Origin of the sequence: Streptomyces sp. NPDC015242 (genome assembly GCF_043079125.1) — a bacterium.
Taxonomy (GTDB): Bacteria; Actinomycetota; Actinomycetes; order Streptomycetales; family Streptomycetaceae; genus Streptomyces.
On record NZ_JBIBUF010000005.1, the window covers coordinates 57,534 to 109,345 of the forward strand.

42 protein-coding genes (1 of these 42 only partly in view) are annotated in these 51,812 nt (G+C 73.9%); 23 read left to right on the forward strand and 19 right to left on the reverse strand.

The annotated features are described in order from the left end of the window. Positions 1-148: the start of a lytic transglycosylase domain-containing protein gene (locus ACF07N_RS18110; RefSeq protein ID WP_392113787.1), read on the reverse strand. The gene continues 710 nt to the left of window position 1, outside the view; the window shows 148 of its 858 coding nt (coding positions 1-148); the start codon lies at positions 146-148; its stop codon lies beyond the left edge, outside the window. Positions 149-580: 432 nt separating this feature from the next. Here ACF07N_RS18110 and ACF07N_RS18115 point away from each other — a divergent pair, with 432 nt between their 5' ends. The 8 genes from ACF07N_RS18115 (at position 581) to ACF07N_RS18150 (ending at position 9,043) form a co-directional block, all read left to right on the forward strand. Then, a complete protein-coding gene (locus ACF07N_RS18115) occupies positions 581-1,024 on the forward strand; it encodes a hypothetical protein (RefSeq protein ID WP_392113790.1) in 444 nt (147 codons plus the stop codon). Then, positions 1,021-1,311, forward strand: a complete 291-nt coding sequence (locus tag ACF07N_RS18120) for a hypothetical protein (RefSeq protein ID WP_392113793.1) — start codon at positions 1,021-1,023, stop codon at positions 1,309-1,311. Before ACF07N_RS18115 ends, ACF07N_RS18120 begins: the two co-directional genes overlap by 4 nt. An 83-nt stretch (positions 1,312-1,394) precedes the next feature. Continuing rightward, positions 1,395-1,679 carry a hypothetical protein gene (locus tag ACF07N_RS18125; RefSeq protein WP_383322285.1) on the forward strand — a complete coding sequence of 95 codons (285 nt, stop codon included), beginning with the start codon at positions 1,395-1,397 and terminating at the stop codon, positions 1,677-1,679. Between the two features lie 21 nt (positions 1,680-1,700). Further along, positions 1,701-2,513 carry a hypothetical protein gene (locus ACF07N_RS18130; protein WP_392113796.1) on the forward strand — a complete coding sequence of 271 codons (813 nt, stop codon included), beginning with the start codon at positions 1,701-1,703 and terminating at the stop codon, positions 2,511-2,513. A 1-nt stretch (position 2,514) separates the two neighbouring features. Further along, on the forward strand, positions 2,515-3,771 hold the full coding sequence (locus tag ACF07N_RS18135; protein ID WP_392113799.1) for a hypothetical protein: 1,257 nt from the start codon (positions 2,515-2,517) through the stop codon (positions 3,769-3,771). A 171-nt stretch (positions 3,772-3,942) separates the two neighbouring features. Next, on the forward strand, positions 3,943-5,436 hold the full coding sequence (locus ACF07N_RS18140) for an SCO6880 family protein (protein WP_392113801.1): 1,494 nt from the start codon (positions 3,943-3,945) through the stop codon (positions 5,434-5,436). A gap of 233 nt (positions 5,437-5,669) precedes the next feature. Further along, entirely contained in the window at positions 5,670-7,238 is a 1,569-nt protein-coding gene (locus ACF07N_RS18145) for an ATP/GTP-binding protein (RefSeq protein ID WP_392114823.1), read from the forward strand. Continuing rightward, positions 7,235-9,043 (forward strand): type IV secretory system conjugative DNA transfer family protein, encoded by a 1,809-nt coding sequence (locus ACF07N_RS18150; protein WP_392113803.1) that lies wholly within the window; start codon positions 7,235-7,237, stop codon positions 9,041-9,043. Before ACF07N_RS18145 ends, ACF07N_RS18150 begins: the two co-directional genes overlap by 4 nt. Here the strand turns inward: ACF07N_RS18150 and ACF07N_RS18155 are convergent. Continuing rightward, positions 8,946-10,232 carry a DUF418 domain-containing protein gene (locus tag ACF07N_RS18155; RefSeq protein WP_392113806.1) on the reverse strand — a complete coding sequence of 429 codons (1,287 nt, stop codon included), beginning with the start codon at positions 10,230-10,232 and terminating at the stop codon, positions 8,946-8,948. The genes ACF07N_RS18150 and ACF07N_RS18155 overlap by 98 nt on opposite strands. Next, positions 10,229-10,630 carry a hypothetical protein gene (locus ACF07N_RS18160; RefSeq protein WP_383330974.1) on the reverse strand — a complete coding sequence of 134 codons (402 nt, stop codon included), beginning with the start codon at positions 10,628-10,630 and terminating at the stop codon, positions 10,229-10,231. The genes ACF07N_RS18155 and ACF07N_RS18160 overlap by 4 nt, the downstream gene beginning before the upstream one ends. Positions 10,631-10,777: 147 nt before the next feature. Here ACF07N_RS18160 and ACF07N_RS18165 point away from each other — a divergent pair, with 147 nt between their 5' ends. From ACF07N_RS18165 to ACF07N_RS18185, 5 genes are all read left to right on the forward strand, one after another. Further along, entirely contained in the window at positions 10,778-11,812 is a 1,035-nt protein-coding gene (locus ACF07N_RS18165; protein WP_392113809.1) for an NlpC/P60 family protein, read from the forward strand. 89 nt (positions 11,813-11,901) lie between these two features. After that, the gene (locus ACF07N_RS18170) at positions 11,902-12,408 is read left to right on the forward strand and encodes a DUF4913 domain-containing protein (RefSeq protein ID WP_392113812.1); all 507 of its coding nucleotides are present in this window, start codon (positions 11,902-11,904) and stop codon (positions 12,406-12,408) included. Between the two features lie 176 nt (positions 12,409-12,584). Beyond that, on the forward strand, positions 12,585-13,472 hold the full coding sequence (locus ACF07N_RS18175; protein WP_392113815.1) for a hypothetical protein: 888 nt from the start codon (positions 12,585-12,587) through the stop codon (positions 13,470-13,472). A gap of 169 nt (positions 13,473-13,641) precedes the next feature. Continuing rightward, positions 13,642-14,976: a hypothetical protein gene (locus ACF07N_RS18180; RefSeq protein ID WP_392113818.1), complete on the forward strand. Its 1,335-nt coding sequence runs from the start codon at positions 13,642-13,644 to the stop codon at positions 14,974-14,976. Continuing rightward, a complete protein-coding gene (locus ACF07N_RS18185) occupies positions 14,969-16,576 on the forward strand; it encodes a glycosyl hydrolase (protein WP_392113821.1) in 1,608 nt (535 codons plus the stop codon). The genes ACF07N_RS18180 and ACF07N_RS18185 overlap by 8 nt, the downstream gene beginning before the upstream one ends. 120 nt (positions 16,577-16,696) lie before the next feature. On the opposite strand, the gene ACF07N_RS18190 is transcribed toward ACF07N_RS18185, so the two are convergent. After that, on the reverse strand, positions 16,697-19,741 hold the full coding sequence (locus tag ACF07N_RS18190; protein ID WP_392113823.1) for a BTAD domain-containing putative transcriptional regulator: 3,045 nt from the start codon (positions 19,739-19,741) through the stop codon (positions 16,697-16,699). A 204-nt stretch (positions 19,742-19,945) separates the two neighbouring features. Here ACF07N_RS18190 and ACF07N_RS18195 point away from each other — a divergent pair, with 204 nt between their 5' ends. Beyond that, complete coding sequence (locus ACF07N_RS18195) at positions 19,946-21,364, forward strand: hydrogenase expression protein HypA (RefSeq protein ID WP_392113826.1); 1,419 nt, start codon at positions 19,946-19,948, stop codon at positions 21,362-21,364. An 88-nt stretch (positions 21,365-21,452) separates the two neighbouring features. Here the strand turns inward: ACF07N_RS18195 and ACF07N_RS18200 are convergent, their stop codons facing one another. The 7 genes from ACF07N_RS18200 to ACF07N_RS18230 form a co-directional block, all read right to left on the reverse strand. Beyond that, positions 21,453-22,841, reverse strand: a complete 1,389-nt coding sequence (locus ACF07N_RS18200; RefSeq protein WP_392113829.1) for a nucleobase:cation symporter-2 family protein — start codon at positions 22,839-22,841, stop codon at positions 21,453-21,455. A gap of 229 nt (positions 22,842-23,070) precedes the next feature. Beyond that, positions 23,071-24,450 (reverse strand): 8-oxoguanine deaminase, encoded by a 1,380-nt coding sequence (locus ACF07N_RS18205; RefSeq protein ID WP_392113832.1) that lies wholly within the window; start codon positions 24,448-24,450, stop codon positions 23,071-23,073. Positions 24,451-24,559: 109 nt separating this feature from the next. Continuing rightward, complete coding sequence (gene pucL / locus ACF07N_RS18210) at positions 24,560-25,507, reverse strand: factor-independent urate hydroxylase (protein ID WP_392113835.1); 948 nt, start codon at positions 25,505-25,507, stop codon at positions 24,560-24,562. Positions 25,508-25,511: 4 nt separating this feature from the next. Then, positions 25,512-25,907, reverse strand: coding sequence for a hydroxyisourate hydrolase (gene uraH / locus ACF07N_RS18215; protein ID WP_392113838.1), 396 nt, complete (start codon positions 25,905-25,907; stop codon positions 25,512-25,514). After that, on the reverse strand, positions 25,904-26,422 hold the full coding sequence (gene uraD / locus ACF07N_RS18220) for a 2-oxo-4-hydroxy-4-carboxy-5-ureidoimidazoline decarboxylase (RefSeq protein ID WP_392113841.1): 519 nt from the start codon (positions 26,420-26,422) through the stop codon (positions 25,904-25,906). Before uraD ends, uraH begins: the two co-directional genes overlap by 4 nt. 175 nt (positions 26,423-26,597) lie before the next feature. Then, positions 26,598-26,966, reverse strand: a complete 369-nt coding sequence (locus tag ACF07N_RS18225) for a helix-turn-helix domain-containing protein (protein ID WP_383331014.1) — start codon at positions 26,964-26,966, stop codon at positions 26,598-26,600. Next, on the reverse strand, positions 26,963-27,214 hold the full coding sequence (locus ACF07N_RS18230) for a hypothetical protein (protein WP_383331017.1): 252 nt from the start codon (positions 27,212-27,214) through the stop codon (positions 26,963-26,965). The genes ACF07N_RS18225 and ACF07N_RS18230 overlap by 4 nt, the downstream gene beginning before the upstream one ends. A 160-nt stretch (positions 27,215-27,374) precedes the next feature. Between ACF07N_RS18230 and ACF07N_RS18235 the strand changes: the two genes are divergently transcribed. The 5 genes from ACF07N_RS18235 (at position 27,375) to ACF07N_RS18255 (ending at position 32,084) form a co-directional block, all read left to right on the forward strand. Next, positions 27,375-28,196 carry a TIM barrel protein gene (locus tag ACF07N_RS18235; RefSeq protein ID WP_392113844.1) on the forward strand — a complete coding sequence of 274 codons (822 nt, stop codon included), beginning with the start codon at positions 27,375-27,377 and terminating at the stop codon, positions 28,194-28,196. A 26-nt stretch (positions 28,197-28,222) separates the two neighbouring features. Next, complete coding sequence (locus ACF07N_RS18240) at positions 28,223-29,116, forward strand: 2-hydroxy-3-oxopropionate reductase (protein WP_362277674.1); 894 nt, start codon at positions 28,223-28,225, stop codon at positions 29,114-29,116. 195 nt (positions 29,117-29,311) lie between these two features. Then, positions 29,312-30,769, forward strand: a complete 1,458-nt coding sequence (locus ACF07N_RS18245) for a catalase (protein ID WP_392113847.1) — start codon at positions 29,312-29,314, stop codon at positions 30,767-30,769. Between the two features lie 314 nt (positions 30,770-31,083). Then, entirely contained in the window at positions 31,084-31,320 is a 237-nt protein-coding gene (locus ACF07N_RS18250) for a hypothetical protein (protein WP_392113850.1), read from the forward strand. Positions 31,321-31,475: 155 nt separating this feature from the next. After that, complete coding sequence (locus ACF07N_RS18255; RefSeq protein WP_392113853.1) at positions 31,476-32,084, forward strand: TIGR04222 domain-containing membrane protein; 609 nt, start codon at positions 31,476-31,478, stop codon at positions 32,082-32,084. Positions 32,085-32,152: 68 nt separating this feature from the next. Here the strand turns inward: ACF07N_RS18255 and gcl are convergent, their stop codons facing one another. Continuing rightward, complete coding sequence (gene gcl, locus ACF07N_RS18260; RefSeq protein ID WP_392113856.1) at positions 32,153-33,937, reverse strand: glyoxylate carboligase; 1,785 nt, start codon at positions 33,935-33,937, stop codon at positions 32,153-32,155. 182 nt (positions 33,938-34,119) lie between these two features. Between gcl and ACF07N_RS18265 the strand changes: the two genes are divergently transcribed. Beyond that, complete coding sequence (locus tag ACF07N_RS18265) at positions 34,120-34,797, forward strand: hypothetical protein (protein ID WP_392113859.1); 678 nt, start codon at positions 34,120-34,122, stop codon at positions 34,795-34,797. Between the two features lie 61 nt (positions 34,798-34,858). Here the strand turns inward: ACF07N_RS18265 and ACF07N_RS18270 are convergent, their stop codons facing one another. The 7 genes from ACF07N_RS18270 to ACF07N_RS18300 form a co-directional block, all read right to left on the reverse strand. Next, positions 34,859-35,947, reverse strand: coding sequence for a lytic polysaccharide monooxygenase (locus tag ACF07N_RS18270; protein WP_392113862.1), 1,089 nt, complete (start codon positions 35,945-35,947; stop codon positions 34,859-34,861). Between the two features lie 55 nt (positions 35,948-36,002). Then, a complete protein-coding gene (locus ACF07N_RS18275) occupies positions 36,003-38,225 on the reverse strand; it encodes a glycoside hydrolase family 6 protein (protein WP_392113865.1) in 2,223 nt (740 codons plus the stop codon). Positions 38,226-38,307: 82 nt separating this feature from the next. Next, positions 38,308-40,542, reverse strand: a complete 2,235-nt coding sequence (locus tag ACF07N_RS18280; RefSeq protein ID WP_392113868.1) for a glycoside hydrolase family 3 N-terminal domain-containing protein — start codon at positions 40,540-40,542, stop codon at positions 38,308-38,310. Between the two features lie 350 nt (positions 40,543-40,892). After that, positions 40,893-42,026, reverse strand: a complete 1,134-nt coding sequence (locus tag ACF07N_RS18285; protein WP_383331050.1) for a cellulose binding domain-containing protein — start codon at positions 42,024-42,026, stop codon at positions 40,893-40,895. A 267-nt stretch (positions 42,027-42,293) separates the two neighbouring features. Further along, positions 42,294-43,319: a LacI family DNA-binding transcriptional regulator gene (locus ACF07N_RS18290; protein ID WP_383338515.1), complete on the reverse strand. Its 1,026-nt coding sequence runs from the start codon at positions 43,317-43,319 to the stop codon at positions 42,294-42,296. Positions 43,320-43,387: 68 nt separating this feature from the next. Continuing rightward, a complete protein-coding gene (locus tag ACF07N_RS18295) occupies positions 43,388-44,971 on the reverse strand; it encodes an AMP-binding protein (protein ID WP_392113872.1) in 1,584 nt (527 codons plus the stop codon). Next, positions 44,968-46,647 (reverse strand): AMP-binding protein, encoded by a 1,680-nt coding sequence (locus tag ACF07N_RS18300; protein WP_392113875.1) that lies wholly within the window; start codon positions 46,645-46,647, stop codon positions 44,968-44,970. The genes ACF07N_RS18295 and ACF07N_RS18300 overlap by 4 nt, the downstream gene beginning before the upstream one ends. A 125-nt stretch (positions 46,648-46,772) precedes the next feature. Here ACF07N_RS18300 and ACF07N_RS18305 point away from each other — a divergent pair, with 125 nt between their 5' ends. The 3 genes from ACF07N_RS18305 (at position 46,773) to ACF07N_RS18315 (ending at position 51,646) form a co-directional block, all read left to right on the forward strand. After that, the gene (locus ACF07N_RS18305; protein ID WP_383331062.1) at positions 46,773-47,591 is read left to right on the forward strand and encodes a response regulator transcription factor; all 819 of its coding nucleotides are present in this window, start codon (positions 46,773-46,775) and stop codon (positions 47,589-47,591) included. Between the two features lie 204 nt (positions 47,592-47,795). Next, a complete protein-coding gene (locus ACF07N_RS18310) occupies positions 47,796-50,648 on the forward strand; it encodes an AAA family ATPase (RefSeq protein ID WP_392113878.1) in 2,853 nt (950 codons plus the stop codon). A gap of 206 nt (positions 50,649-50,854) precedes the next feature. Then, positions 50,855-51,646 (forward strand): S1 family peptidase, encoded by a 792-nt coding sequence (locus ACF07N_RS18315; protein WP_392113881.1) that lies wholly within the window; start codon positions 50,855-50,857, stop codon positions 51,644-51,646. Positions 51,647-51,812 lie beyond the last annotated feature (166 nt).

The following is a 51,812-nucleotide window of genomic DNA, read 5'->3' on the forward strand; positions in this document are numbered from 1 at the left end:
CGAACCCTCCGATGATGATGATCACGACCAGGGCGCCGAGCAGCGCGAGCGGCGACAGCAGGCAGCCGCAGCCGGTGCCGGCGGCGATGGTGTTCCGGACGGCGGTGGAGGTCCCGCCCTCCCCGCTGTCTCCCGTGCCCGCGCTCATGCGCCTCCGCCTTCTTCCTCATCCCTTGAACCGCGACGGCTGGACGGCCCGTTGTGCTGTCGACGGGCTCGGGAGATCGAAACGGGCCCCGGCGCACTTCAGTTCAAACCGGTGGACATCAGATGAGCCAGAGCAGCCGCAGCGCGAGCGGAGAAGGAGGGCTGACCGCACATGGGCACTCCTGAGAACACGCCGTCGAACCCGCACTCATGGGTCCGGGGGCCGAAGACCGGACAGCCGGCGGCACCCGGGGGCGGGCAGACGAATCCCCGCCCCGCGCCCACGCCCGGCCCCCCGGCCACGCCCCGCCCGGGTCCCGTGCCCGGCCACGGCCCCGCTCCGGCCGCCCGCCGGAGGTCCGTCGCCCCCCGCAAGGCCTCCACCGTCACCGGAGGTGAGGCCCCCTGGGCCGAGCCGGGGCCGCGGACGCCGGTGCGCGGGACGTCGCCGCACGGGATCGGGTGGGTCAAGGCCCACGGCGGGGCCGGCGCCACCTCGCTCGCCGAGGCGCTCGGCGGGGCCGACGTCGGGGCCCGCTGGCCGGAGCCCGCGCGCGGCGAACCGCGCCGGATCGTGCTGGTCGGCCGGACGAGCGCGCGCGGACTGCGCGCCGTGTCCCGGGCGTTGGGCGCACTGCGGGACGGCAAGGCTCCGCAGGGGCTCGACCTGCTGGCCGTCGTCCTGGTCGCCGACGCTCCCGGGCGGCTCCCGCTGGGCCTGCTGCGCCGCATCCGGGTCGTCCGCTCGGTCGCCCCCGTGCAGCGGGTGCCGTGGATCCCGGCCTGGCGGGTGGGCGGTCAGCCCAAGTACCTCCCCCGGCAACTCAGCGCGCTGGCCGACCTGGTGGGCGCCGACGGCGAAAGAACCGCATCATGACCTCCCCGTTCCTCGGCCTCGCCCTGCCCGCGGGCGGGCGGCTGGCCGCCTACAACCCGACCCCCGACGCGGGGGCCATCCTCGGTGTCCTCGCCTGGTGCGCCTCGGCCGCGGGAGTCGCCGGCCTGCTCATCGTCGGCATCCAGATGGCGATCCAGCTGCGCCGCGGCGAACCGGGCGAGGGCGGCACGTACTTCCGCGGCTTCTTCTTCGTCACGCTGGCCTGCCTGCTCGCCACGACGGCCGGCCCGATCGTCGCGTTCCTCGGCGATCTGTCCCTCCACTGAGGTCCGCACACCTCCCGTTCCGCCCCTCACCCACTCCCCCGCGTCCGCCGCTCACGCCGGGCGCCGACCCACCCGGAGATCCCATGTCCCTGCTCCACGAAGCCACCCGCCTGCTCGCCGCCGGGGTGCCCCAGCCGCAGAGCAACGCGCCCGGCGAACTCACCGACAAGGTCAACACCGTGCTCGGCATAGCGGCCTGGGCCGGCACCGCGGCCGGCGTCGCCGGCGTGCTGATCACCGGCACGATGATGGCCATCTCGCTCAAGCGCGGTGAGAGTTCCGAGCACATGAGCCGTCTCGGCATGGTGCTCGGCGGCTGCGTCCTGGTGGCCACCGCGGGTCCGCTGGTCGGCTTCGTCTTCAACTGAGCCGGCGACGGGACGATCGAGATGTTCACGCGCAGGGAGTACCGGGAGCCACGCCGGTACCGGTCCGAGCCGTCGGAGCCGTACTGGAGGCAGCGCGGCTGGCAGGTGTCGGCGGCGTTCCTCGGCGTCGTCGTCCTGCTGAGCGGGATCGTCGCCCTGACGGCCGGGCGGGGCACCGCGGACGACCGCGCGGGCGCCCCGCCGTCGCGGGGGCCGCTGTCCGGCTCCCCGGCCATGAAGGACGGCAGGCCCGACGGGTGCCGCACCGACGACGGCAGCGCCCGGACCCCGCTCACGGCCCCGCCCGGCGACGTCGACTGGCGCGCCCTCGGCGTCACGCGTGTGCCCGTCTCGGCGTCGGCCGGCCCGACCCTGACCCAGGGGCCCGTCTGGTGGTGCTTCGCGCACACCCCGGCCGGGGCGGTGCTCGCCGCCCACATCATCCCCTCGCACATGAGCGGGCGGGACTGGCGGACCGTCGCCCAGGAGCAGGTCGTCCCCGGCCGGGGACGGGACCTGTTCGTCTTCAAGCGCTCCACGGTCCGTGACGACGCCCCGGACGGCGGGCCGGACACCGGCTCGGGCTCCCGCCCGGGCACCGGCTCCGGCACGTCGTCCGCCGCCTCCTACGCCGGTTTCTCGGTGCCCGCCTACTCCGGTACGGCGGCGACCGTGGAGCTGCTGCTGAAGACCTCCCAGGGCTACGCCACCACCTCGGTCGCCCTGCGCTGGAGCGGCGGCGACTGGAAGGTCCTGCCGTCCGGCAACGGTGCCCTGCACACGCCCGTGAAGGCGGTCCAGGGAACCAACGGCCATCTGCTCTGGGGGGTTTGACATGGCGTGCCCGACCGGAAATCCCATCGTCGACATCGCGGTCGGATTCTTCAGCTTCCTCGGCGACCCCATCGGGACCATCGTCGAGGGCGTGGCCAACGCCGTACTGGCGGGCGCCATCGCGGTGTTCGGGGCGCTGACCACCAGCATCCCGACCCTCTCGGGGACCACCACCGCCCAGGACATCAACAGCCAGACGCAGTGGATCGTGGTCTATCTGGCGGTCGGCTCACTGCTGTTCGCCTCGGCCCGGATGGCGATCGAGCGGCGCGGCGCGGCCGGTACGACCGCGCTCAAGGGCATCGTGCGCGTCGTGCTCGTCTCGGGTGCCGCGACCACCGTGGTCACGGCGGCCGCCGCCCTGTCGGACGACTACTCCACCTACCTGTTCAACGCGGGCGCCGAGAGGCAGCTGAGCGCCGTGGGGGCCTGCTCCGACGGCAACGGCATCGAGGCGTTCCTGCTGCTGGTCCTCGCGTTCCTGCTGCTGATCGCCGGGATCATCCACACGATCCTGCTCTACATCCGTCTCGGCGTCATGATCCTGCTGCTGGGCACCCTCCCGCTGGCCGCCGCCGCCTCCATGACGGACTGGGGCGGCGGCTGGTGGCGCAAGCACCTGGGCTGGATGATCGCCTGGCTGCTGTACAAGCCGGCGGCCGGTCTGGTGCTGTACGCGGGGTCGGCCATGATCACCTCGGGTCAGAACGGCGGCAGCGACATCAACGAACGCATCGCCGGCATCGGCGTGATGCTGCTGTCCGCCGTCGCCCTGCCCGCGCTGCTGAAGCTCGTCGTGCCGGCCACCGCCGCTCTCGGCGGCGCGTCCGCGATGTCCGGGGCGATGTCCACGGTCGGCGGGTCCCTGGCGTCCGGCGCCCGCTCGCTCGGAGCCGGCGCCACCGGCGGAAGCGGGGGCGGCGGGGAGAGCGGTCCGCGCGGCGCCTCGGGGGCGTCGGGGGCGTCGGGCGCCTCCGGCGCGGGTGGTTCGGGCGGCTCCCAGGGCGCCTCCGGGGACGCCGGAGCGTCCGGCTCCTCCGCCACCGGCGGCCCGGGAGAGCCCGGTGCCTCGGGCGCCGGGGCGGGCGCGGGCGGTGGAGGCGGGGGCGGCGCGGCAGCGGGCGCGGGCCGGGCCGCCGCGGCGGGCGGCCCGGTCGGTCTCGCCGTCGGGGCGGCGGTGACCGCGGCACAGGTCGTCGGCCGCACCGCCTCCGGCTCCCTGGAAGGCGCCGACCCGGACAAGGGGCACAACACCTGACCCCCGCGGCCGGGAGAGGGCTCCCCTGCGACGCCCCTCCCCGCCGCGCCCCGAACGGCCGCCGGGCTCCCGCTCCCCCCGCGGAGCCCGGCGGTCTCCTCCTCCCCCCCGCCTGCCCGCCCGTGCCACCGCCCGCCACCCCACCACTCCACGAAGGGACAACGGACCCCCATGTCCACGGAAGCCGTCACCCACCCGACCTACGGGAACTGGCGCCGCCCCCGGCGCCCCGGGCTCGGCCCGCTCGGGCTCGTCGGCACCTTCGGTGTCTTCGGCGGGCTCGTCCTCACGCTGCTCGCATCCCTGATCTCGCTGTACGCGGCGATGGTCGTGTTCACCCCCATCGCGGTGCTCCTGGTCCCGCTCGCCATCCGCACCCAGGACGGGCGCAACGTCTACCAGCTGATGGCCCTGCGCGTCGGCTGGCGGCGGCGCAGGGCCAAGGGCGCGCACCTGTACGTCTCGGGGCCGCTGTCCGCCCGGCCCGGCGGCCGGTTCCGTCCGCCGGGCCTGCTCAACAAGGTGAGCGCGACCGAGGGCCGGGACGCCTACGACCGCCCCTTCGGCGTGCTGCACCACCCCAACCGCAACCTCTACACGATCGTGCTGGGCTGCGACCCGGACGGCGGTGCGCTCGTCGACCCGGACCAGGTGGACGTCTGGGTCGCGCTGTGGGGCGAGTGGCTGGCCCGGCTGGCCCACGAGCCGGGCCTGCGCGGCGCGTCGGTGATCGTGGAGACCGCGCCCGACCCCGGCACCCGGCTCGCCCACGAGGTACTGCCTCGCATCCGCGAGGACGCCCCGGCCGCGGCCCGGGCCGTGATGGAGGAGGTCGTCGAGCGCTACCCCACCGCGTCCTCCGAGATGCACACGTACATCTCCCTCACCTACGGCGTCCCCGCCCACCAGCGGCGCAAGAAGGAGGACGTCATCACCGATCTGGCCATCCGCATCCCCGGCCTGCTCAGCGGCCTGGTCGCGGCCGGCGGCGGGGCGGCCTACCCGCTGTCGGCGGAACGGATCGCGGAGGTCGTGCGGGTGGCCTACGACCCGGCGGTCGCCGCCGACGTCCTCGACGCCCGGGCCCGGCACGGCGGCACGGGCCTGGAGTGGGACGACGCCGGTCCCGCCGCCGCCGTGGAGAGCGTGGGCAGCTACCAGCACGACTCGGGGGTGTCCCGGACGTGGCTGATGACGCTGGCGCCGCGCGGTACCGTCCGGTCCTCGGTGCTGCGGGGCATGCTGGAGGCGGCGCCCGGCACGCGGCGCAAGCGGGTCGCGCTGGTGTACCGGCCGATCGACCCGGCCACCTCGGCCCGGATCGTCGAGGCGGACCGGCGCAGCGCCCAGTTCATGGCGACGTCGGGCCGGGGCATGGTGCAGGCCCGGGCGGCCTCGGAGATGCGGGCGGCGGAGCAGACCGCGGCCGAGGAGGCGTCGGGCGCCGGGCTCGTGGAGTTCTCGCTGATGCTGACGGTCACCGTCGACACCATGGAGCAGCTGGCCGACGCGAGTGTCACCGTGCGCAACCTCACCGCCGCCTCGCGGGTGCTGATGCGGCCCGCCGACCGAATGCAGGCGGCGGCGTTCAGCTGCACGCTGCCCGCCGGGATCCTGCCCTGGGAGCAGACCCTGATCCCGCACGAACTGCAGGAGGCGCTGTGAGCCGCCGGGAGCGGAAGCGGGCCGAACAGGCCGACCGGCTGGCCGAGTTGCGGGCGAGCGAGGAACTGCGCGCGCTGCGCGCCGGAGCGGGCGCCGAGCGGCCGGGCACGTCCGGGCGGAGCGAGGCGCCGGACGGGGACGCGGGCGGGCGCGGTGGCGGCCGCAAGAGCGGCAAGAGCGGCAAGAGCGGCAAGGGCCGCAGGGAGAGCGGTGCGCGGCCGCGTGAGCTCTTCGTGCCGCCGCGTGGCTGGTACGGGCCGGGCGGCGGGCGGGTCGGCTATCTGGACCCGCCGACCATGTGGCGGGCCACGACCGTGCAGGCGTGCGGCATGTGGCCGTTCGCCGCGGGTTCCGGCTCGCCCATGACGGGTGTGCCGCTGGGGCAGCACCTGTTCACCGGGGCCACGGTCTGCGGCGACCCGCTCAACTGGTTCACCCGGGCCCGCTACATCTCCAACCCGTCGCTGTTCATGCTCGGCATGCCGGGCCTGGGCAAGTCCACGCTCGTCAACCGCATGCTGATCGGCCTGTCGGCGACCGGGGTCGTGCCGCTGGTCCTCGGCGACCTCAAACCCGACTACGCCGACACGGTCCGGGCCCTGGGCGGCCAGGTGATCTCCATCGGGCGCGGCCGGGGCGGCATCAACGTCCTCGACCCGGGCGCGATGGGCGCGGCGGCGGCGCGGATCGGCGGCGAGGCGGGCGAGGTGCTGAAGGCCGAGACGCACGGCCGGGTGCTGAACATGGTGGCCGCGCTGATCACCATCGTGCGCGGCCGGCCGATGGACGACCACGAGCAGTCGGTGCTCTCCGCCGTCCTGCACCATCTGCGCGAGCGCACCCCGCCGGGCCGTACGGTGCTGCTGCCGGACGTGCTCAGGGTGCTCGCCGAGGGTCCGGACCGGGTGCGCGCGGTCACCCTGGACCGGGGCGACGACGCCCGCTACCGGGACGCCGTCGACCCGCTGCACCGCTCCCTGCTGGGCATCCTCGACGGTCCGCTGGGCGACACGTTCGCGTCGGAGACCTCCACCCGCATCGACCCGGCCGCCCCCGCGGTGTGCATCGACATCTCCGGCATCGGTGAGGCCGACACCCAGCTGACCGCCGCCGCGATGCTCGCCGCCTGGTCCGACGGGCTCGGCACGGTGGCCGCCTCGCACGCGCTCGCCGACGCCGGACTGGAGCCGCGGCGCTGGTTCTTCACGGTGCTCGACGAGCTGTGGCGGCCGCTGCGCGCCGCGTCCGGCATCGTCGACCGCATCGACGCGCTGACGCGGCTGAACCGTTCCCTCGGCCTGGGCGACGCCAAGATCACGCACACGCTGAAGGACGCCGAGGCGCTCGGCACCGACGCGGACCGGGCCAAGGCCCGCGGGTTCGTCGAGCGGGCGGGCATGGTGGTGTGCGCGGGTCTGCCGAGGGCGGAGATGGAGGACCTGGGCAAGGTGGTGGGGCTGTCCCGGCGCGAGATCGAACTCGTGTCGTCGTGGTCCTCGCCGCCGGGCTGGGGGGTGACCGGGGAGCACGAGGAGCCGCCCGGCCGGGGCCGTTTCCTGATCAAGGTCGGCGGGCGCCCCGGCATCCCGATCAAGGTCGCCATCACCGACGCCGAACGCCGGCTGCACGACACCAACACCCGGTGGACGCCGAACGAGCAGGCCGTCGAGCGTGCCGTGGAGCAGGAACTCGCCCACACCGCCGCACAGGTGGCGCGGGCCGCGCAGGAGGGGGCGTACGCGATGCCCGGCATGCCCGGCGGCCCGCCGGCCGGGGACGGCGCGGGGAGGTGGACCGCGTGAAGGCCCCGGGCACCGGTTCCGTGCACGAGCAGCTGCCCTGGGCGATCGTGGCGCTGGCCGGCACCGGACTGGCCGCGTTCGCCGTCGTCTGGTCCGGCGGGACCCTCGGGTCCGGGCTGACCGGTCACGGCTGGGGCGGCCCCCCGTTCGCGCTGTCCACGGTGGAGCGGCTGGTGTCCACCGGCCCCGGCGGTCTGTGGCCGGGGACCCCGCCGGCGGCGCTGTACGCGGGCATGTTCGCGCTGCTGGTACTGGTCGCGCTGCCGGTCGCGCTCCTGGTCCGCTTCCTGCTGCGCCGGGCCGGCCGCACCGAGGGCCTGGCCGGGCGGCGCGAGCTCGCCGCGATGTGCCCCAAGGGCATCGAGGCCCGCGCCCGCGATCTGCGCCCCACCCTCAAGGGCCGCGACCGGCTGCACCCGGACGAGACCGGCAACCTCCTCGGCGACCTCGTGCCCGACGGGCCGGAGCTGCGTAGCAGTTACGAGGACGTGGAGCTGGACCTGATGGCGCCGCGGGCCGGCAAGTCCACGGGCATCGCCGTCCCCCGGGTGCTGCGCGCCCAGGGCGCGGTCCTGCTCACCTCCAACAAGGCCGACGTGTACGCCGTCACCCGCGCCGAGCGCGAGAGGGCGGGCACGGTCTGGACGTTCGACCCGCAGGGCATCGCCCACACCCCGCGGGCCATGTGGTGGAACCTGCTCGGCGAGTGCCACACCATCGAGGGCGCCCGCCGCATGGCCGGTCACTTCGTGGCGTCCGTCAACGACGACACGGCGAAGAAGGACTTCTGGATCTCGGCCGCCCAGAACACGCTGACGGCGCTCTTCCTGGCCGCGGCCCGCAGCGGCACCCCCCTGCCCCATCTGCTCGGCTGGCTCGCCGACCCCGCCGACCGGACGCCCGTCGACCTGCTGCGCGACGCGGGACTCGTGGCGATGGCCGAGCAGTTGCAGGGGACCGTCCGCGGCGCGGTGGAGACCCGGGACGGCATCTACGAAACCGCCCGCCAGACCGTCTCCTGCCTGCTGGACCCGGAGATCCTCGCCTGGGTCACGCCCGATCCGCGGCTGCCGGAATTCCGCCCCGACCGGCACGTCCTCGGCCGGGACACGCTCTACCTGCTCTCCAAGGACGGCGGCGGTTCCGCGGCCGGTGTGATCGCGGGGCTCGCCGACGCGACGATGCGGGCGGGTGTGGTGGCCGCCGAGCGCATGGGCGGCCGGCTCGATCCGCCGCTGACCGCGGTGCTCGACGAGGCCGCCAACGTCTGCCGCATCTCCGATCTGCCCGACCTGTACTCGCACTTCGGCTCCCGCGGCATCAACGTCGTGACGCTGCTGCAGAGTTACCGCCAGGGGGCCCGGGTGTGGGGCGAGATCGGCATGGACGCGCTGTGGAGCGCGGCGACGGTCAAGCTGCTCGGGGCGGGTCTGGACGACGCCGACTTCGTGCAGAAGGTGTCCACGCTCGTCGGCCAGCACGACGTGCGCACCCCCACCGTCTCGCGCGGCAGGGAGGGCACGTCACGGTCGTACTCCTACCGTCAGGAGGCCGTCCTGCCGCCGGACCGCATCCGTGCCCTGCCCAAGGGCACGGCGCTGCTGCTGGCCACCGGCGTCAAGCCCGCGCTGATCCGGCTGCGGCCCTGGTACAAGGAGCCCGGCGCGGCGGCGATCTCGGCGGCGGCCAAGGCGGAGACCGCGGCCATCACGGAGCGCGCCGCACGCCGTCTCCCGCCCGGTCCGCCCGCTGTTCCGGGTCTGCCGGGGCCGCACGGGGTGCCGCTGTCCGAGCAGGTGCCGTGACGTTCCGCCGGACGGCACCGGGGCGCGCCCCCAGGGTGACGGCTCGCAGGACGTACTCGGCCGGCCCGTGGCGCACGTGCGCCGACAGCCGCGCGCCGAGCGCCAGTTGCACCGCGTAGAGCAGCACGCACCCGGTCAGGACCAGAGCCGTACCGGCCCGGTCGTGGAGGCCCAGGCCGTACCCGGAGAACACCCAGACCAGGACGAGCGACTGGGTGAGATAGTGGCTGAGCGACATGCGCCCGGCGGCGGCGAGCACCCGGGCCACCGCCGGGACGCGGTCCCCGGCCCGCCCCAGCAGCAGGAGCAGACCGCAGGCGTACGAGGCGGCGAGCGCCGGCGCGGTCAGCACGGTCGCCGCCTGCCCGGCCAGGAACCAGCGGCCGTCCAGCGGGCCGGTCGCGCAGCAGGCGGCGACCACACCGCCGGCGAGGCCGTACGGCAGCCCGCGCAGGGCGGTCCGGCGCAGCCAGGCGCGGTCCCGGCCGCGCCGCTCGGCGAGCCGGCACTTCGCAGCCGCCAGCCCGCCCAGGAACGCGGCCAGCATGGCGGGCGCGTACAGCAGGCCGGTGCCGAACGCGGCGGGCAGGTCGCGCAGGTGGGTGCCGAGCACGGAGACGGCGTCGCCCCGGTAGGCGGCGACCCGTTCGGCGGCCCGGGGCGCGTACGCGCCGGCGGGGACCGGCTCGGTGAGGGCGACGGTCAGCAGCCCGTACCCGAGCAGCAGCGCCGCGAGGAGCACCAGGAGGGCGGCCGCGAGCCGCAGCGCGGCCCGGACGGTGAGACCGCGCAGCCCGTACAGCACCAGGGCGAGGACGGCGTACGTCGTGAGGATGTCCCCGGGGTACAGCAGGACCGCGTGTGCGGCGCCCAGCACGAACAGGCTCCCCGCGCGCCGCAGATGACGGGGCGCGAAGGCCGCGCCGGCCCGGCGCGCGGACCGGGCCTGGAGGACGAAGCCGTAGCCGAAGAGGAAGGAGAACAGGACGTAGAACTTGGCGGTGACCAGTGCGGTCACGAGCCAGGCGGCGACCCGGTCGGCCACCGGCGCCCCCGGCGGGCCGCCGAAGACCGTGGACGGACCCGCCATCAGCAGGGCGTTGACGACGAGGATGCCGGACAGGGCGAACCCGCGCAGCACGTCGAGTTCGCCCACCCGCGCGCCCTGCGGAGCACCGGCCGGGCTCACCCGGCCCACCCGGCCGTCGCGGCCCCGGTGCCGAACGCCAGGGTGGCGGACAGGAACCAGCCGAAGGCGGGGGCCAGCAGAGCCCGGGACGTCCACAGTCTGGCGTGGGTGGGGCGCTCGCGCGCGTACACGACCGGCACGCTGCCGCCGACCGGGGGCAGCCCGCACCACGGCCCGAACGGCCCCGGATCGAGCACGAGGTCCCTGCCCAGGTGGTCGGAGAACACGACCAGCCCGCCGCGCCGCCGGCCGGCCGCGGTGTGTGCCGTCACCCGCCCCACGACCCGGCGGCCGCGCGCCCACAGAGCGGCGGCCGCCGCCAGGGCCCGGACCGCGGCCAGCAGGCAGCCGAGGCCGAGCCCCGTGCACAGCGCCAGCAGCACCACCTGTGCGTTCACATCAGCTCCTTCGCCCGGCGCCCTCGCGGAGCACAACGGCCGGTGGGACCGCCCCGGTTCACACCGCCCTTGAACCTCCGCGGGGCACGGGCCCGTTGTGCGGGTGCCCGTTGACCACGAAGGAGCCACGAAGGAGCCACGAAGCGCATGAGACAGACCCCGGGCGCGCACGGCCGCCGGACGGCGGCCGTCGTCACGCTGGCCCTGGCCCTGACGGCGACGCTCCACCAGCCCGCCGGCGCCGAACCGCGGACCCTTCCGGAGGTGCGTGCCGAACTCGACCGCCTCTACCACCAGGCCGAAGTGGCCACGGAGAAGTACAACGCGCTGGACGGCAAGGTCGCCCGGCAGCGGAAGCGCCTCGGCACCCTCCGGGGCCAGGTGGCCTCGGCCGAGCGGAAGCTGAGCCGGCTGACCGGACTGGCCGGGGCGGCGGCCCGCTCCCAGTACCGCGGGGGCGGTGTCCCCGCCGAGGTGCAGTTCGCGCTCGCCGACGATCCCGAACGCGCCCTGGACAGCGCCTCCCTGGCCCGTCAGGCACAGCTGGCCACGAACCGGGTGATCAAGGCCCTGGCCGCGACGGAGGAGGAACTGCGCACCCGCGGCGACGAGGCGGCCGACGAGCTGGAGCGGCTGCGCGAGAACCGCGCCTCCCTGGGCTCCCACCGCAGGACGATCCGGGCCCGGATCGACGCGGCCCGGCGGGTGGAGTCGCGGCTGGAGGACGAGCAGCGCCGTGAACTGGCCGCCCTGGAACGCGAGACGGCCGACGAGGCCCAGGCCGAGTGGGTGCGCTCGGGTGTCCTCGACAGCGCGGGCACCAAGGGCAGCACCGCGGGCCGCGCTGCCGTGGCCTTCGCGACCAGGGAACTCGGCAAGCCGTACGTCTGGGGCGCCGAGGGCCCCGACTCCTACGACTGCTCCGGCCTCACCTCGCAGGCGTGGCGGGCGGCGGGCGTGGCCATTCCGCGCACCTCGCAGGAGCAGTGGCGTCTGCTGCGCCGCGTCCCGGTGACGAGGATGCGCCCCGGCGACCTGATCATCTACAACGCCGACGCCAGTCATGTCTCCCTCTACATCGGCGACGGCCGGATGATCCACGCCCCCCGCCCGGGGCGTCAGGTGACGGTGGCGCCGGCCGGGTCGATGGAGATCCTCGGGGTGGTGCGGCCCGACGCCTGATGCCCCACCGGCTCCCCGGGCACGCGACGTCCCCGGAGCACCTGTCCCCGCAGCCGCCACCGCACGCCACGCACCCGCAGGAGAGCCCCATGTCCACCGGCCAGCCGACGCCCCCCGCCGCTCCCGGGGCCGCGCCACCGCCCGGCGCCCCGGACGGCGCGTCCGCCCCGGCACCCGGCGGGGAGCCACCCACCCCGCCGCGGTTCATCCTCTACCTGGACGGGCCGGCGTACGCGCAGACGCTGCGCCGGCTGACCCTGTGGACGCACCACGTGCTGCTGCCGGTCTACGGCAGGGAGGTCACCTCACAGTCCCCCTGGTGTCCCGTCTGGTGGGAACACCCGGAGGCGGTCGCCCGGTTGCACGGCCTGTGGCTCGCCTGGGGAGATCTCACCGGGCCCGGTTCGGACATGACCGGACCGGCCGTCTGGCACCGCGACCACCTGTCGACGGTCATGGACACCCTGCGGGACCCGCAGGGCCCGTTCGCGGGCTGCAAGCCGGGCATGCACCGCCCGAAGGAGAAGCCCCCCGTGGAGACGATGGACCCGTTCGGACCGCCGCCTCCCGCGCCGCCGCCGTCCCCGTGGTCGTGAGCCGGCCACCGGGCGGACGGCGCGAGGGGCAGCGGGGGATGAACCGTCCGCCCCCGCCGCCGCGTTGTGGTTCCTGATCGGTACAGCCATCCGGTCGGCGGTGCCGGTCCCGGCACCGTCACAGGCTCCGTGCGGAGCCCCGCACGGGGCGCTCACCTCCCGGAAGGAAGGGTGACATGGCAGGATCCGAGTACTCGGACGACAGCGCCAACTCCAACGCCAGTTCCTACTCGTCCGTCAGGATCTCCGACAACGGACGGCAGGCACAGGCCCGGGTCTCCAGCGCGGCCGTCCCGGACGACGCGCCTCCGCTGTTCGCCAACGCGGGCACCGGCGTGTACGACCAGACCGCCCGGCAGTTCTACGCGGTCAACACGGCCCAGCCGCAGGGCCAGCAGGTCGCGCGGTGGAGCAAGAGCGCCGCCGCGTGGGTCGCGGAGAACAAGTCCCGCATCGTCAAGGCCCTGGTCGACGTCGCGCCGACGGTCATCCAGGGCGCCGCGGCGTTCACGTCCGGCCGGGCCGCCACGATCGTGAACGGCATCGGCATTGCGGCGCAGGCCGGGGTGGCCGGTAAGGAGCTCTACGGGCAGGTGCAGCAGTCCCGCGCGGGCGGCCACGTGGACCCGGTCCAGGTCAGCGCGAGCCTCGGCCGGCTGGCGTCCACGGCGCTGAACACGTACGCGGCCGTGGGCGACCAGGAGTCGGCGACCACCAAGATGGTCGGCGGCGCGGGTTCCTGGGTGGCAGGCGCCGCCACGATGACCGACGTCATGCGCCACGCCCAGACCGACCCGGGACGGGTGGCGGACGACCCCGGCTACGAGATGTACGGGATGCACCGCAACCCGATGCTCGGCAACCAGCCGGGCCAGTACCCGCCCGGGTTCACTCCCGCGTCGGCGGCGCCGTCCTCCACCTCGTCCCTGCAGGCGCCGGCCAACAACACCCCGGCCGGGGCCTTCAGCCCGGCCGGCTCCTCCAGCGGACGCGTCAGCAGCCAGCAGCCCGCGGAGGCGCAGCTGTCCAAGAAGGCCCAGGGCAAGAGGCCAGTCGGCCGCTAGGCCCCCGCACCGCCGGACCGGTGCGTGCCGGACCCGGCGCAGGCGGCCGTCTCCCCCGGGAGGCGGCCGCCGTGCCGTGCCCGCCCGGGCGGACCGCCGTTGAACCGCGGGCTCGGGCCCACCCGTTGTCGCTTCCTGTCCGCACCGTCCGACCTGAGAGAGGGGCACCGTGGCGGATGACGACGCGACCTCCCCGGACCGGCACCGGCCGGCCGAGGAGCCTGCCGAGGTCCGGCTGGCGCGTGAGCTGATCAGGACCGAGTACCGCCTGCGGGACCGGCCTCGCCGCGGCGAACGCGACGCGGTGGACGCCCCGGGCGCCCGGGAGCGTCTGAGCCGGCTCGTGCGCAGGTTCCTCGACCGGCTGTCCGGGCGGACCTCGCCGGCCGCCCGGGACGGGGCCGTCGCCGGCTGGGGCGCGGAGCCCGGCGGGCCCGGGCAGCCGGACCCGGCGCCCACGTTCGCCCGGGCCCCCGCCGCCGGGCCGCCCCCGCAGACCGCGACCGGGGCGGCGCACCCGGACGTGGCGCGCCTGGAGCGCCGGATCGGCCGGCTCCCGACGCTCCGGCACGAGGCGTTCGAGGACGCGGTGCTCCGGCTGCTCAGGACCGACGAACGGTGGCGCACGGCCTTCGAGCGGTCCCCGGAGAGCATGCCGACGGTCGCGCGGTACGCCGCCAACGCCCATATGCGGGAGGCGCTGCGCGAGCCGCCCCCGGCCGTTCCGGCCCCGCCCGCGCACGCCGCCGCCGTCGGCACGCGGACGCGGACCGGGCCCGGGACCGGCACCGCCGCCGAAGCGCTGGACGCCGCCCGGGACCGGATCATGGCTGCCGACGCACGGCAGTTCGCGGCGCTGCGCGCACGCTGGGAGCGGACGGCCGCCGGCGAGCGGCCGGACACCGCTCCGGTGCCGCAGCGGAACGGCTTCGACGGCCCCGGTCAGGACCCGGCGGCCGACGGCCAGGCCTTCGACGCGGCCCGGCGGGCGCGGTGGGCACGGCTCGGCACCGGCGCCACCGCCTCCCCCGGCGGCCCCACCGACGTCCTCGACGGCGACGGCTTCCGCGCCGCCGCCGAGGCCCAGCGGGACCGGCTCGCCACCAGCCCCACCGCCACTCCGCGCGCCACGGACGTCTTCGACGGCCACGCCTTCCTCGCGGCCGAGCACGCCGCTCGGCAGGCCGAACGGGCCTCGTACGCCGCCGGTACCGCCGACGGCGTCCCGCCGGGCGGGCCCCCCGCCGAGCCCGGCGGCGGTCTCCCCGTCGCTGCCCGCCGCGCTGCCGTCACCCCTGCTCGGCAGCGAGGGGCACGCGGCCGTGCGCGGCTCCCTCGACACCCTCCGGCCGTCTCCCGCCCCCACGGCCCCGGGCACCCCCGGCTCGCCGGCGAGCTCGCACCGCCCGGCCCCCGCCCACCGGCCCACCACCCCCAACCCATCCCAGAAGAGAGGACGGACATGACGTACGTCGCCCCCGCGAAAGGCACGGTCCATGCGTAGACCGGCCCTCCGCAGCCGCACCTCGTTCCTGCTGGCACTGCTCCTGGTCGTGGCCGGTGTCGCCGGCACCGCGCTGCTGATGCAGAGCCAGCGCCCGGACGGCGTGAGCATCACGGGCACTCCGGCCGCCGGTACCGGCGCCCCCGAGCACACCGTCACCTTCCGCAACACGACCGGCCACCGCGTCTGGATCGGCAGCACGGTCAACGCCGACGGGTCGGCCGCGCTCAACGGGCTGCCCACGCTGGACCCGGGCCAGTCGGCCACCGTCACGATCCCGGAGCAGTCGGGCGCCGGGCACTGGCGGGGCAAGTTCTTCGCCCGGGAGGGCTGTTCCGGCGAGGAGGGGAGCACGTTCCACTGCGCCGTCGGCGACTGCGGCCCCTGGGCCGACCGGTGTTCCACGGGTGAACAGCCCACCGGCCTCGCAGAGTTCAACTTCGACCCGAAGGACGGCCTGGCGCCCTGGTACAACGTCAGCTACGTCAACGCCGTCGCGTCCCCGATCACCATCACGCCCGACGGCGTGACACCGCCCGAGTCGGGAGCGTGCGCGCCGGCCGGGTGTGCCACGGATCTGCTGGCCGCCTGCCCGGCGGACAACCTGGTCCGGGACGAGGGCACGGGCCGGCCGCTGGTGTGCGTCAACCCGAACCGGGACGCGAAGACGCTCTACAGCGACGCGCTGGCCGCGACCTGCCCGACCGCCTACAGCTGGTCCAAGCACGACACCGAGCAGGGCAACCGCGTGGTGTACCAGTGCCGGGAGTGCACCGGCCTGACCGTCACCTTCCACGGCACCGGCGACGGCGCCACCGCGCCCGGACCGGGCCCCACGGCCACCGGGCGGCCCGGCGGCGACGGCACCCCGGCGGCCTCCGGCAAGGGCGTCGCCCTGAACCCCGTGGCGGGCGCCTCCGAGGCCCTGACCGACTCCGGTTCGTCCTGGTACTACAACTGGACCTCCTCCGCCGACGGCGTCACCAGCTCCAGGGGCGCCGAGTACGTCCCGATGATCTGGGGGCCCGGGTCGGTCACCGACGCCGAACTGGGGCAGGCCGCCCGCGAGGGCAAGGCGCTCCTCGGGTTCAACGAGCCGGACCACGCCGGCCAGGCCGACATGTCGCCCGAACAGGCCCTCGACCTGTGGCCCCGGCTGGAGTCGACCGGCCTGCGTCTGGGCGCCCCCGCGGTCGCCTCCGGCGCGGACGTGGCGGGCGGCTGGCTGGACCGGTTCATGAGCGGGGCCGAACAGCGGGGCCTGCGGGTCGACTTCATCCCGGTGCACTGGTACGGCGCCGACTTCGGACCCGGCGCGGCCGACCAGTTGCGCGGCTATCTCCAGGCCGTGCACGACCGTTACAAGAAGCCGGTCTGGCTCACGGAGTACGCCCTGATCGACTTCTCCGGGGGCGCCCCGCGCTACCCGAGCGAGCAGGAGCAGACCGACTTCGTCCGGTCCTCCACCGAGATGCTGAACGGGCTGGACTTCGTCGAGCGGTACGCCTGGTTCGCTTTGTCGAAGGAGACCAGCCCGACGGGTCTCTACGACGGGGCGGTGCCCAACGCGAGCGGGCGGATCTACCGCGAGGTGCGCTGAGGCTCCGCCCGGGCGGTGGGGACGGCTCGCCGGAACGTTGAACCGTCCCCACCCCCGGGCGCGTTGTGCGGGTGCCTGCCGGTCGTCGCCGGCGGGTCTCACCGGCGAAGGAGGGCCATGTCAGGCGGATCGTCTCGGCGCGACCTGCCGGATGTGCGCGCCCGCCGGACCGTCCGGCAGGTGGTCGAGCCGCTCGCGGACCCGCTCGGCGTCCGGATGGCCGAACTCCGCGAAGATCGCGAGCGCGTGCCGCCAGCTCGCCCGGGCCGCCTCGGTCTCACCGCCGTCGAGGTGGACGTCCCCGAGGTGGCCCAGGGTGTGGCCCTCGCCCCAGCGGTTGCCGATGTCCCGGTGCGTCGCGATCGCCCGGTGGTAGTGGTCGACGGACTCGCCGTACCGGCCGAGGCGGTGGTGGATGGTGCCGAGGATGTCGAGGGTGACGCCCTCGACCCAGCGGTTGCCGCCCGCCCGCAGGACGACCAGCGCCCGCCGCAGGCAGTCGAGGGCCTCGTCGTAGCGGCCCATGCGCTGGTAGGCGTCGCCCAGGTTGGACAGGGCGATGCCCTCGCCCCAGACGTTGCCCGCGATGCGGTCGAGGACCAGTCCGCGGCGGGCGTACTCGACGGCCTCCCGGAGCCGGCCGGCGTGCAGGTAGGCGTCGCCCAGGTTGGCGATCACCGACGCCCAGGCCGCCCGGTCCCCGAGTTCCCGGCTCAGCACCAGCGCCTGCTGGAGGTGTTCGACCGCCTCGTCGAACCGGCCCGCGTTGCGCAGCGCGGCGGCCTTGTCGGCCAGGCCCTGGGCCTCCCCGTCCCGGTCTCCGGCTTCCCGGGCGGCGGCGAGACCCGTCCCCGCGGCGTCCAGCCAGTCGTGCACGTGGCTGCGGAGGTAGAAGAACCCCCACAGGACGGCGGGCAGGCGCCACGCGATGCCCGTCTGCCCGGACCGGGCGGCCTCGTGCACCGCGACGATCAGATTGGACCGTTCGGTCTCGCACCAGTCCAGGGCCCGTTCGTGCGTGGTGAACTCCAGGGGCCGGCAGTGCCGCGGCCGCGGCTCCAGCGGGATGCGGCGGCGGTGGGGGGTGATGTGCGGATAGGCCGCGTCGGCGGTGTGCAGGTACCAGGTCAGCAACCGCCCGAGGGCCAGGTCCCGTTCCTGCTGGGTCTCCTCGGCCTGGACGCGTTCGGCGGCGTACACGCGCAGCAGGTCGTGCAGGGTGTAGCGCCCCGGGAAGTGCTCGATGAGCAGGTGGGCCCGGGTCAGTTCGGCGAGCGGCGCGCGCGCCTCACGCGGGGCGAGACCGGCCAGAGCGGCCGCGGCGGGCGCGGAGATGTCCGGCCCGGCGTGCAGGCCCAGCAGCCGGAACAGGCGCGCGGCCGGGGCGGACACCGCCTTGTAGGACCAGGAGAAGACGGCCCGTACGTCGGTGGTGATGTCGTCGCCGCCGGCGAAGGCGTCCAGGCTGCCGTGGCTGTCGTTCACCTCGTCGGCGATGGCGCTGAGCGGGAAGCCGGGGTGGGCGCGGGCGTGGGCGGCGACGATGGCGAGGGCCAGCGGCAGGCGGCCGCACCGCGTGATGATCTCCTCCGCCGCCTGCGGCTCCGCGGCCAGCCGCTCGGTGCCCAGGCGCAGGGCCAGCAGGTCGTGTGCCTCGGCCCGGGTCAGCTGGTCCAGCGTCAGGGGGTGCGCCCCCTCGCCGGCGACCAGGCCGGCGAGCCGGTTGCGGCTGGTGATGATGACCAGACAGCCCGGGGAGCCGGGCAGCAGCGGGCGCACCTGTTCGGCGTCGCGGGCGTTGTCGAGCAGGACGAGCACCCTGCGGCGCGCGAGCAGGCTGCGGTACAGCGCGACCTGCGCGTCGAGACCGGTGGGTATGCGCATCGGCGGGACGCCGAGGGCGTCGAGGAAGCTGCGCACGGCCTCGTCGGGCGTCACGGTGGAGCCGGTCGGGTCGAAGCCGCGCAGGTTGACGTAGAGCTGACCGCCGGGGAAGCGGTCGGCGATCCGGTGCGCCCAGTGCACGGCCAGGGTCGACTTGCCGATGCCGCCCATCCCGCCGATCGCGCTGATCACCACGGTCGACGGCGGGCTGCCGTCGCGGGGCAACAGCTCGCCGACGCGGTCGAGTTCACCGGCGCGTCCGGCGAACGTGGGCAGGTCGGCGGGAAGTTGCGCGGGGCGGGCCGGCTGGAAGCGGGGTTCGTACGGGTCGGCCGGGCCGGGACGGTCTGCGCTGTGCGGCGCTGTGGCGTCCGGGGCCGTGCCGTCGCCGGCCGTCGCGTCCCCCTGCCCGCCGGGCGCCGGTGCGGTGCCGGGGGGTGCGTCCGGCGTGCCCGGCCGGGAGCGGGTGGGCACGGCCGGAGCCGGATCCTGCGCCCGGTGCGGCATGAGGGCGGGGTCGGCGGCCAGGATGCGGTCGTGCAGTTCCCGCAGGGACGAGCCGGGCTCGACGCCCAGCTCCGCCACCAGGGCGGCGCGTGCGCCCCGGTACGCGGCCAGGGCCTCGGCCTGCCGGCCCGACCGGTACAGGGCGAGCATGAGCAGGCGGCACAGTTCCTCGCGCAGGGGGTGCCCGGCGGTGAGGGACAGCAGTTCGGCGATGACCTCGTGGTGGCGTCCGAGCGCGAGGTCGGCGTCCAGCCGCGCCTCCAGCGCGGTCAGCCACTCCTCGTCGAGCCAGGAGCACACCGTCTCGGGCAGCGGGCCGGGGAGTCCGGACAGGGCGGTACCGCGCCAGCCGTCGAGCGCGGCGCGCAGCAGGTCCGCGGCGCCGGAGACGTCGCCCGCGGCGCGCGCCCGCTTGGCCTGCGCGACCCGGCGCTGGAAGACGGCGAGGTCCAGGCCGTCGTCCGGCACGTTCAGCAGGTAACCGTCCCCGACGGAGACGAGCACCCGGGGCCGCTGCGCCGGGCCGCGGTCGGGTTCCAGCACCTTGCGCAGGCGCGACACGTACGTCCGCAGGACGGACACGGCGGCGGCGGGTGGCTCCTGGCCCCAGACGGCGTCGATGAGTTCGCCCAGCGGCAGGGGGCGTCCACGGCGTAAGAGCAGTGCCGCCAGCACGACCCTCTGCTGCGGCGAGCCGAGGTCCAGTTCCCGTTCCCCGCGCCATGCCCGGACCGGCCCCAGCAGAGCGAAACGGAAGGTATTCACGTAGTCCACGTTCGGACTCTAGTGCGGATCCGCCCCGGCCAGGGCGGTTCACCGGAACATGCCGTTCCGTCACACGTCACCGCCGACGTGCCGGTCATCGGGCTGGTCGCCGGCGCGTTGAACCCTTTGCGGCCGGGGCCCGTTGCGGTACGCGGGCAACGCCGATACCGACCCGGCCGTGTGATCGGCCGGGCACGTCAGAGAGGAACGCCGATGAGCCCGGGACACGAGGAAGCGGACGAGCCGGTCACCGCGGGACACCCCGACGCGCCCGCGGGGTCGACGGAGCCCTTCGCGGACGTCACGGTGGTCATCTCCGGTGACGGATCCGCCGCCGTCGACGGTGAACCGGTGCCGGTGGCGGAGGGGACGACGGTCGACGCCGCGATCCTCGACCTGCTGCACACCCGCGCGAGCGACCGCGGCAGCGCCGTCACGGCAGCGATCTCGGATCCGGCCGCGGGGTACGTGGCGTACGTGGAGGTCCTCCCGGACGGCTCCAGCACGCTGCGCGAACAGCTGCAGGAGGTCCCCGGACCGCTCCCCGCCGAGGACGGGCCCGCTGCCGGAGCGGAGTCCGGCACCACGCGCCACGCTCCCGGCCCGGCTCACGAGGACGGCCCCCTTGACGTCGACGTCGACGAGGCGTCGTACGCGCTGCCCGAACCCGAGGGGACACCGGTCGTCTCCCGCGTACCTCCGCCCTCCGTCGCGCCCGCGCCCGCCCGCACGCCCGGCTCGCGCCAGTCGGACGACGAGTTCGAAGGCCCCGGACTGCTCGGCAGGCCCCTGGTCGTCGGGCCCGTGGCGCTCGGTGTGGCCGCCCTGGTCGTCGTACCGCTGGTGATCCTGGGCAGCGGCGGTTCCGGCGACGGCGGGAACCGGGAGGAGACCGCCGCGCGCACCAGCGGCTCGCCCTCGGCCGCGAGCTCGGCCCTGAAGCCGTCCTCCCTCCCGATCCCGCCCCCGTCCGCCTCGCCGTCCGTCTCCCCCTCGGCCACCGGCAAGGGCAAGGGCGAGGACGCGGACAAGAAGAAGCCGAAGCCGACGGGCACGTCGCGGACGAAGGGAGCCGGCCGGGTCACCGTCACCATCACGGCCAGGCCCCCGGCGGCCACCACCACCGTCACCGCGAAGCCCCCGCAGGACACCGCGGCCACCGCCGTGAAGCGGCTCGCCGCGAGCGACCCCTCCGGACGGCACATCTGCTACCGCGCGTACGTCTCCGGGCAGGGCTGGCAGAAGCCGGTGTGCGACGGCACGATCGCCGGCACCTCGGGCCAGAACCGGCCCATCAAGGCCCTCAACATCGCGGTGCACGGCGTCGACGGCTCGGCCGCCAACGCCTTCCGGCACGCGGCGAAGCCGGTGGACGGCCGCGGCGAGTGGCAGCCGAGCTGGACGGCCGTCACCGGCGACGGGAAGAACTTCACCATCGGCAGCGCGCGACGGGACGCCCCGAACATGCTGGGCTTCGCCATGAACGTCGGCAGCGGCGAGATCTGCAACACCGTGCGCCTGCGCGGGCAGAGCTGGGGCGGGCGGGTGTGCAGCAAGCCCCGCCCCGACTTCACCTTCGGCGGCACCCTGGACAACGACGTCTGGCTGGAGGCCGTGAAGCTCACGGTGTGACACGGCACCGCCCCGGCCGGCGGTCGCCGGCCGGGGCGGAGGTCGCACCGCGCCCGGAAGGGCCGGGACCGCGCCGGGTCCGGCAGGGTCAGGGCGCGGCCGGTGCCTTGGGCGCGCCCGTGAGCTCCTCGCCCGCCTCCATCGGGTGGGTCACGTCGTGGGCGTCGCGGCCGCCGCGGCCCAGGTGGTTGAAGACGAGGTTCAGCAGCACCGCCGCCACGCAGCCGGTGGAGATGCCGGAGTCCAGGACGATGCGGGCCGTCTCCGGGAAGGCGTGGTAGAAGTCCGGCGCGGTGATGGGGATGATGCCGACGGCCAGGGAGACGGCGACGATCAGGACGTTGTTGTCCTTGTCCAGACCCGCCCGGACCAGGGTCTGGATGCCGCTGGCGGCGACCGAGCCGAACAGGACCACGCCCGCCCCGCCGAGCACCGGGCGCGGTACGACGGCGATCAGCGAGGCCGCCATCGGGCACAGCCCCATCAGCACCAGGAAACCGCCGCCCGCGGCGACGACGTACCGGCTGCGGATCCTCGTCATGGCGACGAGGCCGATGTTCTGCGCGAAGGCGCTGCACATGAAGCCGTTGAACAGGGGGCTGATCGCCGAGCCGAGGGTGTCGGCGCGCAGGCCCGCTGCGATGGTCCTCTCGTCGGCCGGGCGGTCGACGATCTCCCCGAGGGCCAGCATGTCGGCGGTCGACTCGGTCATCGACACCACCATCACCACGCACATCGACAGGATCGCGGCGAGCTGGAACTGCGGGGCGCCGAAGTGGAACGGCGTCGGGAAGCCGACGACGTCCGCGTCCGCGACCGGGCCGAAGTCCGTGACGCCGAACGGGATCGCGATCAGGGTGCCGGCGACCAGGCCCAGCAGCACGGCGATCTGCTTGACGAAGCCGCGGGTGAACCGGCGCAGCAGCAGCACGATCAGCAGGGTCACGCCCGCGAGGCCCAGGTTGGTCGCCGAGCCGTAGCCGTCCGCTGCCGGATCCGGTCCCTGTGCCCAGCCGAAGGCGACGGGCAGCAGCGATATGCCGATGAGGGTGATCACGGAGCCGGTGACGACCGGCGGGAAGAAGCGGATCGCCTTGCAGAAGACGGGGGCGGCGAGGAAGCCGAGCAGTCCGGCGACGACGACCGCGCCGAAGATGACCGGCAGGGCGTCGGACTTGTCCTCGGTGGAGGCGACGATCGCGGTCATCGGGGCGACACCGGCGAAGGTGACGCCGTTGACGAACGGCAGCCGGGCGCCGATCTTCCAGACGCCGAGGGTCTGCAGGAAGGTGGCGAGGCCCGCGGTGAACAGGCAGGCGCCGGTGAGAAAGGTCAGGTCGGTGGCGGAGAGGCCGATGGCCGCGCCGACGATCAGGGGTGGGGCGACGACTCCGGCGTACATGGCGGCCACGTGCTGCAGGCCGGTCGTCGCCATCTTGAGCGCGGGGAGTTTTTCGTCAACGGGGTGGTCGGCCACGGCGGCGTCCCTCCGGTCGGTTACACGGCTGTGCCCGGGGGCCGCCGTGGGTGTCAGGGAGGTGGTGCGGGGTGGTCGTGCGGGACCGGACATGCGAGGGGACGGTGGAGTGACCGTTCCGGGGCGCGAGCGATCGACGCGCACGCCCCGGAGACAGCCGCCGCGGACCCCGCTCGGGTCCACGGCCGCCGGCCGGGAGCCGTCCCTCCCGGCCGGAGTATCCGGGTGGTCAGGCCTGGGCGGCGATCCGCGCCAGGCGCTGTGCCTCGTCGCGCGTGGCGCGGGCGATGGCGTCCTCGTCGGCGGTGAGCAGGCGTCCGTCCTCGACGATCTGCCGGCCGTTCACGAACGAGGCGGTGACGGGGGCCGCCGCGCCGAGGACCAGGGCGGTGACCGGGTCGGCGATGGAGGCGTGCGCGAGGGTGTCCATCCGCCACAGCACCAGGTCGGCGAGCTTGCCGGGCTCCAGCGAGCCGATCTCCGCGGCCCGGCCGAGGACCTGGGCGCCGCCGAAGGTGCCCAGGCGCAGCGCCTGGCGGGCGTTGAGCGCGGCCTCCTTGTGGCCGCCGAGGCGGTTGATGAGGAGGGCGTTGCGCAGCTCGGTGTGGAGTTCGCCGGACTCGTTCGAGGCCGTGCCGTCGACGCCGAGGCCGACCGGGACGCCGGCGGCGAGCATGTCGGGGACGCGGGCGATGCCGGCCGCGAGGCGGGCGTTGGACGACGGGCAGTGCGCGACGCCGGTCCTCGTGCGGGCGAAGGCGGCGATGTCGGAGTCGTTCATGTGGACGCAGTGCGCCATCCACACGTCCTCGCCGAGCCAGCCGGTGGACTCGAAGTAGTCGGTCGGGCCCATGCCGAACAGCTCGTGGCAGAACTTCTCCTCCTCGACCGTCTCCGAGCCGTGGGTGTGCAGGCGCACGCCGAGGCGGCGGGCCAGCTGCGCGCCGTCGCGCAGCAGCTCGGTGGAGACGGAGAAGGGCGAGCAGGGCGCGACCGCGACCTGCGTCATGGCGTCGAAGGACGAGTCGTGGTGGCGGCGCACGGTCTCCTCGGTGGCCGCGAGCGCGCCGTCGAGGGTCTCCACGGCGAAGTCCGGGGGCAGGCCGCCGTCCTTCTCGCTGCGGTCCATGGAGCCGCGGGCGAGGGTGAAGCGGACGCCCATGGCGCGGGCGGCGCCGATGATCGCGCCGGAGAGGTCGCCGGAGCCCTGCGGGAAGACGTAGTGGTGGTCCATGGCGGTGGTGACACCGCCGCGGGCCATCATCGCGAGCGAGCCCTGGGCCGCCGCGCGGACCATCGGCTCGTCGATGCGCGCCCAGGTGGGGTAGAGCGCGACGAGCCAGTCGAAGAGGTTGTGGTCCGTGGCCAGGCCGCGGGTGATCCACTGGTAGAAGTGGTGATGCGTGTTGACCAGGCCGGGGGTCACGAGGTGGCCGGAGGCGTCGATGCGGCGGGCCACGTCCCGCAGGCCCTCGGGGGCGGGGCCCGCGCCGAGGGACTCGATGCGGTTGCCGGCGATGACGACGTGCCCGGAGGCGTACTCGGTGTCGTGCGCGTCGACGGTCGCGATCGCACAGTTCTCGATGACGATGCGCCGGTCTGCTGCCATGGTTCGTCCTTTGCGCTGATGTGGAGAGGGCACGGCAGGACCCCGGGGGTTTTGAGTGCCGTGGCCGGGAGACGGGTTCCCCCGGCCACGGGTGCCGAAAGGAGGAACGTCAGAGGTTGGTGAGGTCCACCGGGATGAGCGGCTCGCAGCCCTCCCGCAGGATCGTCGCCTCGATCAGGCCGTAGGGGCGGTCGGCGGCGTAGTAGACCTCGTTGTCGTTCTTCAGGCCGAACGGCTCCAGGTCGACCAGGAAGTGGTGCTTGTTGGGCAGCGAGAAGCGGACCTCGTCGATCTCGCTGCGGTGGTTGATGATCCGCGCGCCCATCTGGTACAGCGTCTGCTGCAGCGAGAGCGAGTACGTCTCGGCGAAGGCCTGGAGCATGTGCTTCTTCACCTGCTCGTAGGACTTCTCCCAGTGCGGCATGCGCTCGTCGTCGTCGGTCCAGTTGAACCGCCAGCGGCCCGACACCTCGGTGGCCAGGATGCGGTCGTAGGCCTCCTTCAGGGTCGTGTACTTGTCCTTGACGTAGCCCCAGAACTCGGAGTTGGTGGAGTTCATCACGACCAGGTCCTTCAGGCCGGAGATCACCTCCCACTTCTCCCCGTCGTAGGTGATCTGCGTGAGGCGGGTCTCCTGGCCCTTGCGGACGAAGGAGTGCTTGACCTCGTCGGCGCCGATGAACTGCGAGTTCGCGTCGGAGGCCTCGATCCGCTCCCAGGCGTACTCCTCGATGCGGATGCGCGCCCGGTGGATCGGCTCCTGGCTGGTGACGAAGTGCCGGGCGAGGTGGATGCCGAACTGCTCGGCGGACTCGATGCCGTGCTCCTTGGCGAAGGCGAACACCGTGTTCTTGGTGGTGTCGGTGGGCAGGACGTTGGTGTTCGAGCCGGAGTAGTGGACGTCGTCCATGTCGCCGCTCAGCGCCACGGACACGTTCAGGTCCTTGATGTGGTGGGTGGCGCCGTCCCGCGTGATCCTCACGACTCGGTTCTCGGCCTTGCCGTACTGGTTCTGTCCGAGCAGGACAGGGCGGCCGGGGCGGGAATTGACGGTCATTTAGCTAGCTCCCTCGGTATACGGAGTAGCCGAACGGGTTGAGCAGCAGCGGTACGTGGTAGTGCTCGCCCGGGACGACGGCGAACGTGATCGCCACCTCCGGGAAGAACACACCGGCGCCGCTGTCCCGATTCGCGGGGGCGTCCTGCTGCGCATCGGCTTGCTTTGTCTCGAAGTACGGTTCGACCGCGAAGTCGAGCCGTACGTGGGTGGTCCCCTCCGGCAGCGCCGGCAGGTCCTTGCACCGTCCGTCCCCGTCGGTCGCGGAGCCGCCGAGGTCCTGCCACGCGGCGTCGCGGCCGGCGCGGGCCGCGAGCCGGACGGCGACGGCCTCGGCGGGCCGGCCGATGCTGGTGTCCAGGATGTGCGTGGACACCGAGGCGGTGGTGCTGGTGCTCATGGTCGGGCTTCCTCTTCGACGAGTCGGGCCAGGCGGATGCGGTTGATCCTGCCCAGCTCCGTGCGGACGATCTCCCGCTCCCGCTCCGGCGTGTTGCCGATCCGCTCCCGGACCGCGTCGCGCATCTGCTCGCCGGTGCGGCCGGTGGCGCAGATCAGGAAGACATGGCCGAACCTCTCCTGGTAGGCGAGGTTCAGTTCCAGCATCTCCGCCTTGAGCTCCTCGGAGGCCCCGGCCATGCCGCGCTGTTCGCGGGCGGAGGTGGGGTCGCCGGGCTTGGGGCGGCCGATGGGCGGGTGGCCGGCCATCGCCTCGGCGAGGTCCTGGGCCGTCAGGTCCGCCGTGGCGGCGTCGCTCGCGGCGTACAGCTCCTCGACGGTGGCGTAGGGGCGGGCGGCGAGCAGGTGTCTCGCCCACCGCGTGGAGGTGCACGCCTCGTGGAGCGCGGTGAGGGCCGCGTGCTCCTCCAGAGTGTTGAACCGGGCCAGGCCCGGCGGCGTGGAAGTGGACGTCACGGGAGCCTCCGTGGCCGGATGCGGCCGTCGTGCTGAACGGGCGTGCCGATAGCTAACGCCCTCCCGCGACAGCGAGTCAACAGTTTGTTGAAAATTCGCGACGGGGAAACAGCGCGGAAACCGGGGGGCGGCGGCACGGCCGGCCGAGGCGGGGAAGCGGCCGGGAAAGGCCCGGTCAGGACCCCTTTTCCCGGTTCAGGTAGTTGTAGACGGTGAAGCGGCTGACCCCGAGGGCGCTCGCCACCGTCTCCACCCCGTGCCGCACGGAGAAGGCGCCGCGCGCCTCCAGTATGCGCACCACCTCCTGCTTGGCCTTGCGGTCCAGGTCGGCCAGCGGCATGCCCTTGCGGCGCTCCATGGCGGCCAGGATGTGATCGAGGGAGTCGGCGAGCTGCGGCAGCCGTACGGCGACCGTCTCGCGGCCCTCCCAGGACAGCACGACATCGTCGGGGCCGGCCTCGTCGGGGGGCAGCATCTCCCCGCCCATGGCGTCGACCAGGGGCTTCACGGCCGCGATGAAGGACTCGTCCCCGGCACCGGTCACGCCCCGTCCTCCTCGACCACGTTGACCTGGAGGGTGATGCGGGTGGCACCGGCCTCCAGGGTCCTGCGGAGCAGCGCGTCCACGGCGGTGAGCACCGCGTCGGCCCCGCCCTGCGCGGTGTTGCCGAACGGGCCGACGTCCACGGCGTCCAGTTCGGCGGCCTCGACGACCTCGCGGGCGACCAGCGCGTGCGCGGGCGCCTCGTCCAGGTCGAAGGGCTCGGTCGTGAACTCCACCCTCAAGCGCATGGTGCCCCCTGACTGTGCCGACTCGGACCCACCGGGCCCGCCACGAGGCGACCCTAGCCGACACGGCCCCCTTGACAAGCGGGGAGACCCGACGGCAGTCTTCCGTTAAGCAGAAAGCAACTTCCACAATACGAAATACAGCGGAAGGGAGCGCGGCCCGATGGGATTCGCAGACCAGCGCTTCAACGTCAACCTGTCGATCCTCTTCACGGAACTCCCGCTCCTGGAGCGCCCCGCGGCCGCCGCCGCGGCCGGCTTCACCGCGGTCGAGCTGTGGTGGCCCTGGACCGGCACACCCACCCCCGAGCAGTCCGAGCTCGACGCCCTGAAGCGGGCGATCGAGGACGCGGGCGTACAGCTCACCGGGCTGAACTTCTACGCCGGGCAGCTGCCGGGCCCGGACCGCGGCGCCCTGTCGGTGCCCGGCGCGGAGTCGGAGCGGTTCCGCGCCAACATCGACGTGGCCGCCGGCTTCGCCGCCTCGCTCGGCTGCACGGCCCTCAACGCCCTGTACGGCAACCGCGTCGAGGGCGTGGACCCGGCCGAGCAGGACGCGCTCGCGCTGGAGAACCTGGCCCTCGCGGCCCGGGCCGCCGACCGGATCGGCGCGGTGCTGCTGATCGAGGCACTGAACAAGCCCGAGTCGCCGCTGTACCCGCTGGTGTCCGCGCCCGCCGCCGTCGAGGTCGTCGACCGGGTCAACGCGGCCACCGGACTGGGCAACGCGCGCTTCCTCATGGACCTCTACCACCTGTCCATGAACGGCGAGGACCTGCCCGCGGTGATCGAGCGGTTCGCCGCGAAGACCGGCCACGTCCAGATCGCCGACAACCCGGGGCGCGGCGCGCCCGGCACGGGCTCGCTCCCCCTGGACGACCTTCTCGACCGGCTGAAGAAGGCGGGCTACGACGGCTGGGTCGGCCTCGAGTACAAGCCGGGCGACCGCCCGAGCGCCGAGGCCTTCGATTGGCTGCCCCGCTGACCCCCTGCACCGAAAGGCACCCCATCATGAGCAGCACTCTCCCCAAGGTCGCCTGGATCGGCCTCGGCATCATGGGCTCCCCCATGTCCGAGAACCTGATCAAGGCGGGTTACCAGGTCACCGGCTACACGCTGGAGCAGGACAAGCTGGACCGGCTCGCCGCGGCGGGCGGGACGGCCGCCTCCTCCATCGCCGAGGCCGTGCGGGACGCGGACGTCGTCATCACGATGGTGCCCGCCTCCCCCCAGGTCGAGGCCATCGCCTACGGCCCCGACGGCATCCTGGAGAACGCCCGGTCCGGGGCGCTGCTGATCGACATGTCCTCGATCACCCCGCAGACCTCCATCGACCTCGCCAAAGCCGCGGCGGACAAGGGCATCCGCGTCCTGGACGCCCCGGTGTCCGGCGGCGAGGCCGGCGCGATCGAGGCGGTGCTGTCCATCATGGTCGGCGGCGAGCAGGCCGACTTCGACGAGGCCGAGCCGGTCTTCCAGGCCCTCGGCAAGACCATCGTGCTGTGCGGCCCGCACGGTTCCGGCCAGACCGTGAAGGCGGCCAACCAGCTGATCGTCGCCGTGAACATCCAGGCGTGCGCGGAGGCGGTGGTCTTCCTGGAGAAGTCCGGCGTGGACCTCAAGGCGGCGCTGGACGTCCTGAACGGCGGCCTGGCCGGCTCGACCGTGCTGACCCGCAAGAAGGACAACTTCCTCACCCGGGACTTCAAGCCGGGCTTCCGGATCGACCTGCACCACAAGGACATGGGCATCGTCACGGACGCCGCCCGCACCGTCGGCGCGGCCCTGCCCGTCGGCGCCGTGGTCGCCCAGCTCGTCGCGTCCCTGCGCGCGCAGGGCGACGGCGGCCTGGACCACTCGGCGCTGCTGCGGGCCGTGGAGCGGCTCTCCGGCGCGCAGCTCTGACCCTCGCTCTCCAAGGGTCCCCCTGCTCCGGGCGGTGCCGCCGCTGACACCTGTCCTGTCGCGCCCAAAGGGGCGGCACCGCCCGGTCCACCCATGCCCACCGCTTCAACAAACTGTTGACGCTCCGATCGCCCCGACCCTAGGCTCCACAAAGCGGAAACATTTTTCCGCTGCCCTCTCGTACGGAAGGTCACGATGTCGCAGCGCGTGCTCACCACCGAGTCCGGCGCCCCCGTCGCCGACAACCAGAACTCCGCCACCGCCGGCGTCGGCGGACCGCTCCTGCTCCAGGACCAGCACCTGCTGGAGAAGCTCGCGCGCTTCAACCGCGAGCGCATCCCGGAGCGCGTGGTGCACGCCCGCGGCTCGGGTGCCTACGGCCACTTCGAAGTGACCGACGACGTCACGGACTTCACCCACGCCGACTTCCTCGGCGAGGTGGGCCGGCGCACCGAGGTGTTCCTGCGCTTCTCGACCGTGGCCGACAGCCTCGGCGGCGCGGACGCCGTGCGCGACCCGCGCGGTTTCGCCGTGAAGTTCTACACGCGTGAGGGCAATTACGACCTCGTCGGGAACAACACCCCGGTCTTCTTCATCAAGGACCCGGTCAAGTTCCCCGACTTCATCCACTCGCAGAAGCGCGACCCGTTCACGGGCCGTCAGGAGCCGGACAACGTCTGGGACTTCTGGGCCCACTCCCCCGAGGCCACGCACCAAGTGACCTGGCTGATGGGCGACCGCGGCATCCCGGCCTCGTACCGGCACATGAACGGCTACGGCTCGCACACCTACCAGTGGACCAACGCCCGCGGTGAGGCCTTCTTCGTCAAGTACCACTTCAAGACGAACCAGGGCATCCGCTGCCTGAGCAGCGAGCAGGCCGCCGCACTCGCGGGCAAGGACCCGAACTCGCACCAGACGGACCTGCTCCAGGCCATCGAGCGGGGCGTGCACCCGTCCTGGACGCTGTACGTGCAGATCATGCCGGCGGCCGAGGCGGCGGAGTACCGCTTCAACCCGTTCGACCTGACCAAGGTCTGGCCGCACGCGGACCACCCGCTGCGGCGCGTGGGCCGGCTGGTCCTCGACCGCAACCCGGACAACGTCTTCGCCGAGGTCGAGCAGGCCGCGTTCTCCCCGAACAACTTCGTGCCGGGCATCGGCCCCTCGCCCGACAAGATGCTGCAGGGCCGGCTGTTCGCCTACGCGGACGCCCACCGGTACCGCCTGGGCGTCAACCACACCCAGCTGGCCGTCAACGCGCCCCGGGCCACCACCGCCGAGAACTACGGCCGGGACGGCCTGATGGCGTCCAACCCGCAGGGCCGGTACGCGAAGAACTACGAACCGAACTCCTACGACGGCCCGGTCGAGACCGGCCGGCCGCTGTCGGCCCCGTTCGCGGTGCACGGCCACACCGGCACCCACCCGGCGCCCCAGCACACCAAGGACGACGACTTCTTCCAGGCGGGCGAGCTGTACCGGCTGATGTCGGCGGAGGAGAAGTCCCGTCTGGTCGCGAACATCGCCGGGGGCCTGTCCCGGGTCTCCCGCGACGACGTGATCGAGAAGAACCTCGCGCACTTCCACGCCGCCGACCCGGAGTACGGCAGGCGCGTGGAGGAGGCGGTCCGCGCGCTGCGCGAGGACTGAGACTCCCTGCCCGTGTCCGACCGCCCGCGGCGGCCCGGATGAGGGGTGGCCGTCCCGGACACGGACACGGGCAGGGCGCGGACCGCGGCGGGCGCGAGCCAGTGCGGTGGTGAAGGGGTCAGGACCGGCTTCTCGACCTGAGGGAAGCCCGCTCCGGATCCCGTCGCACCCGCCGCGGTCCCAGCACACGCTTCCCCTCCCCCCCCCCGACCCCGTCCGGCGGCGCGAACGTCCTGTCGCGCCCAGCCTCGCGCCGCCGGACGGCCATCCCGCCCCGGGGTGCGCGACCGCGCCGGTGGCGGCAGCCTGAAGGCATGGCACCTCCGACCGAGCATCCGCATGTCGTGGTCCACGCTCCCGCCCTGGACGGCTCCCGGCGGGTCACGCTGGGCGACGAGCCCCTGGGCGTCGCCACCCACGTCGACGACGTGTCGGAGATCCTGCGGCTGGCGGATCTGTACGTCACGGACGTCGAGGACAACGACCTCGTCGAGTGGCAGGGCGGCGGCCCGGACGACTGGCCCGGGCTCTCGGAGCACCACGGCGCCTGAGCGCGTACGGCACCGGCCGTACACCGCGTACGACACCCTCAAATCAACCTCTGAACCCGGCCCCGGGGGCTTCAACAGCCCCCGGGGCCGGGCACATTCTCGGCACACGGGGCCCGCCGGCACGGGGGCGGCGGGCCCCGGTACGGGGGTGAGTCATGAGCGACGCGGTCCGGCTGGAGCCGCACGAGATCGCACTGCTGGGGGACGGCCCGCGGGCCGCCGTCACCGTCGCCGTGGTGGACCTGCACCTGCGGGGCCTGGCCGAGGCCGGTCCGCCCGGGACGGTGCGCAGGGGCATCGGGGACGCTGTGGAGGGCCTGCGGCCGCCGTCGCCCCTGGCCGAGGCGGTGCACACGCGCCTGCGGGAGCCCGCCGGGCTGAAGACCCTGGTGAAGGACCCCGGCATCCGGCTGGCCGTCGCGCTGATGCGCGTCCCGCTCGCGGACGCGGGCCTGCTGCGCCACCCGCTGCTGGGCCCGACGCGCGCGGCCCGCCGCCAGGTGCGCGACCTGCGGCGGACCCGGCCGCTGCCCGCGAGCAGGCACGGCCTGAGCCATGACGACCGGCTGCTGGCCGTGGCCCTGCACGGCGAGCCGGCCCTGCGGCTCCTGCTGCCCCGCTTCGCCCTGCGCGCGGGCCTGGTCCGCCGGGCCGAGGTGGGCGGCAAGGCACTCCTGAGGCACTCGCCCCGCGGCACGGGCGGCGGGGGCGGGGGCGGGAGCGTGGGCTACTGCGGCGGGGGCGGCGGCGGGGGCGGGGAGTGAGCGGCGCGTCCGCGCATGCGTGAGGGGCGGCCCGTCCTGCCGGACGGGCCGCCCCCTATGGCGCGGTGTCAGACCTTCAGCGTCCTGATGGAGGTCGGGGCGTGCCCCGGCTCGGTGGCGATCTCCTCGAACTCCACGACGTCGCCGATGTCGTTGGTCGTCGACATGGAGATGTTGGTGACGCGCTCCAGGATCGCCTCGACGACGACCGGCACCCGGTACTCGGCGGCGAGCTTCTTGGCCTGCTCGAACGCGGCGCCCAGCTCGGCCGGGTCGGTCACCCGGATCGCCTTGCAGCCGAGGCCCTCGGCCACCTTGACGTGGTCGACGCCGTAGACGCCGAGCTCGGGCGCGTTGATGTTCTCGAACTCCAGCTTGACCTGGAAGTCGATGTCGAAGGCCCGCTGCGCCTGGCGGATCAGCCCCAGGTAGGCGTTGTTCACGAGGACGTGGACGTACGGGATGCGGTGCTGCGCGCCGACGGCCAGTTCCTCGATCATGAACTGGAAGTCGTAGTCGCCGGAGAGCGCGACGACGGAGGCCTCCGGGTCGGCCTTGGCGACGCCGAGCGCGGCCGGGACGGTCCAGCCGAGCGGGCCGGCCTGGCCGCAGTTGATCCAGTGCCGGGGCCGGTAGACGTGCAGCATCTGGGCGCCGGCGATCTGCGAGAGGCCGATGGTGGAGACGTACCGGGTCTCCGGCCCGAAGGCCTTGTTCATCTCCTCGTAGACGCGCTGCGGCTTGATCGGGATGTCGTCGAAGTGCGTGCGGCGCTGGAGCGTGGCCTTCCGCTCCTGGGCGGAGGCGGCCCAGGCGGACCGGTCGGGCAGCTCGCCCGCCGCCCTCAACTCCCGTGCCACCTCGACGAACAGTTCCAGGGCCGCCTTGGCGTCGGAGGCGATGCCGTAGTCGGGGGCGAAGATCCTGCCGATCTGGGTCGGCTCGACGTCGACGTGGACGAACGTCCGCCCGGCGGTGTAGACGTCCAGCTTGCCGGTGTGGCGGTTGGCCCAGCGGTTGCCGATGCCGAGGACGAAGTCGGACTCCAGGAAGGTCGCGTTGCCGTAGCGGTGCGAGGTCTGCAGGCCGACCATGCCGGCGTTCAGCTCGTGGTCGTCGGGCAGGACGCCCCAGCCCATCAGCGTCGGCACGACGGGCGTGCCGGTCAGCTCGGCGAACTCGACCAGCAGATCACAGGCGTCGGCGTTGATGACACCGCCGCCGGCGACGATCAGCGGCCGCTCGGCGGCGTTCAGCATCCCGATGGCCTTCTCGACCTGGGCGCGGGACGCGGCGGGCTTGTAGACCGGCAGCGGCGCGTACGTCTCCGGGTCGAACTCGATCTCCGTCAGCTGCACGTCGATCGGCAGGTCGATGAGGACCGGGCCCGGGCGGCCGGAGCGCATCACGTGGAACGCCTGCTGGAAGACGCCCGGGACCTGTGCGGCCTCCAGGACGGTCACGGCCATCTTGGTGACCGGTTTGGCGATGGAGGCGATGTCGACGGCCTGGAAGTCCTCCTTGTGGATGACGGCGGTCGGGGCCTGGCCCGTGATGCACAGGATCGGGACGGAGTCGCCGATCGCCGAGTACAGGCCGGTGATCATGTCGGTGCCGGCCGGGCCGGAGGTGCCGATGCAGACGCCGATGTTGCCCGGGTGGGTGCGGGTGTAGCCCTCGGCCATGTGGGAGGCGCCCTCGACGTGCCGGGCGAGGGTGTGGGCGATGCCCCCGGAGGCCTTGAGCGCCGCGTAGAACGGGTTGATCGCCGCGCCCGGGACACCGAACGCGTCGGTGACGCCCTCACGCCTGAGGATCTCGACTGCCGCGCGGGCAGCGGTCATACGAGCCATGGAACTACTCCTGGTTCGGCTGTCGGATACGCACTCCCGTCGCGCCCCGCCGTGAGCACCTTCCGCATTGCGGAAACTAACTTCTACTATCTGGAAGCAATGTAGGGGGGTGCGGACAACCCGTCAAGAGACGTCCGGGCAATGGGCCGAGCACCGGACAAGGCCGGTCCCGCGGGTGGACGATGGGGGGCATGTCCGAGAGCGTGGCGGTGCGCTGTCCGACCTGTGGGCGCGCCCATCTGTTCGCCGTGCCGTCGTACCCCTGCGCCTGTGGAGCGCCCGTGGCGCCGCCGCTCGATCCGGGCGCGGAACCGTCCGCCGTCGCCCACCGTTCCTGGGACGAGGAGTGGGTGACCGTGCACTGCGCGGCCTGCGACCGCCCCGCCGCGTGGCCGCACCCGGAGCTCGGCTGTCCCTGCGGCACGGTGCTGCGGTTCCCGGTGGCGGGTGTGCGGGACGTCCCGCACACCGTCCCGCCGCGGCCGGTGCGCCCCGCCTTCCGGCCGGTGACCATCCGCACCGCGCGCGACGCGGTCACCGCCGTCGTCGTCTACCTGCGCTGGCTCGGGCACGGGCAGGTGCGGCGCGCCGACCGGCGCCCGCCCTCCGGCATCGGGCTCGCGGCCCCGGGCGTGCTGGCCCAGGTGGATCCGACCGTGCGCCCGGCGGACGCGCGGGACGTGGAGTGCCTGTGGCTGACCGCGATGACGGAGTCGGCGGCCTGCGTCTACTTCTCCCTCGCCGGGTACGGCGACGAGGCCCGCGCCCGCGCCGACGCGCTGGGCGTGCCGCTGTTCGTGCTCGATCTGACCGGCACGCCGCAGCCGGTGAACGGGCCGGCCGAGGCGTTCGCCGCCTGACGTGCGGGCGCGGGACGGCGCCGGCCCCCACGGCGGGGAGCCGGCGCCGTCGTGCGCGGTGTTACGGGTTGACGCAGGTGATCGAGCCGACCGGCAGGTTGTTCCCGGTCGAGGTGGCGGTGAAGCCGAACGTCACGGTGCCGTCCGGCGGGATGGTGCGGTTGTGGTCCGCGTGCCTGACCGTCACCGTGCCGTCGGTGCCCGTGCTCAGCGTGCCGTTCCAGACCTGGCTGATCCGGGTTCCGGCGCCCGGCTGCCAGCGCACGGCCCAGCCGTCACGCGCGGTGGTGTTGTGGTTCATCACCTCGACGGACCCCTGGAAGCCGCCGCCCCAGGAGTTGGTCACCTTGTAGATGGCCATGCACCCGGCGTGCGGATCGGTGGGCGTCGGGGTCGGCGTCGGCGTCGGCGTCGGGTCCGGGGTGCCGCCCGAACCGCGGATGCCGGTCACCTCGCCGTTGCCGCCGTCGAAGACGATGTCGGAGCAGGAGAAGAAGTTCTCCTGGCTGTCCGAGCGCACCCACTGGATGAACATCATCGCGTCACCCGAGCGGCCCGAGGGCAGCTTCAGGTCCCAGTAGTAGTGGCCGGAATCGCTGCCTACCGAGCCGGACTGCGGCGGGTTCGTGACCGTCTGGATCAGCTCCAGGTCGCCCCAGCCCAGCGGCTTGGTGGGCGAGTAGCCGGGCTTGGAGACGTACACCCGGAAGTCGCCCGGGTGCGCCGCCCAGTTGCTGTGCTTGATGCGGATGGTCGCCCCGGAGGTGAGGTGCGTGCGGGGCCAGTCGGCGCGGGCGGCGTTGTAACCGGTGAAGTTGTACGGGGAGCGGTCGCCGGCGCTGCACAGCTTGCCGTCCGGGACGTAACCCGGGCCGCGTCCGCCCGCGTTGGAGTCCAGTACGGCGAACCAGTTGTACAGCGACGACGCGCCGCTCTCGGCGAGCGCGGCCTTGCACGCGGGGTTCGTCGGGTCCAGTGAGCCGGTGCTGGTCTTGGCGTCCAGCCAGCACAGGTAGGTCCGCGAGCCGGGCGTCATCGTCACGCCGTGCGCCTGCGCGCTGTTCTGGCCGATCAGGGCCAGTCCGAGCCCGCTGAGCAGGGTGGCCAGGACCGCCAGTAAGGACAGGGGGCGTCTGGTGCTTCGAGCCATGTTCTCTCCTGTGGGGATGGTGGGTTCGGTTGTCTCCCCGGGGGTTCGGGGCGGGTCAGGCCGGCGGGGTGCCCCAGGCCAGGGCGCCGTTCAGGTAGGCGGGGATCCTCGGGGCGTCGGTGTAGGAAGCGGCGGTGGCCCGGCTGTGGTCGTCGGACTCGTCGAACGCGGACCAGTCGGACTTGGCCAGGCGCAGCTGGAGATCGCCGGTGTCCTTGCCGGCCGCCAGGGTGCCGCTGCGGAAGCCGATCTCCAGGTAGGCGTCGGCGCCCGGGACCGGGGTGCTCAGCGGCACCACCCGCAGGGTGAGGTTGGAGCAGCCGACGGCGGCGTAGTCGCAGAACGCGTTCACGGTGGACGAGCCGCCGTCACGGGTGAAGTAGTAGCGGGCGGAGACCTTGGTCAGGTCCACGGAGGCGCTGCCGGTGTTGGCGATCCTCAGGCCGGGGCGGATGCCGTTGTCCGTGGCCGAGGCGTCGTTGTTCTTGTAGGTGACCTTGAGACCGCCGGCCGGGTCGGGCCCGCCGCCGCCCGCCTCCGTGGTGACGCTCAGCGCGGTGGAGGCGGCCGAGACGTTCCCGGCGGCGTCGCGGGCCCGGACGGTGTAGCTGTACGCCGTGGCCGCGGTCAGCCCGCTGTCGGTGAACGTGGTGCCGGTGACCGCCGAGGCGTTGACCTTGGTGCCGTCGCGGTACACGTCGTAACCGGTGACGCCCACGTTGTCGGTGGCCGCCGTCCACGCGAGGGAGACACTGGTCGCGGTCTTCGCGGTGGACCTCAGACCGGCCGGCGCGGTGGGAGCGGTGGTGTCGGCCGGGTCGGGCTCACCGCCGCCGTCCGTCGGCACGGCCGGGTACGCGTTGCGCACCAGCATCGAGAACTGGTTGTGGAACCAGTGGCCGGCGAGCGGCGCGTCCGGCATGGCGCCGGTCGGGTTGCCGCCCGCGTTGGGCGCCGTGTAGTCCGGGTTGCACATCGGGTCGGGACGCTTGCCCTCGTCGTTCGGGATGTCCTTGCTGGCCCCGTCCGACTCCCCCGGCGGCTTGATCCACAGGAAGGCGTCGAGATGCGAGTCCGGGTACCCGGCGGGCGAGGCCTGCGGGGGCTGTCCGAGGCCGGCGCCGTTGACGTTGCACCACAGGCCGCGGTGGGTCCGCCGGTCCACCTTGGACTGGCTGACGTAGGTGTCGAGGACCGTGCTGGTGGACTCGGCGGTCGGCCGGGCCGCGCCTCCCCAGCCATTGCGGGAGGTGTCGACGACCATGCCGGTGGAGGCGGGCCAGCCCTGCGCCACGAGCGCGGCGTGCACGGCCTTGGTGAAGTCCGACTCGTCGAAGTTCGGGTTCCACTCGTAGTACTTGCCGGACCGGATCTGGTTGCCGCCGACCGTCTTGTTCGGGTCGGTCAGGAACGGTTCGGCGAGCGGCGTGTAGTTGGCGACGTTGGTGATCAGGCCGTCGACGCTGCCGAGTCCGGCCGTCGTGCCCTTGACGACGTCCGTGTACAGCTGGGTGGTCTGGGCGAGGTTGTTGTCCCAGCCGAGCCACCCGGAGTGCGCGAAGTCCAGGTAGGTGTACACGTTCGGTACGGCGTGCAGCTTGTTCAGGGCGTACCGGATGGCGTCGACCTGGATGCCGCTGCTCTTGGCCTGGGCGCACTCGGGGTCGGAGAGGTTGGTGACCAGGTTGGGCAGGCCGTCCGGCTCGATGACCGTGGTGATGCGGATGTCCTGGTACTTCGGGTTGGCGAAGACCTTGGCGATCTCGTCGATGTACTCGCTCTTGTAGCGGGCCAGACCCGCCGCGGTGAGGGGCAGTTCGCCGTTGGAGGCCAGGGCGGAGCAGTCGCGGCCCGGCAGGTCGTACACGACGAACGTGGCGACGAGCGGCTGGCCGGGCTTCTTCTGGGCGAGCGCCAGGTCCAGGTGGTCGGCGAGGCTCTTGCGGCCCGCGTTGGCCTCACCGCCGTGGATGGCGGCGATCCGGTCCAGCCAGACGGCCGTCGGATAGGTCTTGACCTTCTCCATCCTGGCCTTGAGCGTCGCGTCGCTGGTCTGGGCGATGGATCCGTCGACCAGGCGCGCGTAGTCCGGGTTGACGTAGAACGAGGCGCCCGCGAACGGGTTGTCGACGTGCGCCTCCGCGGCGGACGCCTCGGGTGCGGTCAGCTGGGCCGCCGCGCCCAGCAGCAGCGTGCTCACCGCGGTGGCCAGGGCCGCCGTCCGCTTGCGGTGCGGCCTGCGCGGGCGGGTGTCCGCGCGTCTGGTCCGGTCTGTCATGTGCTCTCCTCGGTGCGGGGGTGCGGGTTTCGGGTGTGGGGACGTCCGCGGGATCAACCGGTGGGGAGAACCGTGGGTCCGGTCAGGCAGGGGTGCAGCGCGGGGCGGGGGTGCCCGCGGTGCCGTTCGCCGTGTAGCCGAACGAGGTGGTGGCGCCGGCGGCGAGGGTGCCGCCCGAGCCGGTGCCCCGGACCGTGATCCGGCCGTCGGCGACGGTGTGGGTGGCGTTCCAGAGGCTGGTGACGGTCGCGCCGCCCAGGTCCCAGTCGACCGTCCAGCCGGTGATCGGGCCGGTGCCGGTGTTCTTGACGGTGACCTCCGCCTGGTGGCCGCCCGGCCAGGAGTTGACCAGCTTGTGGGTGGCGGTGCAGGCCTTGGCCGGGGTGGGGTCGGGATCCGGGTCGGGGTCCGGGTTCGTGCCGTAGGTCAGGCCGTGCCCGTAGGGGAAGAGCGGGCTCTTGCCGTCGCCGTCGTTGACCGGCTGCTGGGAGGCGCTGCGCATCCAGGTCATGGGCAGCTTGCCGGTCGGCGCGTGGTCGCCGAACAGCACGTCCGCCACCCCGCCGCCCTCGGTGCCGGGCAGCCAGGCCGCCAGCAGGGCCTTCCAGTCCGGCAGTTGCGCGGCGATGTCCAGCGGGCGGCCGGAGACCAGCACGACCACGACCGGCACCCCGCTCGCCTTCAGCCGGGCCAGGGTCTGCAGGTCCTCCTGGTCCAGGCCCATGCCGTCCGGCCGGTCGCCGCGCATCTCGGCGTACGGGGTCTCGCCGACGACGGCCACGGCTGCCGTGTAGCCGCCGTCGATGCCGTTGCCGTAGCGGTCGTAGGTGACCCGGGAGGGGTCGGCCACGGCGGCGCGGATGCCCTGGAGGACGGTGGTGCCCTCGGTGACGGGACCGCTGCGGCCCTGCCAGCCGACGGTCCAGCCGCCGCTCTGGTTGCCGATGTCGTCGGCGGACTTCCCGGCGACGAACAGCTTGCCCGTCTTCGGCAGCGGCAGGATCCCGCCGTCGTTCTTCAGCAGCACCTGCGAGGCGCGCACCGCCTGCCGGGCGAGGGTGCGGTGGGCGGCCGAGCCGACCGTGGCGGTGTACGAGCGGTCGGTCAACGGCCGCTCGAACAGCCCGAGCTGGAACTTCTTCGTCAGGATGCGCCGGTTGGCGTCGTCGATCCGGGCCTGGGAGATCCGGCCCGCGGTGACCTCCCCGCGGACCAGGCTCAGGAACTTCTTGTAGTCGTGCGGGACCATCACCATGTCGACGCCCGCGTTCACGGCCGTGGCGATCTCCGCGCCGGTGAACCCGCTCTGCCCGTCGAGCTGGTCGACGGCGGCCCAGTCGGAGACGACGAAGCCGGTGAAGCCCAGTTCGCCCTTGAGCACGTCGGTGACCAGGTACTTGTGCGCGTGCGAGCGCACCCCGTTCCAGCTGCTGTAGGAGAGCATCACCGAGCCCACGCCGCGCTTGACCGCCTCCCTGAACGGCGGCAGGTGGACGGCGCGCAACTCGGCCTCGGTGAGCTGGGTGTCGCCCTGGTCGACTCCCCCGGTGGTGCCGCCGTCGCCCAGGTAGTGCTTGGCGGTGGCGAGCACGGAGGCCGGGTCGCCGCCGAGGGTGCCGCCCTGCAGGCCGGTGATGAACGACGTCATGGCGGTGGGCAGTTCGGGTGTCTCGCCGAAGGACTCGTAGGTGCGGCCCCAGCGGTCGTTGCGGGCCACGCACAGGCAGGGCGCGAAGGACCAGTCGATGCCGGTGCCGGCCACCTCCTCGGCGACCGCGCGCCCGACGCGCTGCACCAGGGCCGGGTCGCGGGTGGCGCCGAGGCCGATGTTGTGCGGGAAGAGCGTGGCGCCGCGCACCGCGTTGTGGCCGTGCACCGCGTCGATGCCGTAGATCATCGGGATGCCGAGCGGGGTGGCCAGCGCCGTGCGCTGGAGGGAGTCGTACGTGTCGGCCCAGGTCTGCGCGTTGTTGGGGCTGACCGTGGAGTCGCCGCCGGAGAGCACCGAGCCGATGCGGTAGGTGGCGAGGTCGGACTGCGGGACGAGCGCGTCCTTCTCGATCTGGGTCATCTGGCCGAGCTTGTCGTCCAGCGTCATCCGGCCCAGCAGGTCCTCGACCCGCTGCGGCACGGGCAGGGCCGGATCCTGGTACGGCAGCGCGGCGGCGGCCCCCGCGGTGTCCCGCTCGGGCGGGGCGGCGGCGGTGAGCCCGGTCACGGCGAGCGCGGCGGCGCACAGGGCGGCGACGAACGCGGGCCGGCGGGTGGGCCGCCGGGCGGAACGGGGAACGGCGGCGTCGGGCGGGAGCGGGGTCATGGCGGGGCCTTTCCGGATGCGGGCCGGAGGGGCGGGGCTGGGCGGGGTCCTGCGGCGCCGCCGGCGCGGTGCGGCCGGGGGGACGGGGCGCGGTGCCGGACACGGGGAGGTGCGGCGGACGGAACGTGCCGGTGGGCCGGTGGAGCGGGCCTCCGGCAGGGTGAGGCGAGCGGGACCCCGGGCGGCCCGGTCGTGCGACCGCCCGGGACGGGGCAGGGCGGTTCACCGGACGGGGCTCGCCGGTGGCCCGGTGGTGCTGCCCCGGGCGACGGCCCGGGACGGGGTGGAACGCTCCGGGGTCCGCCCGTTCGGCGCAGGGCGGAGCCCGGAGCGGGTCGGTGCGCCGCGGGTCAGGCGACGGAGCAGGCAGTGCCGTTCAGGGTGAAGCCGGACGGCTTGGCGAAGGTGCCGCTGTAGGTGCCCTGGAAGCCGAAGCTCTGGGTGCCTCCGGCGGCGATCCGCGCGTTGTGCGCGACGGGGCTCGCCGTGACGGCGCCCGAGGTGCCGGACAGGGTCGCGTTCCAGGCGCTCGTGACCCGCTGTCCGGACGGCAGCGTGAAGCCGAGCCGCCAGTTGTCGACCGCGGCCGATCCGGTGTTCTTCACGGTCACGTCGGCGGTGAAGCCGCCCTGCCAGACGCTCGTCCCGTACGTCACCTGGCAGGCCGTCGCCGGGTTGCCGGGGCCGCCCGGGTCACCGCCGCCACCGGTGTTGACCGTGGAGGAGAAGGAGTTCACGGCGAGCCCGGCGCCGTTCTGCCAGGGCTCGAAGCCGGCCTGGACGCTGGTCAGGTACCAGTTGCTCTGCGCCATGCCCCGGGCCACGGTCTGGTCGACGAAGTCCATGACGTCGAAGCTCCAGCTGGAGATCGCCGAGGGTGCGACGAAGGAGATCACGTCGTTGGACCCGTTGCTGCCGGTCCACACCTCCCAGCTGCGCCCGCCGACGGAGGCGGTGCCGACCTGGGAGCCGATCGGCTGGATCGGGCCGACCCGGTTGAACCAGATCATGATCTCCGTGCGGTTGACGCCGTCGGTGCGCGGCGTCGGGTCCAGCCAGATGTCGTACGAGGCGTTGTACACGGCGTTCGAGACGTAGCCGTAGGAGATGCTGCTGGGCGCGCTGGAGATGGTGCTGATCTGCGCCGGCAGGTTGGTCCCCGGCGAACAGTTGGTGTAGTGGCAGCCGTTGAAGACCGACGGGTACGACTTCGGGGCGCCGTTGGTGGGCACCGAGCCGTCGGCCTGGGTGAGCCGGAAGCCGGTGTCGGTCGCGGTGACGCACTGCGGGGCGCTGGTGCCCCAGCGGTTGTTCTGGACGACGTAGCGGCCCTGGATCACGGTCGATCCGAACTGCTCGCAGACGACCGTGTCCGCGTGGGCGGGCGCGGTGGCGGCGAGGAGCGCCGCGACGGTGGCGAGCGTGGTGAGCAATGCGCCGAAGAGGGCGCGGACGGAGCGGAGGCGGTGCGGTGACGATCGCATGCGGGGGCCTCTCTGCGGGGGGACAACCGGGTTCGACAGAGGGTGCTGCGGCTCGGGCGTTCGGGAGCGCTCCCACCTCCCCACTGATGGGAGCGCTCCCACCTCACCGGTTTCGGACGCGACTGTAGGAGCCGCTCCATGTCCCTGACAACCCGTTAGACGGGAATCCATCGAATGTTTTTCGAAGTACCAGGTCAGCCGGGTGCTCGGACCGGTCTGCGCAATGGCCGCGCCCAGCAAGGGAGTTGGGAGCGCTCCCGGGCGGCCTCAGGCCGACTCCCGCACCACCAGCTGCGTCCGCAGGATCACGTGCCGCCAGGCCACTTCCGGCTGGTCCATCTCCTCCAGCAGCAGCCGGACCATCGTCCGGCCGATCTGCTCCAGCGGCTGCCGGACGGTGGTCAGCGGCGGGTCGGTGTGCCGGGCGAGCTCGAAGTCGTCGAAGCCGACGACCGCCACGTCGCCGGGCACCCGGCGCCCCGCCGCGCGCAGCACCGCCAGGGCTCCGGAGGCCATGGTGTCGGAGGCGGCGAGGACCGCGTCCACGTCCGGGTGGCGCTCCAGGAGTTCGGCCATCGCCCGGCGCCCGCTCGCCTCGGTGAAGTCGCCCTCGACGGTCCAGGAGCCGGGCGCGGGCAGTCCCGCCTGCTCCAGGGCCTGCTGATAGCCGCGCAGCCGGCACCGGGCGACGTACATGTCCAGCGGCCCGGTGATGGCCGCGATCCTCCGCCGGCCGCCCGCCAGCAGATGGGTCACCGCCTCGCGGGCACCGCCGACGTTGTCCGCGTCGACGTAGGTGATCTGCTCGTCGCCGGAGCGGCGGCCCAGCAGCACGGTGGGCAGGCCCGCGTCGGCGAGCATGTCCGGCAGCCGGTCCTCGGCGCGCACCGACATCAGCAGGACGCCGTCGACCCGGCCGCCGCGCGCGTACTCGACGAAGCGCTGCCGCTCGGCGTCCGTGCGGACGAGGGTGAGCAGGAGCTGCACGGAGGTCTCGGCGAGCGCGTCCCCGACGGCCGTGACCGTCTCCGAGAAGAACGGCTCGCCGAACAGCCGCCAGTCCCGTTCCGTCATGACCAGCGCCACGGCGTCGGCCCGCCGCCCGGCCAGCGAACGCGCCGCCAGGTTGGGCACGTAGCCGAGTTCGGCGATCGCCCGCTGCACGGCCCGCCGGGTGGACTCCTTGACGCCCGCCTCGTTGTTGACCACGCGCGAGACCGTGCCCCGTCCGACGCCGGCGAGCGCGGCCACCTGCTCCAGCGTGGGCGTCGTTCCGGGCCGCCGCTTGACCATGTGTCACCCCCAAGGGCGTCGATCTTACGGGCCCTGGCCCCCGTACGACCGGACGCCCCCGCGGTCGTTCAGACGGTGTAGCGCTCGCGCAGTTCCACCTTGCGCACCTTTCCGGACACCGTCATCGGGAAGGCGTCCAGCACCTGGAGCCGGCTCGGGACCTTGTAGTGCGCGAGCCGCCCCGCGCAGAAGGCCCGCAGCTCCTCCAGGGTCGGCGGGTCGCCCGGGTCCCTCGCGATGACGCAGGCCAGCACCTCCTCGCCCCAGTGCTCGTGCGGGACGCCCACGACCTGGACGTCCTGGATCTTCGGGTGGGCGTAGAGGAACTCCTCGATCTCGCGCGGGTAGATGTTCTCGCCGCCGCGGATGATCATGTCCTTGATGCGGCCGACGATCTCGACGTAGCCGTCCTCGCGCATCACGGCGAGGTCGCCGGTGTGCATCCAGCGCCCGGCGTCGATCGCCTCGGCGGTCTTCTCGGGCTCGTCCCAGTAGCCGAGCATCACGCTGTAGCCGCGGGTGCACAACTCGCCCGCCGTGCCCCGGGGTTGCGTCACTCCGGTCGCCGGGTCGACGACCTTGGCCTCCAGGTGCGGCAGGACCCGGCCGACCGTGCCGGTGCGGTGTTCCAGGTCGTCGTCGCGCCGGGTCTGCAGGGAGACCGGGGAGGTCTCGGTCATGCCGTAGCAGATGGCGACCTCCGCCATGTGCATCTCGGCCACGACCCGCTTCATCACCTCCACGGGGCAGGGCGAACCGGCCATGATGCCGGTGCGCAGGGAGGACAGGTCGAAGGAGGCGAAGCCGGGCAGGTTCAGCTCCGCGATGAACATGGTCGGGACGCCGTAGAGGGAGGTGCAGCGCTCCTGCTGGACCGCGCGCAGGGTGGCCTCGGGGTCGAAGGACGGGGCCGGGACGACGATGCAGGCGCCGTGCGAGGTGGCGGCGAGGTTGCCCATGACCATGCCGAAGCAGTGGTAGAAGGGCACCGGGACGCACACCCGGTCCTGCTCGGTGTAGGCGATCAACTCCCCCACGAAGAAGCCGTTGTTGAGGATGTTGTGGTGGGAGAGGGTGGCGCCCTTGGGGAAGCCCGTGGTGCCGGAGGTGTACTGGATGTTGATGGGGTCGTCACAGGACAGCTCCGGCCACGCCGGGTCGGGGGTGGCCCGTGCGAGCAGCGCGTCCCAGCCCGGGTCGCCGAAGTACACGACCTCGCGCAGCCCGGGGCAGCGGCCCCGCACCTGCTCGACCATGGCCCGGTAGTCGCTGGTCTTGTGGGCGAGCGAGGCGAACAGCAGCGACACCCCGGCCTGCTTCAGGACATACTCGACCTCGTGGGTGCGGTAGGCCGGGTTGATGTTCACCATGATCGCGCCGATGCGGGCGGTGGCGTACTGGACCAGCACCCACTCGGGGCAGTTGACCGCCCAGATGCCCACCCGGTCGCCCTTGGCGACACCGGAGGCCAGCAGCGCGGAGGCGAGGCGGTCGACGTCGGCGCCGAACCTGGCGTAGGTCCAGCGCCGCCCGGAGTCCACGTCCACCAGGGCCTCGCGGTCCGGCCAGGCGGCGACGGCCCGGTCCAGGTTCGCCCCGATCGTGTCGCCGAGCAGGGCCGTGGTGCCGGTGCCGTGGCTGTAGGAGTTCACCGGAAGTCCTCCTCGCGGTACTCGGCGTCCGAGCCGGCCGCCGTGGCCTCGCGCAGCGCGATCCGGCGGATCTTGCCGGAGACCGTCTTGGGCAGGTCGGCGAACTCCAGGCGGCGGATGCGCTTGTAGGGGGCGAGCACCTCGCGGGAGTGCTCGAACAGGACCTTCGCCGTGTCGGCGCCGGGCTCCCAGCCCTCCGCCAGGACGACGTACGCCTTCGGGACCGACAGCCGCACCTCGTCCGGCGCGGGCACCACCGCCGCCTCGGCCACCGCCTCGTGCTCCAGCAGCGCGCTCTCCAGCTCGAAGGGGCTGATCTTGTAGTCGGAGGCCTTGAAGACGTCGTCGCTGCGGCCGATGTAGGTCAGGTAGCCCTCCGCGTCCCGGGAGGCGATGTCGCCGGTGCGGTAGTAGCCCCCGGCCATCGCCTCCGCCGTGCGGTCGGCGTCGCCGTGGTAGCCGGTCATCAGGCCGACCGGGCGGTGCGACAGGTCGAGCGCGATCTCGCCCTCGGTGGCGCCGGGCGCGCCCGAGACGGGGTCGAGCAGCTCGACGCGGTAGCCGGGGCTGGGCCGGCCCATCGAGCCGGTCTTGAGCGGCTGGCCGGGGCTGTTGGCGACCTGGACGGCCGTCTCGGTCTGGCCGAAGCCGTCCCGGATGGTGACGCCCCAGGAGCGGCGGACCTGCTCGATGACCTCGGGGTTGAGCGGTTCCCCCGCGGCGACGATCTCGCGGGGCGGGGTGCGCAGCTGGGTGAGGTCGGCCTGGATGAGCATGCGCCACACGGTCGGCGGGGCGCAGAAGGTGGTCACGCCCGCCCGGTCCATCTCGGCCATGAGCCGGGCGGCGTCGAAGCGCGTGTAGTTGTGCAGGAAGACGGTCGCCTCGGCGTTCCAGGGGGCGAAGAGGTTGGACCATGCGTGCTTGGCCCAGCCCGGGGAGGAGATGTTCAGGTGCACGTCGCCGGGCTTGAGGCCGATCCAGTACATGGTCGACAGGTGGCCGATCGGGTACGAGGTGTGGGTGTGCTCGACCAGCTTGGGCCGGGCGGTGGTGCCCGAGGTGAAGTAGAGCAGCAGCGGGTCGTCGGACCGGGTGGGGCCGTCGGGCGTGAAGTCGGCGGAGGCGCCGTAGGCGTCGTCCAGCGGCAGCCAGCCGTCCGGCACGGTTCCGGCGGCACCGGCGGCGATGCGCGTGTAGCCGCCGGGCACCTCGGCGAACTTCGCGGCGTCCTCGGGGCGGGCGATGACGTGCCGGACGCGTCCGCGCGCCACCCGGTCGCGCAGGTCCGCCGGGCCGAGCAGCGGCGTGGCCGGGATGACCACCGCGCGCAGCTTCATCGCCGCGAGGGCGGTGATCCACAGTTCTGCCTGGTTGCCGAGCATGACGAGGATCCGGTCCTCGGCGCGCACGCCCCGGGCCCGCAGCCACGTGGCGAACTGGGCCGAGCGCACGGACATCTCCCCGAACGACAGCTGCGTCTCGCGGCCGTCCTCCTCGACGATGTGCAGGGCCGTGCGGGCGTTGCCGTCGGCGATCTCGTCGAACCAGTCGAGGGCCCAGTTGAAGTACGGGGGGCGGGGCCAGCGGAAGCCCGCGTAAGCGGTGGCGTAGTCCTCGCGGTGTTCCAGCAGGAAGTCCCGCGCGCTGCGGAACGCCTCCGTCGCCGATGTCATGCGTCCTCCTCGGTGCCGGACCATTGCCGGGCGGCTCCAGGCCATCGTGTAATCCGTGATGCGGGTCTCACCACCCCCGAACGGGGGGTGCGCCCGCACAGGTGCCGTGGTGAAGGGGCGAACAGGTGACGGCAGACGCGTCCGACGTGGTCGAGGTACGCAACGCGCTGCTGCGCCTGCGGCGCGCCACCGGTCTGCCGGTGGCCTTCGGCGGCCTGCTGGAAGCGGGACGGCAGATGCGCATCAGCGAACTCAGCGGCACGGCGACCCACGCCCTGCGGTCGCTGGTGGTGACCTCCGGGACGGGCCTGGGCGGCAAGACGGTGGCCCTGTCGCGGCCGTGCGTGGTGACGGACTACTCCGCCTCCCGGCAGATCAGCCACGAGTACGACGCCCCGGTCGCCGCGGAGGGTCTGCGCTCGGTGCTGGCCGTGCCGGTGGTGGTGCGGCACCGGGTGCGCGGGGTGCTGTACGGGGCGCTGCGCACGGCACAGCCGCTGGGCGGGCGGATGCTGGACGCGGCCGTCGAGGCGGCGCGGGACGTGGAGCGGGCGCTGGTGGTGCGGGACGAGGCCCGCGCGCTCGCGGCCGGTGGCGGGGCGGGCGCGGGCTGGGAGCAGGTGCGCGAGGCGCACGCGGCGCTGCGGGCGCTGGCCCCGCGGATCGCGGACCCCGGGCTGCGGGCCGAGCTGCTGGGCGCGTGCGCGCTGCTGGCGGCCGACTCCGGGGTGGCCGGGGACGCTCCGCGGGTCCGGCTCGCGCCCCGGGAGGTGGACGTGCTGGCGTGTGTCGCCGCGGGGGCGACCAACGCGGTCGCGGCGGAGCGGCTCGGGGTGACGGCCGAGACCGTCAAGGGGTATCTCAGATCGGCCATGCGCAAGCTGCGGGCCCGGACCCGGGGCGAGGCCGTGGTCGCCGCACGCCGGGCCGGGTGGTTGCCGTAGGTTTGAGGTGCTTTCCGCCGTTCCTGTCCGTTCGATCGGCCGACCGGTCCCCGAGGGGGCGCCCGCGGCGTGTTCCCCCGCATTCGGCAGGCCTCTGAATTCGTCCTCCGGCACGGGTTGTTATTTCCCTCACCACACCGTCCGTCCGAAATTCAAAGAGCTGTTGCCTAATATTGGCCAGGACACGACACAGGGAGGACAGAGGTGACCGTTCGACGGGACTTCCAGGAGCCTCCCAGAAACCGCCCCGACCTGGTCATCGGCCGGGAGGATCTGTTCGCCTCGGCACGGGACCAGCTCGGCCGTGGGGGCAGTGTGCTGCTGCACGGTCCGGCCGGAATAGGAAAGTCGACGGTCCTGCGCGCGCTGGCCGCGGATTACGGCGGCCCGGGCCGTACCGTGTTGCGCTGCTCGGCCACGGAGTCCGAATCGCATCTGCCCTTCCTGGCCCTGGCCGATCTGTTCGGTCTCGTCCTCGAGGACGTCTCCGGGCACCTGCCCGCCGCCCAGCGCACGGCCCTGGAGTCGGCCCTCACCGGCCGCGGCGAGTCCACCCTGCAGCGCGACGGGCTCGCCCTGCGCCTCGCGGTTCTGTCGGCGCTGCGGGTCCTGGCCGCCAAGGGGCCGGTGCTGGTCGTCGCCGACGACCTGCAGTGGCTGGACGCGGCCAGCGCCGAACTGCTCGGCTTCGCCGCCCGGCGGCTCGGCGACACGCCCGTGCAGATGCTGTCGGCGGTGCGGACCGAGGGCGAGGAGTACGACCGCCACCTCCGCGCGTCCCCGCCGGACACCCTCGCCGTGCGGCTGGGGCCGCTCACCCGTACGCAGGTCTCGGCGCTGCTGGACCACCGCGGCTACACCCCCCTGTCCCGCTCCACGATCCGCGACATCCACCGCACCAGCGGCGGCAACCCGCTGTTCGCGCTGGAGCTGGGCCGCGCCCTGGCCGAGAGCCCGGCCCGGCCCCGGCCCGGCGAGCCGCTGCCGGTGCCCACCTCGCTGCGGGCGCTGGTGCTGAGCCGTCTGGAGATGCTGTCGGACGAGGCCCGCCGCACCCTCCTGGTGGCCAGCGCGGGTGCCCGCCCCACCCTGGCGCTGCTGCGCGCGGCCGGGCGGGAGCACGCCGAGGCCGAGACGGCCCAGGCGGCGGCCCTCGGGCTGCTGGCCACCGACCCGGAGGCCCCGGCCCTGCGCTTCGCGCACCCGCTGATCTCGGCCGCGCTGTACGCGGAGGCCCCCGCGCAGGAACGCAGGGCCGTGCACGCGGCGCTGTCCACGGCGGCCTCCGACCCGATCGAACGGGCCCGGCACCTGGCCCTGGCCACCACCGGCACCGACCCGGAGGTGGCCGCCCGGCTCGCCGAGGCCGGCGCGCTGGCCCGGGACCGCGGGGCCCCGTCCGTGGCCGCCTCGCTCGGGCTGCTCGCGGCCCGGCACACCCCGGCGGACAGCACCCCCGGACCGGACGAGCGGCGGCTGCAGGCCGCGGAGGACGCGATCACGGCCGGTGAGGCCGATCTCGCCCGGGACATCGCCAGGGACGTGCTGACCCGGGCGACCGTACCGGCGGAGCGGGTGCGCGCCTGGATGGTCGTCATCGAGGCGGCCGGGCAGGCGCTCGGCGAGGTCGACGCCGTCTTCCCGCAGGTGCTGGCCGACGCCGGAGACGACCCGGGCCTGCTCGCCCTGGTCCACTACCAGCTGGCCTGGCGCGGCCTGGTCGTCGAGGGCGACTTCGCCGAGGCCCGGCAGGAGGCCGCGCACGCCGCGGAGCTGGCCGCGCGCGGCGCGGACCGGCGCACCGAGCTGATGGCGCTGTCCTTCCAGGCCTCCACCGAGACCCTGATGGGCCACCCGGACGCGCCCGTGACGGTCAAGCGGGCCCTGGAGGAGCCCCAGGACCCGTACGTGGCCTGCCATCACAACGGCGCCGGCTCGGCCCGGTTCCGCTGGCTGATCATGAGCGACCAGCTGCCCGAGGCGCGCACGACGATCACGGCGCTGCTGCGCGAGGTGCGGCGGCGCGGCATGGTCGAGAGCGAGGTGCACTTCCTGCGCTTCCTCGCCGACACCGAACTGCGCTCCGGGCACTGCGGCCGGGCCCTGGACCTCGCCCGCGAGAGCCTGCGCCTCGCCCGGGACTCGGGGATCGGCGAGGGCGCCTCCGCCATGCTGACCTCCCTCGCCGAGGCCTCCGCCGGGGACGTCGACCGGGCGCTGGCCCTGGCCCGCGAGGCGGCCGACCACGCCGAGGTCGACGGCGACCAGATGTACCTCTCCCGCGCCCTGGCGGCCCTGGGCTACGCCCAGTTGGTGGCCGGGGACCCGGCGGGCACGGTCCGGTCGCTGCGCCGGGTGCGGGAGCTGGAGCAGGGTCTCGGCATCAACGACCCGGCACGCGGCCGCTGGCACGGCGACCTCGCCGAGGCCCTGGTCCGCATCGGTGAGCCGGGCGAGGCCCAGGACGTCATCGACACGGCCCGGGTGCACGCGCTGCGGCTGGGCCGGGAGAGCGTCCTGGCCGTGCTGGACCGCGCCGAGGCGCTGGTGCGAGCGGCGCGCGGCGAGCACGAGGCGGCCGTGGTCCGGCTGACGTCCGTGCAGGACCGGCTCGGCCGGCTCGGCTACGGCCTGGAGGAGGCCCGCGCCGCCTTCGCGCTGGCCCGGCTGCGCGACCGGGCCGCCGCCCACCCCCGGTCCGGCGGCACCGCCCCGCCCGGCCCCGCGTCCTACGACGAGGCCGCCCGGCTGTTCCGGCGCTGCCGGGCGCTGCCCTGGCTGCGGCAGGTCGACGCGGCCGCCACGGCCGGACCCGCGGCGGCGGCACCGGCCCCGGTCACCCCGCCCGTCGCGCTGGACGCGCTGGAAGGGCTCGCCTCGATGGAGCGTCAGGTCGCCTCGCTCGTGATGGAGGGCGCGACCAACCGGGAGATCGCCGGCCGCCTGTTCATCAGCGTCAAGACCGTCGAGGCGACCCTCACCCGGGTCTACCGCAAGCTGGGCATCCGCTCCCGGGTGGACATCGTCCGGCTGGCCGCGGGCCGCCGCACCACCTGACCCGACCTGGGTTTACGGCGCCGCACCGAGGGTTTTCCCTGCCCAACTCCCTTAGGGGGTTCCCTCATTGGGGGCCCTCGCCGCCGAGCCCTAGCTTGAGGGGCGTGCCGCTCGCCGGGCACACGGAGATCCGAACAACGGCGTCAGGGTCCCCGTGCTCCACCCCACCCGCGCGACCCCCCACCGGCAACTCCCCAAGGAGACCCATGTTCGGGCTCAACGCCGCCAAGAAGGCCGCCGCCGTCGCCACGGCGACCGCTGCCGCCGCCACCGCCGCGCTGCTCGCCGCCCCCACGGCCGTGGCCGCGCCCCAGCCGATCGTCGGCGGCACCACGACCACGACGACCTCGTACCCGTTCGTCATGCAGATCACGGACGCCTCGCAGAACCAGTTCTGCGGCGGCACGCTGGTCTCGCCGACGAAGGTGGTCACCGCAGCGCACTGCATGGTCGGAGAGACCACCAGCAGCGTCCGGGTGGTCGGCGGCCGCACCTACCGCAACGGCACCAACGGCACGGTCAGCCGGGTCCGCAGGATATGGATCCACCCGAGCTACACGGACGCCACCAACGGCGACGACGTGGCCGTGCTGACGCTGTCGACGTCGATGCCGTACACCCCGGCCAAGTACGTCTCCGCCACCCAGACCTCGGTGTACGCGGCCGGCACCACCGCCCGCATCCTCGGCTGGGGCACCACCTCCTCCGGCGGCAGCTCCTCCAACCAGCTGCGCACCGCGACCGTACCGACCGTGTCCGACTCCGCCTGCGGCAGCTCCTACGGCTCCGACTTCGTGCAGAGCGACATGGTGTGCGCCGGGTACACCTCCGGCGGCGTGGACACCTGCCAGGGCGACAGCGGCGGCCCCCTGCTCATCGGGGGCGTCCTGGCAGGCATCACTTCCTGGGGCGAAGGCTGCGCCCAGGCCGGCTACCCGGGTGTCTACACCCGGCTGACCACCTTCTCCAACCTGGTCACGACGCAGGTCAACTCGTGACCCCCACCCGCTCCTGAGCAACCCTCAGGTGCAAGACCAGGGGGCGTGGGGGGGCCCCCCCCGCCGCCCCCCCCCCCCCCCCCCCCGGGGGGGGGGGGGGCGGGCGGCGCGCCCCCGCGGGCCGGGGCGCCGCGGGTGTCGGTCGCCGGGGCCCGGGGGCAGGGGC

Excerpts from the sequence above, each read along its gene's own strand:
- ACF07N_RS18120 (WP_392113793.1), top strand. The coding sequence starts at position 1,021 with ATGACCTCCCCGTTCCTCGGCCTCGCCCTGCCCGCGGGCGGGCGGCTG.
- ACF07N_RS18125 (WP_383322285.1), top strand. The coding sequence starts at position 1,395 with ATGTCCCTGCTCCACGAAGCCACCCGCCTGCTCGCCGCCGGGGTGCCC.
- ACF07N_RS18130 (WP_392113796.1), top strand. The coding sequence starts at position 1,701 with ATGTTCACGCGCAGGGAGTACCGGGAGCCACGCCGGTACCGGTCCGAG.
- ACF07N_RS18135 (WP_392113799.1), top strand. The coding sequence starts at position 2,515 with ATGGCGTGCCCGACCGGAAATCCCATCGTCGACATCGCGGTCGGATTC.
- ACF07N_RS18140 (WP_392113801.1), top strand. The coding sequence starts at position 3,943 with ATGTCCACGGAAGCCGTCACCCACCCGACCTACGGGAACTGGCGCCGC.
- ACF07N_RS18165 (WP_392113809.1), top strand. The coding sequence starts at position 10,778 with ATGAGACAGACCCCGGGCGCGCACGGCCGCCGGACGGCGGCCGTCGTC.
- ACF07N_RS18170 (WP_392113812.1), top strand. The coding sequence starts at position 11,902 with ATGTCCACCGGCCAGCCGACGCCCCCCGCCGCTCCCGGGGCCGCGCCA.
- ACF07N_RS18175 (WP_392113815.1), top strand. The coding sequence starts at position 12,585 with ATGGCAGGATCCGAGTACTCGGACGACAGCGCCAACTCCAACGCCAGT.
- ACF07N_RS18185 (WP_392113821.1), top strand. The coding sequence starts at position 14,969 with ATGCGTAGACCGGCCCTCCGCAGCCGCACCTCGTTCCTGCTGGCACTG.
- ACF07N_RS18195 (WP_392113826.1), top strand. The coding sequence starts at position 19,946 with ATGAGCCCGGGACACGAGGAAGCGGACGAGCCGGTCACCGCGGGACAC.
- ACF07N_RS18205 (WP_392113832.1), bottom strand. The coding sequence starts at position 24,450 with ATGGCAGCAGACCGGCGCATCGTCATCGAGAACTGTGCGATCGCGACC.
- pucL (WP_392113835.1), bottom strand. The coding sequence starts at position 25,507 with ATGACCGTCAATTCCCGCCCCGGCCGCCCTGTCCTGCTCGGACAGAAC.
- uraH (WP_392113838.1), bottom strand. The coding sequence starts at position 25,907 with ATGAGCACCAGCACCACCGCCTCGGTGTCCACGCACATCCTGGACACC.
- ACF07N_RS18230 (WP_383331017.1), bottom strand. The coding sequence starts at position 27,214 with ATGCGCTTGAGGGTGGAGTTCACGACCGAGCCCTTCGACCTGGACGAG.
- ACF07N_RS18235 (WP_392113844.1), top strand. The coding sequence starts at position 27,375 with ATGGGATTCGCAGACCAGCGCTTCAACGTCAACCTGTCGATCCTCTTC.
- ACF07N_RS18240 (WP_362277674.1), top strand. The coding sequence starts at position 28,223 with ATGAGCAGCACTCTCCCCAAGGTCGCCTGGATCGGCCTCGGCATCATG.
- ACF07N_RS18245 (WP_392113847.1), top strand. The coding sequence starts at position 29,312 with ATGTCGCAGCGCGTGCTCACCACCGAGTCCGGCGCCCCCGTCGCCGAC.
- ACF07N_RS18250 (WP_392113850.1), top strand. The coding sequence starts at position 31,084 with ATGGCACCTCCGACCGAGCATCCGCATGTCGTGGTCCACGCTCCCGCC.
- ACF07N_RS18255 (WP_392113853.1), top strand. The coding sequence starts at position 31,476 with ATGAGCGACGCGGTCCGGCTGGAGCCGCACGAGATCGCACTGCTGGGG.
- gcl (WP_392113856.1), bottom strand. The coding sequence starts at position 33,937 with ATGGCTCGTATGACCGCTGCCCGCGCGGCAGTCGAGATCCTCAGGCGT.
- ACF07N_RS18265 (WP_392113859.1), top strand. The coding sequence starts at position 34,120 with ATGGGGGGCATGTCCGAGAGCGTGGCGGTGCGCTGTCCGACCTGTGGG.
- ACF07N_RS18270 (WP_392113862.1), bottom strand. The coding sequence starts at position 35,947 with ATGGCTCGAAGCACCAGACGCCCCCTGTCCTTACTGGCGGTCCTGGCC.
- ACF07N_RS18275 (WP_392113865.1), bottom strand. The coding sequence starts at position 38,225 with ATGACAGACCGGACCAGACGCGCGGACACCCGCCCGCGCAGGCCGCAC.
- ACF07N_RS18280 (WP_392113868.1), bottom strand. The coding sequence starts at position 40,542 with ATGACCCCGCTCCCGCCCGACGCCGCCGTTCCCCGTTCCGCCCGGCGG.
- ACF07N_RS18285 (WP_383331050.1), bottom strand. The coding sequence starts at position 42,026 with ATGCGATCGTCACCGCACCGCCTCCGCTCCGTCCGCGCCCTCTTCGGC.
- ACF07N_RS18290 (WP_383338515.1), bottom strand. The coding sequence starts at position 43,319 with ATGGTCAAGCGGCGGCCCGGAACGACGCCCACGCTGGAGCAGGTGGCC.
- ACF07N_RS18300 (WP_392113875.1), bottom strand. The coding sequence starts at position 46,647 with ATGACATCGGCGACGGAGGCGTTCCGCAGCGCGCGGGACTTCCTGCTG.
- ACF07N_RS18315 (WP_392113881.1), top strand. The coding sequence starts at position 50,855 with ATGTTCGGGCTCAACGCCGCCAAGAAGGCCGCCGCCGTCGCCACGGCG.